This window comes from Virgibacillus sp. 6R (assembly GCF_001895305.1).
Lineage (GTDB): Bacteria > Bacillota > Bacilli > Bacillales > Amphibacillaceae > Virgibacillus > Virgibacillus pantothenticus.
Genome location: NZ_CP017762.1, coordinates 4,209,289 through 4,266,959, shown reverse-complemented (window position 1 = coordinate 4,266,959; position 57,671 = coordinate 4,209,289). Strand labels below are relative to the sequence as shown.

Genomic DNA, 57,671 nt, shown 5'->3' with positions numbered 1-57,671 from the left:
AAACAACATTTTTCTTTATTGCGCTTACTTTGTCGCTAAAGATGGATGCTAAATCCACCGTAGCATCATCTTCATTTGTCTTCTCCTTCATTGCAAAGCTGAATAAGAAAATCATTCCAGCGATTAATGCCATTCCTTCTTGGTTAAGCGTTATCACATTTCCACCAATAACAAATAAACCGCTTTCATTTAAAAATACAGCTAATTGCCTCATTAAGGCTGCTACTAGAAACGTAAGAATACCTTTTTTCAAACTAAATTGAAGTGCAACAGCTAATGCGGGAAAAGCCATAAATGTAACTACTACTGGTGTACCTACTTCTCCCATCGGTTCAAGGAAGTTTACCGGTAAATGTTCAAACAATTTTACAAAACCTTCTAAGCCTATTAAAAGTCCCCAGCTATATAATCCCCCAATAACAGCCGCAAGGGGAGTACCCCATTTATTTTTTGGGGTTATTAGACCGATAATATCTGTACCTAGTAAAATACTATGAATTAAAATAATACTTGCAGTTATGGTGAATGGTATTCCAAAACCAACTACTAAACCAAAGCTCATCGCAAATGCTGTTAGCCCAAGTTCCCTGCGCTTTAAACGGCCGTCTAAATGTTCAGAAACAATAGGACGTAGGCCATCATTAAATACAGCTATATTCATATTTGCTAATACTGCTGCTAAAGCCCCAATTAAAATAACAAATATCATTTCCATTCCACATACTCCCCCCTATTGAATAACGTTAACTTTTATTTTTCAGGGCATGAATAATCATAGGGACCGCTGCTTCCAAATGATCTCCAGTAAATCCAAAAGCTACTTTTCCATTTTGAACAGCGGCTTCTACTGCTTGTTTATTCGGCTTTCTGCCCGGCATTGAAACCGTTTCACATTTTTCTCGACCTATCATGGCGATTGCCATCGCAAGTGCACCACCTCCTCCAGTATGACAAGCTCCTAAATAGTAATCTGCCTGCTGTGTTTTCATTGCCATTGCTGCATCTAAATCCGATTTCACTACTGTCTCAATCGAACTATCAATCTCCTTGATTAAAGCCTCCATTGCTTGTTTTTCCACTTGTCCACCAATTACGATTTTCACGCTTTATTTCCTCCCTTATTTAATGAAATGACATTGATAAAATGTATGTATAAAAAAACTTTTTCCTGTTGCGGTAAAGTTCCGCCCCACTCTTCTTCTAATAAACTAACTTGTTGCTTTGCTAATAAATAGTATGGGGACTTCTTTACCTCGTCCATCGCTTCAACTACTGGTAAATCTAATTCTTCTCCTTCCTTCATTCGTTCTAATGCTGAAGGTAGATGGGTAAATAACATCTCTGCTTGTTCAAGATTTTTCATACGTAATTCTTTTAATAAACGTTGGAAAGCACGCAAAGTAAGATAAAAAGTATCTTTAGATATGACCTTTCCTAGTAATAAAATTTGTAGCCTATCTTGCAGATTATTTATATTCATAGATAGCACCCCCTATATATAATATACTGTATTTTGTATATTGATGATAAAGAGAATTACCTATGTTAATAATGAGGCAATTTCTCTTTATTGATTACTTTTTGTTGTATTTCTAGTATCCTATCTTTATCTAATTCTTTGATAGCAGAATGAACATCTTCCCTGTCTTTTTCAACTAAAATAACAGCTGTAGAAGCCTTTAAAGCTAATGCAGAAGCTTTATGAGATTGAAACTCTCCTGTCGTAAAAGTTTCTTTCGACCTATTTTCATCGGCATTCCATACAGCAGCATCTATATGTTCATTTAAAAGCATATCAAACAATTGCATATAATTAACTGGAACAAAAGAAACTGTATACCCTTCACATTCCAATAATGTCAATTGAGACTGATCAACTGACGTATAATCTATTCCTATACGCATCCCATCCTCTATTTTGGTATGTTGCTTGTTGGAAAAGAATACCTGGTGGGTAGAAACATACGTATTCGCTCCAAAATTCACAATTATTTCAAGGTTGTCTTCTTGCTCCATCTCTGTTTCTGCAGCTAGTTGTGACATGACTACAAAATCAGATCTTCTCGCCTTTAAAGACTCTAAGCGCTGTTTTGAACCTCTCATATAAACTAAATCAATATTGTTAACAATCGTCTCAGATACCTCAATGATTCCCGTTGCCAATCCTTCATACATGGCTGAATAGGGTAATGGCATTGCACCGACTAACTTCCCTACACCAGCTATCTCTTTAAGTAAAATCGTATCTTTTTTTCTTAAAAAAGTTCCAAGATGACCACGTGCGTCTAGTTTAATAGCATGAAGTTTTTCTAATACCTTTAAAGCCCCTTGGACCGTTCCATTACCAATCCCAAGCTCTTGAGCCAAGTCACTTACCTTTGGGATACGTCCCCCTTCATCTAATAACAATAATTTTTTTGCAATCTCTCTTGCTGCTAATCCGTTCTTAGAAAATAAACTTTCCCAAATCCTGCTCATACTTATCCCTTTCAAAATACGAAATTTTGTATATTGTTATTATAGCGTTTTCATATTCAATAATCAATAGCTTATTCATCCATATTAGTATGTTTTATGAACAATATACTGGAATAATTATCTTTTTTTATCATACAATTTATACAGTGAACACAATTTTATTGTAAAACAAATTAGGACCTTTCTATACTAATATGATTTATCTAATAGCCTCATATATACCTTCTACAAAAAGGAGACCGTAATATGAACATGCGTCATATACTCATTATGGGCGGCGACGCCAGATATTTACATGTAATAGAATCATTGTCACGTACGGACAATCAGCTTTATTTAATCGGCTTCCATCACCTGTCATTTAAAAAACATAATGTTAAACATACCGAATTAGAGCATACCAATCTTTCTATGATGGATGCGATCATATTGCCAGTTGCAGGAACAGATGAAAAAGGAAAAGTAGAAATTACCTATGCGGATGAGTCGCTTTTTCTTACAGAACAAATCCTTTCCTGCACACCTAAACACTGCACGATCTATACGGGTACTGCGAATGATTATTTACGAGAAATTTGCTTAGCTGCAAATCGAAAAATGGTACGATTATTTGATCGTGACGACGTTGCCATTTATAATTCTATTCCAACTGCAGAAGGAGCATTGAAGTTAGCGATTGAAGCAACAGAGGAAACCATCCATAGCAGTAATGTATGTGTGCTAGGTTTTGGCAGAGTAGGAAAAACAGTAGCGCGTCTTTTTCATGATGTTGGCGCTCACGTACATGTAGCAGCCAGAAATAGCGCTGACCTGGCTAGGATTACCGAAATGGGACTAACTGCAATCAAAACCGACCAACTAAATACGGTCATTGGTAACATAGCAATTTGTATAAATACGATTCCAAAACTAGTAATCGATGAAAACCTAATTGGTAATATGTCCCCTTCTGCTGTAGTTATCGACCTTGCTTCAAAACCTGGAGGCGTAGACACTGCTTGTGCGAAACAGCATCATATAAAAGCTATTCATGCACTTGGTTTACCAGGAAAAACAGCTCCAAAGACAGCTGGAAAAATCCTTGCCAAAGTGCTTATTGATAGCTTTAATAACGAGTAAGAGCACCAGGATAAGAAGACTTATAGAGTAGATAAAATCCAATTAGACAGATGCTAATTGATTTCATCTATATAAATACAGGTAACATTTTTTCAAAGTAGACAGCTCATTATTATTGATCTGTCTACTCTGAAAATCATTGTACAAAGTAAAACGTCAACCAAACGGTTTTTTTATTCTCTTCTGACGATCCATTGAATAAAACCAAACATTGAACTAGCAATGGAACTTCCACTTGTTCTACTCAGCATCACCTTGCAGACCGAAAGTGATGGTCTTATTATCGCCTTTTTCTAACGGAGCACTTCTTTTACTCATCTCTTAGATGACCAAAAAGACTAGAATAACATTATTTAATGATAAATTTCGTTCTGCTCGATCCATCTTTGGACTTGGACACTTCCAGGACAGCTGGAAAAATAGTCTTTAATTCCTGAACATGAGAAATGATCCCGATCATTCTACCAGATCGTTGCAGATCGACTAACGTATCAATTGCTTTATTTAATGCTTCCTCATCCAACGTACCAAAACCTTCATCAATAAACATCGTGTCAATTGAAATTGCACCTTGAAAGCTTTGAATAACATCTGACATTCCAAGCGCTAAACTAAGGGAGGCATTAAACTTCTCTCCCCCCGATAAAGTTTTCACATCCCTTGTTTGTCCTGTATAGGCATCGTATACATCAAGGGCAAGACCACTCTGTTTGCCGTGTGACTCCTGACGATCACTACGTATAAAGACATATTGACCATTGGACAGTTCTTTTAATCGTTCATTTCCCGCAGCAATAATTTGTTCTAAGTATTCGATCTGCAAGTAGCGTTCAAACGATACTTTCCGATTATTTTGCCCGCGTACGGTATCGTATAAATCAGCTATCCGTTGCAGCCTACGTTCACGCTCCGTTGTTTTTTCAATCCCTTGTTGAATATATTGCTTTAATGCTTGTGCTTCCTGCCCATAATGCTTGGACTTATTCAACCTATCTAAAGCCGCTTCATATTCTTCTTTCCAATGATTTAATTCGGTTTGAATGACAGTTAAATCGAATTGATGTTTATCTGTTAACACATTCTTTAATTCCTGGACCTGTTCACGTAACATAGATTTAGTTTGGTCATATTGTTCGAGCTCTTCTTTTAAAGCTAACCGTTCAGATTCAGGCATTTTTGCTTTTTGATAACTCTCTTCTGAATAAAAATGTTCCTTTTCCAACGCCTGGATAAACTGAGTCACTGCCTTGTCACGTTTTTGTATCGCTTCTTCTAGCTGCTTTTTTGCATGAGTGACCTCTGAACTAGCTTTCATTTGCTCTTCTTTGGATTTTTGCTGCTGCTTTTGCACTTCTTCCCATGCTTGTTCTAACTTTTTTAGATTGCTTTGAGTTTTAGATAATTGTTCCTTTAATTCGGATAATATACGCATATTTTCAGGAACAAATTGAATTCTTTCCTGATAGAGCGTTTCTTCTTGAGCTAATTTTAATTTTAGCTGATGATCTCTTTGTTGCTGTTCTTTGTACTTTGCTTCTAATTCTTTACAGCTAGAGCGTAGCTTTTCCAATTCGCGCTTTCTTTCTCCCAGCTGGTTACGTTGTTGCTTTAATTGCTCTACCTCAGCACTAAGCTGTTTACCAGCAGCGGCAAGCTGATCTTCTTTTTGTTTTGCACTAGTTATGACAATATGGTGCATTTCTAATTCAGTCGTTTTTGCACGAACATCATCTTGATTCGCTTTTAATTTACCAAGTACATCACGATACTCCCCATCTAGCCTTTCGAATTCTCTTCTAGCTTTTTCTAATTGCTCTTTTGTAACAGCTTCCCTCTGCTGTGTGGCTTTATTTGGATGGTCTACACTGCCACAAACAGGACAAGCCTCTCCATCATGTAAATGCGCAGCTAGATAAACTGCTTGATTATCCATCCATGCTTGTTCCAGTTTGTTATAATTTCCTTTCATCTGTATAGCTGTTTTTTGTTTTTGCTTTGCCTCGTTTTTTAACAATATTTGCTGTTCCATTAGTTTACGATAATCACGCACCAGCCTATATTGTTCACGCATCGTAATTAATTCTTCCTGCAGATCAGGTAGCTTTGCTACCAATTGGTCAAGCTGGTTTATTTGCTTATCCACTTGCTCCATCTGGGCATTTTTTTTCGTAAGACTCTGTTCAGTAGAATATAGTGCTTCAGAAGCCTGGTTGGTTTGTTTTTCCAAATCAATTAAGCTTCGGTTCATTTTATCTATCTGTTCTACAATTGGCAAATATTCCTTTAGTTTATCCAGTTGTTTACGAAGGGCTTCACGTTTAGGTTCACGCTTTTCCTCTGCTTCAAAATTTATATTCGCCTGGTTCACCTGTTCATCGATCAGCTGTTTATTTCTTTTTGCTTCAGTTAGATGTCGTTTCTTGTTTTCTTCTTCTTGAAGCCAATCATTTCTTTGCTGTTCCAATAGAATAATCCCTTGGGCGCGTTCCGCTTGCTCTAGTTTACCCTTTTTTTGGCTATGTGCTGTTTCCTGTAGTTCAAGCTCTTTTAAACGTGCTTGTTTCTGATTTAACTCAGCAAAACGCTCATTAATCGTTGTTGCTTGATAAAATTCTTTTTGTTTTTTATCGTGCATATGATACGCATGTTCATATATTTTTTTATCTGTGATGATTTTTCCTTCATAATAACGACATTCTTCCTGAAGACCTTGTAATACTTGATTCATATTATAATTTTCTTGCTCTAATGTTTGAAAAAGTGCCCCTTCTTCCCGAATTGGAAGCGTAGCATGGATTTGAGCAATATATTGCTTTAGTTCCTGGTCTGCTTGCCTGAAAGCTTCTTCTGTCGCCAATTTTTTTTGCTTCAGTCGCTCCGTAATTGCTTGGTACGTTTCCGTTTTAAATAATCGCCGTAAAATTTCTTCTTTATTTTCTGTTTGTGATGTTAACAATTTACGAAATTCGCCTTGTGGCAGCATCACAATTTGTTTAAATTGATCCTGTGTTAAACCGATAAGCTGTTCCATTTTACAATTAATCTCCGATACAATTTGCCTATCTACACAAGGTATTTCACCGTCACTTGTCATTTCAAAAAATTCATATCGCTCGCCTGTTTTCGTTTTATTGCCTTTTTTTACATGCCCCAGCTGTCGCAAAATCCGATACTGTTTGCATTTTAAATCAAACAAGAGCTCTACAGCTGTATGAACGTGGTCTTCTGCAAAATCACTTCGAAGCATTGCATTGCTCTCTCTGTCTTGTCCACTGGCAGCACCATATAGAGCAAAACAAATGGCATCAAAAATCGTTGTCTTGCCTGCTCCAGTATTCCCTGCTATTACGAATAGACGATTATCTCCAAGATCATCAAAATGGATTACTTCTTTATCCTTATATGGACCAAACGCCGTCATGGTTAACTTTATCGGCTTCAACTTTTTTCATCCTTCCCAATCTTATCAGCTTGACATTCATATCTAGTTGCTTATACGAGCAATACCTTTTGTTTCGTTTTGTTCCGTTAAAAGATCATTAAGGGTTTCTTGGAAAAGCATCACGGTTTCTTCTTCTGGTTCATGCCCCTTTACTTCCTTGTAAAAGGCTGTAAACAGTTCCAGATCGGACATCTTCGTCCGCTCCATCGGCTTTTCTTGATCGGAAGCTTCTGGTTTTATAAAGAAACTCTTTCTCTCCACATGCATCGCATTTGGATAAACCGAGCGCACTTTTTCCATCGGCGAAAGGACAGGTGTTTCATCTGTCAACTTAATAAATACATAATCTTCATTAATAGGTTGTTGTAAAAGTTCGCTTAATGAACCTACTACTGTTCGCATGTCCCTTTTTGGTATTAGCAACTGTTTTTCGATCTCAACGTTACCCTCTCCATCCATTTCTACAATAAAAAACCCTTTACGGTGATTTTCCTCCGAAATCGAGTATTTTAATGGTGAACCGGCATAGCGGATTTTTGGGTCTTTTACATAATGCGCTTGATGGAGATGCCCTAAGGCAGTATAGTGAAAACGTTGAAAGAGCTCAGCTTCCACGTATTCCGAGCCCCCTATTGCTAACGGACGTTCTGATTCACTTGTGTTTTCCTCTTTTTCCCCATAAGGTGTTACAAATGCATGTCCTACAAACATATGCCTTGCATTTGGATCCATCTTAGCTTCGATATGTTTAATTATTGTCTGCATCGCATCGTTGTGATTACGTATTTCCTTCTCACCAAAAACGTTACGAACAATGCTCGGGTCACAATATGGAATAAGGTAAACATGGACTTCTCCATACGCATCGTGCAATACGACTGGTTTTATAGAGCTAGAAAGATTCCCAATAATATGCAGCCCATTCTCACGCAAAATCTTGCTTCCAAAATCCAGCCTGCTCGGGCTATCATGGTTACCAGCAATCGCAAGCACAGGGATTTTAAGTTGCAATACGATTTTACCAAGCGTTTCATCCAATAAATGAACAGCTTCTGTAGGTGGAACAGCACGGTCATAAAGATCTCCTGAAATAATAACAGCATCGGGCTGCTCATCCTCGACAGCTTGGATGAATTGATCCAAAATATATCGTTGATCATTCGTCATATACACACCTTGTACAAGCTTACCAAGATGCCAATCTGCAGTATGAAAAAATTTCATCTATGAAACTACCTCCCCAAATATGTAAACCAACATTTTATATAAAGTAAATCTGCAATCCGTGGGGATTATCTTTCCCCCTAAAATAGTAGATCAAAACTTAGGTTCTCAGGCGTCCTTGCAAAAGAAAAGCACTTTTTCTGCGTCTGCGTGCGATGTAACGCTGACGTGGTTTTCCTTGTCTTTGCAAAACAAAAACACTTTTCTGCACGATACGCATCTAATAATCAACATCTTATCTGCCCCGAATGAATTAGAATTTCATTCAAGTGCCATTATCCCCCGCTTGGACTGCTATGAATCTTCCTCAACCCTTGAAGCGGGAGACTTGCGAGTTACATTCGGGATAAAATTTGTATAAGTACATCTATGTATCAATGGTTTGTCCTACTTTCTAGTATAAATCAATTTCTATTATCTAACCAGTTGTCATTTTGTAGCTTCTATCAAACCTTAAGCTACTGCAAATGTTGATCTTATTTCTTTGAGCTGTTCACGGTTCCTGTCCTCGCGACACTATATCATGATCCCATTGCATGGAAGGTGTCAGCCTCGATTTCTTTTTAAACGTATAACGTTCTCAGCGATTGGACACCTTACACAGACTTTCTTTAGAAACTGCGATTAAATCTTATTATCTTCTAATGGATGAAAAAGTAGACACACAGTAAAACTTTTACATCTTATTTTTAACATTCTTATTAATGAATAAATTATACCTTTCATCTACACTATAAAATAAAAAACATAGATGAAATGGAGTGATTAAATGAAAGTGACATGCAAACTCCCTAGGACAAAGAAAAGTTGGTTTAGCTTCGGACTTATTTTATTTGTTATTGCACTTGGTAATTGGTCTTTTATACCACTGTTTAATAAACCTTCCATCATTTTAGGAATGCCAATCATGATGGTATGGTCCATCTTCATTATTATTTTTACAACCGGTACCTTGTGGTTTGTAAGTAAAATAAAAGGATTTAGCTAATGAATATGTATGTGCCGCTTTTAATCACATTATCTTATATGATTATTGCTATTCTTTTAGGTTTAAGAGCAAGTAAAGGGAAAAATATGAATGATACTGAAAATTGGGGTGTAGGAAGTCGCAGTATGGGTCCAGTAATGATGTATTTGTTAATTGGCGCCGGCGGGGTTAGTGCTTACACGTTTATGGGTTCGCCCGGTTGGGCATACGCAAAAGGTGTGCCAGCACTTTACGTCGTTGTATACCTGACTTATATGGGGATCGTTGCTTGGTATTTTGGTCCAAAAGTATGGGAATTAGGTTATAAGTATAAACATGTGACGCAATCTTCAGCTATTTCTGACCGTTATGAAAGTAAAGCATTGGGGGCTTTATCGTCTATAGTAACTTCAATTGGCATATTAGCTTATGCTGTATTACAAACAACAGGAGCAGCTTATATTTTACATGTTATGAGCTATGGATTAATCCCCAAATGGGTCGGAGTTTTCTTATCCTTAGGTGTCATTTCCATCTACTTATATCGAAGTGGTTTAAAAGCAATTGGAGTTACGAATGCCTTTCAAGGAGGTTTAATGTTTGTTGTCTCTTGGTTTGTTGGGTTATGGGCAACACAACAATTTACTGGCGGATATTCCTTCCGAGCCATTTTTGAACGTGTTCAAGCTGATATCCCTTCCTTTCTGACATTGCCTGGAGGGGTGAGCGACATGAATGTAACCTTTTGGTCGACGTCCATTTTAATCTCTGTCTTTTCTATTTGGCAAACGCATTGGATTCAATGGATGGGTGCTTCTTCTAAACAATCCATTAGACGTGCAGCAACGTTGCTACCTACTTTCTATATTGTTTTAATCCCCATGATCGTCGTTGGATTTATCGGAATTTTCATATACCCTAATCTAGGGAGTCCAGATACCATTGCTATCCAATTGGCTATTGATCATATGCCAGCTGTTGTAGCGGGTTTACTTGGTGCTGGTACTTTGGCCGCAGCAATGTCATAAAGTGAACCTTGTATCTTTCCTGATATGACGGAGGAACTTTTTACAGAAAACCGCAATGAATTATCTGGTGCAAAATTATCTAAACTTTAAAAAGATCTAATACTGGAGGGAGACTATTGAATAAACAAACCATTTTTATAAATGGAGAAATTATCACCGTTAATATGAATAATGATATTTGTCAAGCACTTGCTATAAGAGGTAATCAAATAATAGCTACAGGAAGTAATGAAAAGGTTTTAGAGCTACAAGATAGCAAAACTGAAATAGTCAACTTATATGGCCAAACTTTATTGCCAGGATTTATCGACTCCCATCTGCACATAACTATGTATGGAATTAACAGACTTTCTATTCATTGTAAACAAGATCAGCTACATTCCATTTTTTCTCTGTTAGAAGCGCTTAAAATAAAGGTTGCAAAAACACCAAAAGGAGAGTGGGTTCGCGCATTCGGCTACAACGAAAATCACATGACCGATAAACGCTTACCGACAAAACAAGAATTAGATACAGTATCTAAAGATCATCCCATTATCGTTGGTCGGGTATGTGGTCATGCTTCTGTTGTAAATAGCAAAGCCTTCCAATTAACTGGTATAAATAAACATACTCCAGATCCTATGGGTGGGAAATACGAAAAGAATGAAGCGGGAGAACTGAACGGTACTTTAATAGAAAATGCTCATATGAATATGTTTGCTAAAGCCGCATTCTCAGAGTCTGAGTTAAGCGAAGCCCATAAAATCGCTTCTCAAGAGTTTGCAGCAAAAGGGATAACTTCTATTCATGATGCCACAGGATATGGACTAGATAATCTTCGTAAATTGCAACAAGATGCCCGGTCGGGTACAATACAACAGCGAGTTTATGCAATGGTTGGTGCCTTAAACAATGCACAAGACGTTGTAAAACATATGGTTTTATCTGGCGTTTCCACTGGTGTAGGAGATACGAAATTTAGAGTTGGCCCTGTTAAGTTATTTTTAGATGGTAGTAGTAGTGGTCCAACTGTTTGGACAAGAGATCCTTATACAAGTGATCATAACAATTATGGCATCCACTATTTTTCGCAAGAGGAAGTAGATGAGCTATTTATTCCAGCCCATGAAAAAGGATGGCAAATAACTGCACATGCTCAAGGTGATGCTGCAATAGATATGTTACTGACCACCATCGAAACAGCAAACAGACTCTATCCACGAACGAATTCTCGTCATCGCATCGAGCATGCAGGTGTAGCAGCGCCTGACTTAGTAAAAAGAATGAAAGAACAACATGTAGTCCCTACACCAAACCCAGCATTTCACTTCGAGTACGGCGATGGTTACGTAAAAGATTACGGAGAACGTTCCAGTTATATGTACCCTTTAAACGATTATTTAAAAGCCGGTATACCAGCAGCAATTGCTTCTGATTGCCCTGTTACTGATGTTGATCCGTTCCGCGGGCTATATGGCGCAATTACAAGAATGTCTGAATCCGGACAAATAATTGGTGAAGATCAACGAATTCCTTTATTAGAAGCAATACGAATGTATACCTATAATGGTGCATATGCATCATTTGAAGAAAAGATCAAAGGAAGTATTGAACCCGGAAAATTAGCAGACCTTGTATTAATGAATTGCTCCTTACTGAACAGTCATGTAAATGATTTACTGGAAGCTAAAGTAGAGTGGACAATGATTGATGGAAAGCTAGTTTATCAAAACAAAGGAGAAGCGATATATGTCCCAGAGAGCTAAGCAAATTAAAAAACAAACGTTAGCTGGATCACCTTACGACACTGGTTATGAGCATGGAAAGCTGGCGGAAGTACAGATAAAAAACAGCCTACAAACGTACGAAAAAATGTTTAGAGAGTATGCTGAAACGTCTTGGGATGAAGCATGCGACCAAGCTTTACTGCATGTGAATTATGTAAAAGAGCATTATCCTTCGTTTTTGGAAGAAATGAAGGCAATAGCTATCGGTGCAAAGGTGGAGTTTGAAGATATTTTAGTATTAAATTGCAGAAGTGAGATAGCACTTACTTCTCCTGACGGTTGCTCTTCATTCGCACTTACGCAACCCAAAACAGAAAAGACATGGCTCGCACAAAATTGGGACTGGAAAAGAGAACAAGTAAATTCAATACTTCATCTTGAGCTAGTACAAGACAATCTTCCAACTATTCAAATGATAACAGAAGCAGGTATCATTGGGAAAATAGGGTATAACAGTCATGGTATAGGCGTCTGTTTAAATGCTTTAAGAACAAATCAGTGGCAGGCGAAGTTACCCATTCATTTAGGGCTAAGGGCAATCCTTGAATCACACACTTTTGAAGAAGCTATCAGCAGAATAGATCAAAACCAAATTGCATCAGCAGCGCATTTTCTTATTGCATCTAAATCAAAAGACATAATTAGTGTGGAGGTCTCTCCAGTATATACCGAGAAAATACTTCCCAAACACGGGTCCCTTCAACATACGAACCACATTTGTTCGTCAAAAATGAAAAAAACAATGGATGAGTTTGCAAAACCCGACTCTTTTGACCGTCTGTGCATACTTTCTGATTTAATTGACTCACAAATAGACAAATCTATCAATCACGAATTCCTTTTCCAATTGCTAGCTAATCATGACAATTATCCAAATTCGATCTGCCGTCATCATAATCCTGCGTTATCAGAACAAGAGCAGACAGAAACGGTTTTTAGTATAGCCATGAATCTAAATGATGCCGGTTTTTATTGGTTTTTAGGTAAACCTTGCCAATATTTTTAAACTGTTATTATTCGGTACAAATTCGTCATAATAAAATGATACATCATTCATCATAGCATAAACACAGGAGAATAATGAACAGTACCCTGGGTTGTAGTTAACACACCTGCTTGTAATTCTTTTACCATATATAAGTCATCTTCAACAGCAAAAGGTGGCTTAATGTTATAGGCAGAAGCCTTAACAAAGCCAAATTTAGGATAATATTCCTTATGTCCCAAAACTACTACTACAGAAAAATCTAACCTCGCTGCTGTTGTTAACCCGAATGTAATTAACGCCGTGCCGATTCCTTGGTTCTGATATTCAGGTAATACAGATAGCGGAGCTAACGATAACCCAATTAAGGAATTACCAGCGTTTTTAATTTCTACCGTAGTAAATAAAATATGTCCGGTAATCGTTTTGCCCTGCTTACTAACTAGCGAAAGTTCTGGGACAAATTCATTGGACGTTCGTAACGCACGTACTAATTCATGCTCCTTCCCATTACTATTGGCAACATTTTGAAACGCTTGCTGGATGACATCTTCCGTCTGCTTATAATCGCTAGGTTGTTCTTTTCGTATAAGCAAAATCAACCCTCCTCGCTTTACTCGACAATTTTTATGTTGCTTGGATGTAACTGAAGTAAATCCTCCCCTTCTATGTACAACGTGAAACTTAGGAGAGTAAATCAAGAATCTACTAAAAGACTAAATGCCTAATTCTATACAGAGCCCTTTATTCTCCTTTTGGTAATAACCATCAGTGGGAGGTAAAAGCACCTCCTCCACTGATTGAGGGTTCACTTTATCGCAAGCAGCGAAATACGCAATATTGAAGTGCCTCTTGATAAATTTCGGTAAGTTCTTGATGCTGATGCAGTATTTCGATTGCTTCATCTATTTGTGACTCTGAGAAATGAAAATCTTGAGCTTCATCTATCTCCACCTTCAATGGGTCTATGACTGGCTGTTCCAGATCAATTTGTTTAAATCCTGCCTGTATCAATTTTTCTCGCCATTCTGCTTCTGTTAATAGCTCACGAAACCCATAAAACGAGGCAATCACATTCCTATCTACCTCTGACATGCTTGCATCTATCATTATTTCAACAGCTAATAACCGCCCATGAGGCTGTAAAGCTTCCATAATAGAAGATAGCGATTTAGATAGATTTGTAAAAGCGAGTACCGATTCCGAAAGTACGATGTCAAATTGCTCCTTCAAACGCATATGTTCTACATTTTCTTGAAAAACTGTAATTGGAACATTACACGTATTAAACCTTTGTATAGCTTTTTCCACCATTAATGGGTGTATATCCATCGCTGTTACTGCACATGGAAAGTGTTCAGCGATAAAAGCTGCTGTCTGTCCGGTTCCGCACCCTATATCCAGTAAGCTCGTTGTGCGATCAATAGATTCCTTTACTAATATTTTTTTCGTTAACTTTAGTCCTCCAGGGTGTGCACCACCTATTCCAAGTTTGGCTAAACTATCCAAATAATTCATGCTTTCACCTCCAATAGTTTAACATATGTGACCATCGTTGGTTGAGGTACGAAAGGTCAATATTTTTTCCACTATGCATATGCTATCGCAATGAATCTTTCGAAAAGGAGATGAAACGATGCATGGAGTTATTCGAACAGATGAATGGCTGCTGGAAGACTATAAACAACCGATCCAGCTAGCTAAACGAGTAAAGGATTACTTTCCAAATGCTGAAGCAGAAGAAATATTTGCTCATCTAACAAAATTTGGCATGACTCGTTCAGCGATATCCAAAGTACGGGTTCAACAAATGCTAAAGGCAGACCTCTGGGACATCACTTCAATGGATTATAAAGAATTACAGCATCAATGGAATGGACCTGAAATACCTATTTTTATTTTCCCATCTGATGCAGCAAATTACAGGTTACACAAGGAGTTTAATGGAAAAGCAGGGCTTACCTTTAAGGACAAAGCTTTCTTATTCCTATCTGAATCAAATACAAAAATGGAAATCAAAGCACTTTTAACGCATGAATACAACCATGTTTGCCGTCTGGAAAAATGTAATAAACCAGAAAAACAGTATACCCTATTGGACACAATTATTTTGGAAGGCATGGCAGAGTATGCCGTTTTTAAACGGCTAGGAGAAGAGCATACAGCTAGTTACATCGGTAAATATAAGGATGAAGTGCTACACCGTTTTTGGACGAAATATCTTTTGCCTGAAAAAGGTCTCCAAGCAAATACAAATAAGTACTATCGTTTACTTTATGGATCCCATTTTTATCCAAAAATGCTGGGGTATTGTGTTGGAGAATATCTTGTTCGAACCTATGCGAACAAGCATGGCTTGTCTTTGAAAGAGCTTTTTGTAGTTAAAAGTGAGGACATAGCAGAAACAAAAACTGTAGCGCCAAGGGATTAATTACTGGTTTCATCTTTTTTCGCCGTTTAATAATATCCGCGGGAGAAAGTGCTTTACTTCCGCGGATACGTCTATGATGCCTTATTGTTTATGACCTTTTCATTTCTTTATAAATGAATGCGAAGCTTTTTTCTTACTCGATCAATCACGTATAAAGTTGTACAGATGATAAACATAACAATTGCCGTGAAAATAAACGGTATTCCCCACCATTCGGCAATAGCTCCAGACACAGAGGACCCAGCTACAACCCCCAATGAAAAGAAAGCATAAAATATGCCGTATGCTTTTCCACGATCTATTTTAGAAGAGCTTTCTGCTACCATTCGATTCATGGAAGGAAACACGAATGCAAAGCCTATACCGTATACTATCATTGTCAGGATGCCTGTCCAGAACATAGTGACATAACTTAAAAGCAGCATCGCACTACCAATTATAAAAATCCCAGTCCCAACTAATATCAAAGGCTCCATATGGTCATAAATTTTATTAATTGGTGTTAAAAAGACTATGATTGCCATAATTCCAAATGTACTAAGCAATGCACCTGTCGCGCTCGCATCAAGTCCAATCGCCTCTACCTTTAACGGCAGAGCAAAAGCTAGTGTCCCGTTACTAATCATTAATCCAAACGCAGCTAATGAAGCCTGCAATAATAAAGGATTTTTTAATAATGGTATAAAATGCTTCACGTGAACCTTCGACCTGTCCCTAGATACGAAGGACTCCTCTATATAACGAAGCACTAGAAAAGACGTGAATAAAAATAAACCTGCTACTAATATAAATACATACTCTATTTGACCGCGAGCTGCCAAAGCCCCACCAACTGCCGGTCCAACAATAGCAGCAATGCCAATAGCAGCGCCTGTGAAGGCCATTGCCTTTCCTCTAGAACCAGCTCTTGTCTGATCACCAACATATGCGAATGCGGATGGAATTAAAAACCCACCAGCCAGCCCATGTAATAATCGAATGATAAACAATTGAAATCCTGTTGCAGCTAATGGGTATAATAGTAAAATAACCGTTACTGAAATCATACCGATAAATAACATGCGCTTTCTTCCATACTTGTCAATCCAGTGCCCCCCAAGAATGTTTCCAAACATATTGGTTAGTGAATATACAGCTACAATTGCACCAGTTAACATATGAGAAGCACCAAGACTTTTTGCATAAGGAGTTATAATCGGTAATTGAATAAATGTATCGATAAATGAAACAACAATAATAAAATATAAAAGCTTTTTCACTCATCTATCCCTCGCTTTCCAACCTATTATACCTAAATTCAACTGAAAAGCGATGATAAAAGCAGCAAAATGTTCATTCGTCACAGTTTCTACAAAAATGTTTCATTTTAACTGTTTATTGGTAATATATTAGTTTTGTTTATACATTTTTTTCCTTTGACTAAAACGGTACGGTTAGCTCCAAAAAAATTATACGATTTGGCTTTTAGCTAAGTTAATATATGACTGTTATCCTCTTTCGTATCACGCTGAATACATTATATACATTATCATCATTTATTATTTTCTTAAGCTATAATGAATGTATCCTCCCCTCTTTTTTGGTACGATAGAAAATATAAAATGATCAGCGGGGGTTTCATTCATCCTCAACGGCTTGTTAGTACATGATCGTATGACCTAAAGGGCGCTTACGAAATAGGGCATTTAGGTGCTGTTGTCTCCCGCTTAGTCTTGTTCCATACACACTCTCTAACCCTTGAAGTAGGAATCTTACTGCACTTTATATGCGGGATAAATTTAACGATAAAGAAGGCGATCTAACAATATGAATATATGGAAAAAATATAAACAAACTTCCTTTGTAATAAAAATGACCGTTGCATTTGTTCTAGGAATCATAGCTGGAGTAGTCTTCCAAAACCAAACAAACGTGTTAGAGCCATTAGGTACATTGCTTATTCATTTACTTAGTTTGATTGCTATTCCCGTCATATTTCTGACCGTGGTACTTGCAGTTAACCAAATGAAAATTACAAAACTTGGACGAATGGGCGGAAAGCTAATTCTTTACTATATTGCAACGACTGCAGCTGCTGTGTTAATTGGTCTCGCATTAGCTCTTTGGATTAACCCGGGTACAAGCCTAACATTACCGGATACGCAAGTGGAAGAACCTGAAACACCAAGTGTTTCCGATGTACTGTTACAAATTGTACCTAAAAACATATTTGCAGCCTTTACTTCTGGAGATCTAATGGCAATTTTATTTATTGCTGTTATTATGGGAGTTGCTATTTCCGCCATGCGCTACTCCGAAGACAAAAAAATGAAAGAATACGGCGACTTATTAAATACTCTTTTTACAGCATTAAATGAAATGTTTTACAAGATTTTGCAAGGCGTGCTACTATATGCACCTATAGGTATATTTGCCATTAGTGCAACAGCATTTGGCAGTCAAGGCTGGGAAACATTCCAATCGTTATTCAAGTTTACTGCAGTTTTTTATGCTGGTATTTTGTTATTATGGTTATTGGTTTATGCTGGATTTCTAAAATTATCCAAAACACCGGTTATTCCTTTTTTTAAGCAAACGAAAGAAGCCTATACGACTGCATTTTTCACATCGAGCAGCATTGCTTCTCTTCCTATTGCGATCCGCTCTGCTAAAAAAGCAGGTATTTCGGAAACAACAGCAAACTTTGCACTCCCACTAGGTGCTGTTTTCAATTCAGATGGCGGAGCATTACGGATGGGAGTTTCACTGGTCTTTGCTGCAAACATTATGAATTTAAACCTTTCGCCTACCGATTTTTTGGTAATTGTAATCATTGGAACACTGCTCTCTATTGGAACCGCCGGTGTGCCTGCAGCAGGATTGGTAACTTTATCCGCGGTACTTAGCATGTTTGGCTTACCACTTGAAATTGTAGCATTAATCGCCGGTGTTGATGCATTAATTGGGATGGCCGGTACTGCCTCCAACGTAATCGGAGACATCGTTGGAGCTTGCGTTGTTGATAAATCTGAACGGAAACGAGCCGCCTAAACAAAACAGCATGCGAACGAGGCTGGAATACAAAGCAGCTGACTAAAAGAGGAACAAAAATGATCTATTGTGTATACACAGGTTTTTAGCGTAGTCAAAATGTGTAGACTCTGGGAACAGTACGAGCTGAAGATCTCCCAGAAAAGCGATGTTTGCTTTTCCGAGAAAGCTGAGGGGTCCTGCGGAAAGCGAAGTATTTTAACGTAGCGATGGTAGGAGTTTTTAATACAAACAAGCCGGACAATATTTATAATTGTTCGGCTTTTGCTATATAGCATTTTCTTTTGTCTCAACCTTTTTTAGTGTAAATGGACAGGACCAGGTGTAAGCTTGCACTTCTTTACCGAACGTAGTCCTGAGACTCCTCATGGTAAGGCAGTGAAAAACTATAAAACAAGAAAAATAGATAGCCAAATGCTATTACATGCCGTGATGATTGAAGCTGATTTTTCTATGTAGCATATGTTGGAAGCGCCTTTTTGTAAAAGATCGCCGTTTTCAGTAGCCTTGTAAAGGCATACCACGCTTCTTCCCCTCTTACTTGAAAAAGACACTCCTCTAAAATCTTATTTTTGATGTTTAGCTAGTCCTCGCCATTTAATTTCCCCAATGCCATGTGGCAAGGAAATGGGGATGGTCTTTCCCAAAATTTATCAGATACTCGCCCTCTTTTTATTTCGGGAAAAATATACGTATACTTATGAACAAATATTGAAGGTGAAGTTCATTCTGTTGAAAAATTTTCCTTCTCTCTATATACTATTTATGTGAAATGTTTCACATGATAATGAAAGGAGTTTAAAACAACATGGAAGCAGAAATTAAAAAACAGCAAGCCATCCAGAGTAAGCATTTACAAAAAATAGAGTACGTGTTAGGGATAGCTGCAATTTTCTTCGTTCTTATTTTAGGTAACGTACTCTTAAAAACAGATATGCTGTTTTTCAGATTATTAATCGGTACAGGGCTTGGTTACACCTTGACACGTGCCTACACTGGATTTGCTGGTAGTATTAATCGCGCTTATAAGACTGGTTCTACAAAATTACTACGTGCAATGGCTCTAATGTTCTTTATTACTACCTTAGCAACGACCACTTTTTTACTTTATTCCAATCCTGCAAGCTACGATCTTTGGATTAACCCCATTAACCTTGGTCTAATAGCAGGTGGATTATTATTTGGTTTTGGAATGGCTTTCTCTTCATGCTGTGCTTCAGGCGTTTTAACAGATTTAGCAACGGGGTTCCCTAGAGCACTAATTACGTTATTATTTTTTGGTATGGGTATATTTATTGGTTTTCCTATTCAACATACAGCCAGTTGGATTACTAATTCTTGGTTTACTACTTCCGTAGGGAATCAGCTGCAAGGAGGCGTTTTTTTACCAGACCTCTTTAAATGGGATGGTCTTGGCGGCTATTTAGGTGCTATCCTAACCACTGCATTATTCTGTGGCATAACTGTTTACTTAGCTTACCGATATGAAAGAAAAAGAAAGCAACAAAATCGTTATATAGAACATGAAACGGAAAAAATGCAGGAGTTACCTAATAAATTTGATAGTAAAGATTATAAATTGTTCAGCCAAGAAACATATAATCGTATTTTTATTAAGCCTTGGACCTTGAAACAAGGAGCAATTGTAATCAGTATATTGTTTGTATTATTAATGGGTGTTACAAAAGCTGGTTGGGGAGCTTCTACACCTTTTGGTATATGGTTTGGTAAATTATTAATGTTCTTAGGTGTCTCTCCGGAATCGATTGCTTCTTTTACAAAAATGTCAGCGGAACCATTTGTGTTGCCATTTTTTGAACACCCGATTTCCGTGCAAAACTTTGGAATTCTAGTAGGAACAATTATCTATCTATTAACAGCTGGTAAAATGAAAACCATGTTCTTAGAAGGAGCGCATATTCGTAAAAAAGAAGCAGCTTTGTTCGCGTTAGGTGGCATTACAATGGGTTTAGGAACTAGACTTGCAAACGGATGTAATGTTGGGGCATTATTTACCCCTATTGCCAATTATTCGCTCTCAGGCTGGATATTCTTCCTATTTTTAGCACTAGGTGGTATTGTAGGCAATATGTTAGCTAAACGCTTATTTTAAGTCTTCTAAGATCATTTGCATAACAAATGGCGGAAACACAATCGGACACTAAAAAGGTAAACTGTGACCAAATATCAAATTTTTAAAAAGAAATCCAAATTACCTATACAGGTATATGTACAAAGCGTTAAGTTTTTGGTACTATATTTTTAGCTAGTAATGTTATAGGTTTCACAAAATAAATTATTCTATGTTACAGATAACTATCAGTTTGAAAGTCGAATCAACGACTGAATGACGCGCGATAAAGGAGAATGGAAAATGAGTAAAAAAATTGTTGTTATAGGTGGCGTTGCAGGAGGAGCTTCTGCCGCCGCAAGAGCAAGAAGATTAGATGAGCATGCGGAAGTCATTATGTTTGAAAGAGGTCCACATGTATCTTTTTCAAACTGTGCGCTACCTTTTCACCTAAGTGGAATTGTTGAAAATAGTGAAGATCTTGTATTAATGAATCCAAAACAATTTAAAAAACAATATAATATTGAAGCACGCGTTAATAGTGAAGTAACTTCTATTAACCGCAAGAATAAAACGGTTACAGTAAAAACCGTCGTAACAGGGGAAAGTTACGAAGAAAGCTATGATAAGCTCGTTTTATCTCCAGGAGCAAATCCTATTATTCCACCTATTCAAGGAACGGATATGGACCATGTATTTACCGTACGAAACGTTGTCGATATTGCGAAGCTGGACGCATATGTCAAGCAAGATAATGTTAAACAAGTTGCCGTAATTGGAGGAGGATTTATTGGCATAGAAGTTGTGGAAAATCTCCGTTTAGCTGGGTTAGACGTATCCTTAATTGAATTCAGCAATCAAGTGATGGCACCTTTTGACTATGATATGGCGCAAATTTTGCACAAAGAAATAATCGACCAAGGGGTTAACCTAATTGTCAATGATGGTTTAGCTAAAATCGAAGCTAGTCAAATCGAATTACAATCAGGTAAAATATTGGCTGCTGATGCCGTTGTACTTGCTATCGGTGTGAAACCAGAGACCAAATTAGCTGAACAAGCTGGGCTGGAAATTGGTCAAACTGGTGGCATTATGGTTGATCACAATTATGTTACGAGTGATTCGGATATTTACGCTGTTGGAGATGCGATTGAAGTATATCATAAGTTGACACATCAGCCAACTAGACTAGCACTTGCAGGACCTGCACAACGTCAAGCCAGAGCCGCAGCAGACCATATGTACCGTATCCCACATCGTCATACTGGAGTAATTGGCTCCTCCTGTATCCATGTGTTTGATCAAAACGCCGCAGCTACTGGTCTAAATGAAAAAGAAGCAGAGCGAGCTGGTATTGCTTATGATTTTGTTTATATTATCCCGAATGATAAAGTTGGCTTAATGCCTGAAAGCCATCCAATGCATTTTAAATTGATTTATGAATACCCTACAGGGAAAATACTTGGTGCTCAAGCCATCGGAAAAGGAAATGTTGATAAGCGTGTTGATGTCATTGCTACAATGATTACGATGGGTGGAACGCTAGAAGATTTAAAAGAACTAGAACTATGCTATTCCCCAATGTTTGGAACAGCGAAAGATGTAGTGAACTTTGCGGCATTAGTTGCACTCAACCGATTGAACGGAGAATTCAAGCAAGTTCCAGTAACAAAAGCGCGGGAATTGGTAGAAAATAATGCATTTATTATGGACGTAAGGGAAAAGCATGAATATGCATGCGGTCATTTAACCAATGCGGTGAATATACCTTTAAGTGAATTTAGAGATCGATTAGATGAAATCCCACAAAACCAACCTGTATATGTGCACTGTCGTTCCGCCCAGCGTAGCTACAATGCTGTAATGGCATTACAACACTTGGGCTATAAGAACGTATATAATATCTCAGGGTCTTATTTAGGCATTTGCTTATATGAATATTATACTGATCAAATGACGGGGAGAGAAAAAATCGTTACCGCTTATAACTTTAAATAACGATGATATGTTATGAGAAATAAACTGAACCGTTTTGATATTTTAAGCTTAGTATTAGGGTCTATTATTGGCTGGGGAGCATTTACGCTACCCGGCATTAAATTTCTTCCAGAGTCTGGGGTTATCAATACAACTATTGGGTTGCTGTTAGGTGGTTTTGCTATTCTTTTTATACAAAAAGGCTACCATATTATGATGCAGCAACATGCTGAAGATGGTGGTGGTTTCTCTTACACGTATAAGAATCTTGGCAGAGGGCATGGCTTTATTGTAGGCTGGGCTTTAATTCTTTGCTATTTAAGCATTGTTCCCCTTAACGCAACAGCCTTTGTATTAATTGTTAAAATTTTATTGGGATCAAACATAGAGTGGTTGTATCTTTACGAAATTGCTGGATATCCTGTTTATTTCTCAGAAGTGCTCATAGCAAGCTCCGTGCTTATTTTATTTGCAGCTTTAAATATTAGAGGCTTGCGGAAGAGCTCTAATGTCCAAAACGTGATGGTATTATTTTTAATGATTAATATCGCGATCGTTTTTATCGCCATGCTTTTAAATACAGGTTCAACAACTTTATCTACGAACTATTTTTATAACTATGATTTTGACATTGGTGAAATAGCAAAAGTCATTGCGATTATTCCATTTCTATTTGTCGGGTTTGATATTATTCCACAAGTAGCTACCCAATTAAAGTTTAAACCTGAAAAAGCAACCTGGATAGCGATTCTTTCCGTATTTTCCGGAGTAATTGCGTACAGCCTTTTAAATGTAATCACAGCACTTGCCTTCTCACCTGATCAAACAAAGCAGCTCGATTGGGCTCTTGGGGAAGCTGTGTTAACTCATGTCGGAAGCTTTGGTTTTATTTTATTAATCATCGCATTAATGACTGCCGTCTCTGGAGGCATTAACGGCTTTATGATTAGCAGCAGCCATCTGCTATCATCCTTATCTGCATACAAATTGTGCCATCCCAAATATATGAAGCGGACAAACGCCGGCGTTCCGATTAACAGCGTCTTTTTTATAACAGGTATTAGCCTTCTCGCACCTTGGTTTGGAAGAGAGGTTATTATTTATATTGTTGATATGTCCTCGTTTCTAGCAGCGATTGCTTATTTATACGTATGCTTTATTAGTTATAAACAAGCAGCTTCAAGGTGGGACCAACTGCTAACATTTACCGGAATTATCATTAGCATCAGTTTTATTCTCCTGTTAATTATCCCTCAATCTCCAGGAAAATTAAGTACGCCGTCTCTGATTTTCATGGGACTATGGGGAATTGCTGGTTTATTTTATTATCGCAGCTATACAAAAAAAGTTGCGAAACAGAACGCCAACCAATAAAGTGAATCTACAAACAGTGTGGGGGTTCATTCATCCCCCACTGTTTGTTAGTACCGTAATGGTATCACCTAAAGCCCTCTGAACGATTGGGCATTAGGTGCTATTATCTTCCACTTTGACTTGTTGCTGTACAGATTACCCAACTCCTGAAGTGGGAGTCTTACAGCAATAAAATGGTTGGCGTGCATTATTATTTATATCATACGTATCCGCAAATATTATTTTGGCATTACGTGCATACCCTTTCAGCCAACGAATACACAAACAAAGCAACGAATAATTTATTCACTTGTTAAATTACGGTTTAATTAATATTTTCACTTGTGATTTTTCTTGCAGTAAAGACTCAAACCCTTCCTTCACGATGTTATCCAATGCGATTTTTTTCGTAACTAAATCGCTTACTTCCAGCTTACCATCAGCAATTAAATCAATCACTGTCGGGAATATATTGCGGTAACCAATCGATCCGATCAAGTTAAGTTCTTTAAAAACAAGGCTGTTAGCATCCAATTCCGGTTTTGACTCCCAAAGACTTTCAATAACAATTTCTCCGCCCATTTTTGTGCTATTAACTGCTTGTTCTAATACTACAGGAACACCTGTAGCCTCAAAACTGATATCAGCTCCATCGCCTGCGGTTTGCTTCATGATCTCTTCAGCAACGTCACTCTCTGCTGGACTAATAGCAACTGCCCCAAGCTTGGTTGCTACTTTTCTTCGTTCTTCTGACAATTCAATGGCAAATACCTTTTTTGCTCCAGCTAAAAAGCTTGCTTGTACCGTTAATAAGCCAATTGGTCCGGCTCCAAAAACAGCTACTGTATCCCCAACCTTTAAGTTACTAAGTTTTACAGCATGCATAGCAACTGCTGTAGGTTCAACTAAAGCAGCTAATTCATAGCTCATATGCTCAGGTATTTTATGTACCATGTCTTCAGAAACAACGGTATACTCTGAGAAGCCTCCACCAACACCAGACATGCCAAAAGCTGCAATGACTTCACAAAGGTTATAACGCCCTTGACGGCAGGCTTTACATTTCCCGCAAGTAATCATCGGCTCCACAGTAACTCGATCCCCTAACGCTACTTGGGTAACGTTTTTCCCAACTTCTACTACCTCTCCGGCAAATTCATGACCCATAATAACTGGTGCAGTACCTTTTGTTAATGGATGAGGTGCTTCTGTTGGGATGGTAATTGGTCCAGCAACATATTCATGAAGATCGCTTCCACAAATACCGGCCCATTCTACTTTGATTTTCACTTCTCCTGCTTCAACAACTGGTTCATCAACATTCTCCACACGGATATCTTTTTTTGCATACCAAACTGCTGCTTTCATTGCCTTCACTCCTGTAAGATAGTTTTATAGAAGCTTATTGCTCTCCATATTAGCGTATCATAAGACTTGAACCATTTTTGTGTATATTTAGCAATTTTACGTGACATTTAACCTAGAACTATTTTCTTATAAAGTGAACCTTTGTCATTGTGGGTATTTTAGCCCGAATTTGGAATGGAATAGACGGGAAAAAGCTTTAATTGCCACTGATCCAGACCGCGTCCCTCCACTTGCTAACCCGCCCACCGAAGAAAGCGTTGTTTTAGGAAGTTTAACTGGTGCAGAATTCGACCGCATAGCCACAGAAGGTGCAAGAACTGTACCCCCTCGTGAAAATGGTGGCAATTGTGACATTAAAGACCTATCTAAAGGTTCTCGCGTATACTTTCCGGTATTTGTAGACGGAGCAAAATTATCTGTAGGCGATCTCCACTTCTCCCAAGGTGATGGGGAAATTACATTTTGCGGTGGTATCGAAATGTCTGGCTGGATTGAATTACAAGTAGATGTTATCAAAGGTGGTATGGAAAAATATCAAATCAAAACGAACCCAGTCTATCAACCAGGACCTGTAAACCCACACTATAACGAATATATTGTTTTCCAAGGTGTATCAGTAGAGTCCTCCGGCAAGCAAAACCTATTTAGATGCGAACGTGGCGTACCGTAATGCCTGTTTAAATGCTATTGAATTTCTCAAAACCCAGGGATATACTGGTGAGCAAGCTTATATGCTTTTATCTGCTGCTCCAGTCCAAGGTCACTTAGCCGGAGTTGTTGATATACCAAATACATGTGCCACAGTTGGAATTCCAAAAGAAATTTTTACGAAGAGTATCTTGCCAACATAATGGAGGTATACGTATGGCTATACATTTTCCTGCCAACTTTGTGGCGAATTTACGGAATGGCATAAAAGCAATAAAGGCAATAAACAAGAGACGTTCTGCCCTACCTGCAAAGCTGTTTCCAAACGCGTGCTTAAGCCACCAATTACGTTTCAGATGGATCAAAAAGTAAAACGTGCAATGGAGCGTGGAAGAGAACCGCAATTAGTCAAAAAAGAGCATTTGCCATCCACGTCTATAAGAGCAAAGCCGAGAACAAAGCGGCCTTGGTAAGTGTAGTCAATTACAATATTAGTAGGGGCGTTAGGTCCATACCCTATTAAACTGAATAAACCGACTGAAATCAAATCTAAAAATCTTGATTTCAGTCGGTTTTATTTTTCAAATGGTGCTTTGAACCTTTATACTGCATACAAGTGGAATGAGGCATTCCGATGTATTAACGCAATTTTAGTGCTGCAGCTAAGGAGCGCTAGAACAGTGATATCCATTTTCCATGCAGCATTTTACCGGTAAGCAAGATGTTGTTTACAAAAATTGTATCGTTACATCTCGCCTAGTTTTTAGACAAAGCATTGTTTCATAGGTGTGGAACGTTTATTTCAATTTAAACTCAGCTTCTGCACCTTTAGATATGTCTTTCCCATCTATATTACGCATTGGACCAATTTCTAATTCAAAAGCTTTGTCCTTCCAAATTTTTTCGTATTGTTCTTTATCTAAAAGAAAAACTTGTAACAGGTCACTACTATCATTGGCAGATATGACGTCATCATTTTTATAAGGTAACAGCATACCTTCATTTAATGTCCATTGTTTCCCATCATTCAAATGTAACGTTGAAGAAATAGAGCTTTTGGAAATATCTTCATCGTATCCATTATCAATGGTAAATTTAACCGTTAATAAAACCAATTCATCTGCTTGGAAACGCGGCGCTTCTTCTTCATTAGGTACAAAATTAGTAATTTGGTATCCTTCTAATGTGACTGTCGCTTTATCAATATCTTTGCTTTCTCCGATACCTTCTTCGCTTTCTAGCATTTCTTTATCGCCCATATTTTCAGCAGTTACTTTATCTTCATAAAATCCTTCACTAGCTTCTTGAGCAGCCTTCTTTTGATTTTCAGCATCTAACGGAAAACTAAATGTTTTTTCCTCACCAAATGAAGTGCTAAAATCATCTTTATCTGTTTGAGGAAGTGGAATCTCAACTTCGACGCTGCCAACTTCTAAAACATCATTTAAGCGATCTTCTCCAAATGGATATGTATAATAACCCGAAACTTCCTCACCCGCTTCTAATAAATAGTCATTGTCTGGTGATAATAAAATAGGCAACTGTTGATCTTTTGGTAAAAGTTCTTGATAATTATTTATATCTTTTTCTGCACCAGTATATGTCATATAGAGACTCGGCATATAGTGTACATCTTTATCTGTATCGTTTTTAACCGAATAATGAGCTATAATGACACCGCCATTAGTTTGATCGTCAAATGGAATATTGTAATCACGGTGAAAATCATTTAATTCTACAAGTGTATAACTATTTAATGTAAATGTTACACCTTCCATATCGTGAGTTTGCGGCTCTTTGTTTTCATATAATACATCAGCTGTTCCCTCAGTCGTCTTTTCCATATATGATATTAGCTCACTAAAGCTAGCTTCCTTCGTATTTTTAGGTTCTTTAGCTTTATTGTCTTCATCTTTTTTGACTACTTCCTCTTTTGACTTCTCAGCATTTGCCGTATCATCTTTTTCTTCTTTTTCATCACTGCCACAAGCAGTAGTTATGAATACCGAAAAAAGTAATACAACAAATAGCATAAACCCTTTTCTGATCATACAATTCCCCTCCATATGTAGTAAAATAAATCATTATCTATTATATAATATTCACTTGGGAAAGTCTACTAATTATGCAAAAATTATCCTTATTCCAAAGATTTTGAACTTAACTTTGATTTATTCAATATAGCTATTTTTATTAGATGTTCTTTCGGCCATGATTCCCCTTTCACTACACAGAGGTAACGAACCTTTTCCATATTCTTATCCGAGATTCATTTACTACAATTTCTCTCATAGATTAATAAATTACATCCTTCCTTTTCGTTCCCATTGGCTTTAGGTTTCCGTCTTTATCAAAATTAAAACTTTCAAAACGGTATTTACAATAGAGAATGACTAATTGTTCAGGTAGTACAAAAAGCATGGTGTAAAAAATAATAACAATTAGTATCCCAAATATCAACGTTGTGATGGTTAACAATAATAGAGAATTTATGCTTAGTTCTTTTCCTAAAAAAAATAAAGCTCCTGTAAAAGAAAACAGCCCAAATAAATTTTGAGATACCAAAATAACTATAAAATATTGTGTTTTCTGTCGACTCATATAAACCTTAGGAAAAGAATAAATTATAGATAATAAAATTAGTGTAGCAGTTACCATACTATGAATAACAAAAACAATGTCAGCATATGGAAAATAAGTTGAGTCTGCAGCAACTACATAAGTTAATACAAACATCAACAACTGTAAAAGTATACTAAAAGTTAACATTCCTCCTAAACTATTTGGACTCTGTCTTCCCGATTCGAAAGGGCCTCGTAAAACAGCAAAACCTTCTTCTTGTAATTGGTCTAATAATTTCAGTTTAATCAACCCTTTTCCATACGCCGAAATAACATTTTAGCAGCAAAACATGGATTAGTATTAACTTAATGCAAAATTCTATCTTTTCTCATATATAATGTGAAGCCTAAACCATCTATGGTTTTTGTCTTTTGTACACATTTCCAGAATAAATTGTTTGAAAGCTTTCACCATACTTATTTCTATCCTTAGTTATTACTGAAAAACTATCGTTCTCATCCTCACTAACTTCATATTCTTTACCTTTATAAATACTGTGATACCCATTTTTTAGCATATCTCTTGTCTTATTTCATTATGGGTTCGAAAACTTTACCATTAAATGTTGAACTAATTCTTCAACTCCATTTTTACTCTATAAAGCTTTGCTCCTTCTTTTGGATGAACGCTATTATGAGTCTCCACTCTCGAATCACTTCATCATCCCTTGATGCAGTACCATTTTACCTTACTCTAGATTCATGCAATACATTTTCATCTCCGTAACAATCCATATCATTTTAACCCTTGTATTTCTCTCCATACCAATCTTTTTTAGCAATACCAAATTTCTTCCTAAATTCCTCCGAATACTTGTATAAATAATACGATCTTATTAGTTTACTATTTAAATATATAAACGTGAAAAATATTAAACATACGGCTAAAGGCGCAAATTCAATTAATGAACCAATTATTCTAGTTTCTAAATTATCTACTTCCGGAGAGATAACTTTTGTTAAATAATATAAAGCTCCAAATCCAAATAGTATACTTAAAACATTTTTTCTATTTTTGCTAAGCCACTCAACCAATGCTGATCTTTTCTTTTTTGTACCATACACCATTTTCTTTGCATTTTGATAGCTTTGAAAAAAAACGAATACAAAACCACTTAAAAATAATACTGAATATAACATACGTAATATATAGCTATTTACCATTAATTGTGTAAGTTTGAAAGTAAATAGTAAGAATAGTAACCAACCAAGAGATAAAAAAATGTTAAATAGAAAGTAACCTTTCGCATGATTTCTTTCTTTATATATAAAAGCTGCCAATCCAGCGATAAAAAATATAAAAACCTGTATATGTATATACCATATACTTGAAAAAACAAAAATGAATTCATTATTTTTGTCGAAAGGTACTGCTAAATCATCTATATTGGTAGCTAAGAAAAAACTTACTCCGTAAACAGCATAAGAACTAACTGAAAAAAATAGAATTACTATAATCAATTTATGTATTTTGAAATTTTTTACAGCGTTAATTGTATCTTTCATAAAGTTCTCGCTTATTGTCTCTTCCACTTGAGAAAAAGACCCAGTAAATATGCTCTTCATTCTACCCTCCTAAAATTCAATATTAACTAACAAGATAAACAAACCTTTTTCAGCTAAATAGAGTATGTATGTTTATATACCAAACACTTGAAAAAAGTACTTGACATTGTACGCTATAGTGTAAAATAAACTTGCTGTCTATTAAATGGATAAAAATATATACACTTACTCCTCCACATCCATTTTGAAATTAGCCTTTTCCAAATGCACGTTATCTTTTGTTAAACGATTAAACAGCTGTTCCTGCTCTGGTGTTACATCAAGCATGAATGGTATTGCGGAATCAGGATTAAGGATACCAAATTCATCTTCAGTTAGTACTAACTTTTCATTTTCATATATGTATTCTCCCTCTTTGTTTCCAAATGTCATATCAAATGTTATATTCTTGATGGGATCTTTTAGACGATTAATAGCTAAAAATAATATGGACCTACTTCCATCGGGGTTAACTGAAATATCAAACGGATAGAGACTAAAGTCGTTTGGGACTCCCATTTTAGGATCAGCTTTAATTGCTTCATCTAAAACCGAATATATTTCGTTATTTTCAATTGTCATCCCCACATCCATATCCTGTTTTTGCAATTCCAATTTCAAGTCGTTCATTTGCCCTCCAGCATGTTCATTCGTTTTTTGTTCATTTCCTTCACCCTTATTCGACTGTGCTTCCGTATTTTCTGATGGCTGCTCACTTTCATTTTCTTTTGAATTATTACTACATGCAACCAATAAAAATAAAAGCGCCACCGTGATAAGCATTAACAACTTTTTCATTTTTCATCTCCCCCTCCCCAATGGCTAATACGTTTAAACTCCTACACTTATCTCCACATACCATCTTCCCATATGGCTAGTCTTATACTCTACAAATACAGGGGGTTTCTGTTCCAATCCATTCTGTCTTATATAATTCATTAGCTCCCAAAACTTTCCTGGAGATGCTGCTTCAAAATCATCCATTAATCGTGTCATTATCATTGGCTTTACAGAAAAGTAACTATGAAAATATGCTTGCTGCTCTTCATCCAGAATTGTAAAATTGTTTTCAACGATTGGCAAAAATATTTCTGCCTGATAATCTCACTTGTTGGGTCGCTCAAAATAACATTCTACCATCTGGATGGTATCCTCCCTTCTCCAAAATAGATTGAAAATCTTTTACGGCTAGCTCAATTTCTTCCGGTACAAACTGATTATTTTAATAAATTATCAAAAATAAGTGAGCGAGTTTCAAATTGCAATTCAATCATCCTTCCTTTCCGAACCCATTGGTTTTAGATTTCCATCCTTATCAAAATTAAGCTTTCAAAACGATATTTACAGTAAAGAATGACTAATTGTTCAGGTAACACAAAAAGCATGGTAAAAAAAGGAAAGAACCTATTATAAGCAAAACCATAGTATTTATATCAAGTGTGTAACTAATTCGAGATATATATTGAATGATATACACCAACCCTGTTCCTACAATTATGGCTGTTGGTAAATATGATTTCCCTTCTAGTTTGCTTCTAAGTTTATCTTTTTTAGTACCTGCTTTATAATGCCCTTTTTTTAATAAAAAATAAAACCTTACACAAGTTATAATGAAAACGAGTAACCCCAATAAAAGTGTGGTTAAAGTAAAACTTATAAGAGAATCTTCTGTAACCTCTAAACTAAGCCTCTCTGAACCCAACAAAAAATAATGAGATTAAATACATAAAAAAGGCACCTACGTTTTGAGATACAAGAATGATCAACAAATACTGGATCTTTTGGTTTTTTAAATATACTTTTGGAATCGCAAAAAATATAGAAAAGACTACAAGTAATATTGTTATCCAGAAAATGTATATCCATTATAAAGTCTTTGTAAGGGTAAATAGTTGTATCAGCTGCTACTACATATGTTAAGAAAAACATTAATGGCTGAATAAAAGTGCACAATACTAAAGCAACAGCTAAATTCTTTGGGCTTTGCCTGCCTGATTCAAAAGGTCCTCGTAAAACAGCAAAGTCTTCTTCTTGTAATTGATCTAATAATTTCAGTTTGGTCAACTCTTTTCCATAATCCGAAATAACATTTTAACAAAACATGGATTATTAACAACCCGATGCAAAATCCACCGTTTCTCTTATATAATGTAAAACCAAAAACACCTGTAGTTTTTGTCTTTTGTACACAGAATAAATTGTTTTAAAGTTTTGATCACACTTATTTCTATCTTTAGAAAAATTACCGTTCTCATCTTCATTAACTTCATATTCTTTATCTTCATAAACATACCCATCCATTTTTAACGTATCTAACACCTTATTTCATTACGGGTTCGACAGCATTGCCATTAAATGTTGAACTAGTACGTTTTATCTTACTCTAAATTCGTGCAATACATCTTTTCCGTAACAATCTATATCTATTTACCCCTGATATTTCTCCCCATACCAATCTTTCTTATCAAATCCAAACTTTTTCCTAAACTCTTCCGAATACTTATATAAATAGTAACTTCTAATTGCGACACTGTTAAAATATAAAAATGAAAAAGATACTAAACATACCGCTAAAGGGAGAAAATCAATCAATGATCCAATAATTCTTGTTTCTAAATCATTTGCCTCAGTGAAAATAACTTTCGATAGGTAATACAAGCCTCCAACACCAATTAATAAACTAGTAATATTTTTTCTATTCCTACTAAACCACTCAACTAATGCTGATCTTTTCTTTTTTGTACCATGTACCATTTTTTTTGTATTTTGGTAACTTCTTATAAATATATATATATAACTGATTATAAATAATCCTGTATAGATCAAACGTAATGAAGAACTATATACTAGCAACTGTGTTACTTTAAAAAAGAAAATCATAAACAAAAGTAGGAATATAGTCAAAAACGTGTTGTATACAAAAAAACCTTTAATGTTATCTTTCTTTCTATATACAAACGCACCAATCACTACTGCTAGAATTAAAATAGACTGAATATGCATGTACCAGATGTTATCAAATATAGTGATAAATTCATTACTTTCATCAAGTGGTATTGTGGCTTGATTCATAATGTTGCTTATATAAATACTTACACCATATAAAGCATAGGATCCTAAGCCAATACAAAAACCTGTAAATAATAATCCTTTTAATAAATTAAATTGTTTAATTGTATCAATTGAATTCTTTGCAAAACTTTCACTAACAGTTTCTTCTACTTGAGAAAATGTTCCATTAAATACGCTTTCCATTCTTTCACCCTTTCTGATTTTATAATATAAATTAATGAATAGTTAGATTTCAAATTAAATTTTACTTAATGAACCATAATCAACCTATAAAAGACGCAATCCCACGCTTTAATGAATTTAATCCACCTTTTACAGCTTTCCCTATCGATTCGCCTTTTGATTTGACTTTAGAAACAGCCTTATTTACATCTGCTTTTACAACTTTACTTACAGCCTTGAAACCAATGCCAACTGTTTTTTTATAAGAATTTATTTTAGACGCAGCTATTTTTTTAGTTATCATTACATTTTTATAATCTCTATATAAGCTTTTCCCAATCGATTTTCTGATTAATCTGGCGCCTGACCAAGCATTACTAGCAGTGGATTTCACATTCTTCCATGTCTTTGTTCCAAAATCAAATGTAACATCTATACCTTTAAAGGAAAGTGATTTTAATTTTTTATAACTACTTGGCGCAATAAATTGAGCCGCTTTATTCAACAATCCTAATCCTCCGCCTAAAATAGCTATCTTAGGACCACCGACTAAAAATCCTCCTACCAAACCATCTACAACTCCAAATTTTTGCACCGTATCAATTGCTGTGCCTACTACTACCTTCGTACTGCCTCGTATTGCCTTACCTTCTTTAAAGTTGTTTGAAACTTCCTCATTTTTCACATTATAATAAGCACTTAAGCCAACAGAGACGCCTGTTCCAACCCAGCCAGCCTTTACTCCCGCGCCTAAAAATTTTTCAGCAAAACCTAAATACCTACCAAGACCTAATTGCTTTAATCTCTCCGCCCATTTACTTACCTTTCCGACTTTGTTTATTGCACTTCCCATATAAGGCATAGATTTTAATTTATTACTTAGCTTCTCCGTGCTACGAAGAAAGTGAGTAAATTCATCAGACTGTTCCATTGCTTTTAACAAAATAGCTGCTTTTTTTGGATGATGTTTTGCAAATGCATCTACCTTTTCCGAGTAATTATTAATGAAATCTGCCACTCCAGCAACTTGAGTAAATCTTGCATACCAGTCATTCCCAAACACTGTTTTAAGGATTTCAGCCATATCACTATGGTTAGTTTCTAGTTCTTCTTTGGTTAAATTTTGATATTGCTCTAAAACTGCATCACCGACTTTGGTTTCAAGTGCTTCTACTTGTCTATTAATTACTTGTGTGTTTTTTCCCTCTAAATACCTCTCGAACGTCTTACTGTATTTCTCATCGCATTGGGTCAACGGGTACATTGGGTTTTGTGAGCTTTCATTTTGCATATCATGTAATTTCTTTAAGTACTTATCTTTTAGATCCTTCATTTTTTTTAAGCCCTGATCACTTGGATCTAAAATATAAGCTCTGTCACTGAAATCCAATGAGCTAGCTTTTGATTGGATAACCCTAAAAAAATTGTTTTCCATTTCATCTACGAAGCCTTCAACTCTTTTCTTAAAATCATTTGAACGTTGATAATAAATTGAAGCAGGAAATGTAAAGTTAGCTTCCGAGCTTGTCATTATACCACCCCTTCATCTATAATTCCCTGTTCGAAACCTACATTACCCAACTCTTCAGTATTCACTCATTTAGTGAATAATCTTCTCATCTTGTTCTTCAAATTTATTTGCAACAAATTCTGCTTGCTCATAAAGAGCTTGCCAGTTTTCGCTTTCCTTTTTAATATTTTTAACCTCATCATTCAAAAGGGTAACAACACTTTCTTTTGCCTCACCAGCAAAGTTTGCTTGTATTTCGTTTGCAAGACGACCCAATATAAATCCCAAATTTTCTACAGTTGTTCTAAGTTGATCCATTTTCTTTAGTACACCGTCTACAGCTTCACGTTTATGTTTAATTTCAGCCACCATTGTTCACATCCTACACGTTAAAGTTACTTTTTGATTCCTTTTCTTTGGAATGCATGTCTTGTAAATAACTTTCAATTTCTTCTTTAATTAATTGTTCATGTGCCAATAACCCCGTTTGTTGATCAATAAGACTATTCACTGTTACATTTAATTTCGTATATGTTTTCCCTGATAATTCACTTTTAATAGTCACCATTGTTTTTGCAAGATCAATGAGTTCTGTTTCAAATTTCTCTAAGTTCTTCTTAAGATCACTTAAAGATGGAGTGATCGCACCTCCATCTATCTTTATCTCCCCTTTCACGAACAACCCTCCCAACTTAAATTCTCGCTAATAACCTTGATTTCACCGTAGAGTCCAAATTCTTCTCATTAATTATTCTGCGTTTTTTACTTCGATTTTCTGATTCATCTTCATCATAATTTGCTGTAAGAATATGTTTATTCGCATGATATTGTGTTTCAATATTAGCTTCTAAACTTGCAATACGTTTGGATATTGCGGTAAGAACTTCATCTTTTGTAGCATGTATATCATCTACCAGACGCTTAGTTTCATTCACTACTTTGTAGTACCCTTCTTGTGAACTACCACCTTTCCAGCTATCAATGCTTTCATTAAATCCTATAACATCATTAACAGAATGAATTGCCTTGCTTACAATAGCATTTTTAAGGCTTTGTAATTTTTGAATACGTGCAGTATAATCCATACTTACACCTCTTTTACTAAACTAGTTTTTTATCAATGGATAAACCATCTTCCCATTCTTTATATAACTTTTGAAACCTTTTCTCTTCCTCATCTTTAAATCCTGTAAATAAAACTTCATCAACATTATCTTCATTAAAAAAAATTGCGTTTTCCGGATCAATGCCTTCTGGGTAAGGCGTCCCCATATAATCAAAGTATACGTCCTCCCCAGTGTCTTCATCCTCCATGACTGCCCCACGTCCTACAACCATAATTTTCTTCGTGCCGTTTTCCAAATAAACAATTGTCCCTAATGGTAATAATTCTTCCATCTTTCATTTCCCCTTTTTATGATTATTAATTAATTCGAGGCATTTGAATTAATTGATAGTTTCCTTTTAGATAGTAATAGGCTTGATCTTGAGAAAGTCTTTTTTCCCCTCTAATATAATTACTTGAGAAATAGGATTGATCACTCATTTTCATTGCAATAATAGCCGCATCCATTTTTCGCTTTGTAGCTTGTGCTAATTCGTTATTCGGGTAAGTAAATTGATTCTCCAATGAGCAAATAACAAAATAGATACCTACATCTTTTCCTTTATCAATTAACGTGTCCGCGTCTCCGCTCTTCATATCGACTAGTTTAGTAACTGAGTCAAAACTCGGTATAAATACATAATGTTGTTTCAAGTTTTTTAAAGGGTTCTCTAATTCCCCGCTTTGTCTAGCTTTTATCAACAAATTATTTCGCTTCGTTATTTCTTTTAACCATTGGGTAATGAAATCATTAATTGTATTTTCATCAGCAATTGTATGATCCACTTTATCCTTATATTTTATAAAATCGTAATCTGGATCGATTAAATATATCAATGATCTCTTACTTTTTAGTTCACAAAGTTGTTCTAAAATGCTGACAGTAGCATGGGACAAATTATTTTGATCATCGGAAAACACAATCAAATGCCCATCTTTTCTAAAGTGATGTGAACAAAGCTGTACGTCTTGGTACTCCAATCCAACTGGTAATTTTTCTTGCTTGATTGCCTTTTTAAACGCCCTACTATCTCGATATTGCTCCATTTGTATTACTTCAGGCATCATCGGGATTTCTTCTGGCAAATCGCCATCCCATAATTCTTCCATTTCTTTTGCGGTTGCTTGAATGCCATCAATAACTGCTAACGTTTCTTCTCCTTCTGCAGGAAGCATCGTCTGGAATAATGTGGGTTCTTCTAGCTTAATGAGTCCTCTTCCTGGGATTTCTTCAATTTCAATATCTGTTCTGCCGACAATTCCACGTGCTTCCGTTTCTTCAATTAAATAAAGTGGAATTTGCGTTTTAATATTGGATATTAACGGCATACGCATGGCACTTTGTCGCCCAGCACTAATCGCTAAATGTATTCCCACACTTGCTCCTTCTCTAGCAATTTGTGTAATTAGCTTTTCAAATTCATCGGAGAATGCTGCCTCACGGACAGAATCATAATTATCAATAACAATCAATTGATTTTCTACGATATCTCCGCTCGCTTTTTCATACATTTCTATACTTGCCACTCCAAAGCTGCTTAGCTTCTGCTTGCGTTCCTTCATCTTCCCATTCATAAGACGGATAAATTTGGCTATTTTCTCTTCCTCATCCAAAAGCATTGTATCGGCAACATGTGGCAACGGTTTTAATGGCAATAAACCGTTCGTTCCAAAATCTAATAAATACATATGCAAATGCTCTGGCCGATGCTGATGTACAAGATTCATAACAACTGTTTGCAGAAAGGTCGATTTTCCGTAACCCGGACTTGAGAAAACAGCAATATGCCCGTGCCTCGTTAAATCAAGTGTGAGTGGCGATTGTGATTGTAGCTCTGGCTGATCTAATAGACCTAATGTAACGACAAGTCGCTTCTTGCCTTCTGCTTGCCAAGCTTCCTTAAAATGAATATCGTGCATTTCTTTTGGTAATATTCGTTCAGGTAACGGCGGCAACCACGGTTTTGGAAGTGGGTCAATTTGGCACTTTTCTGTGTAAGCAGCAATATAGTCGATAACGGCTTCCAATTCGGTTGGTTTTTTCTCTACGTCCTTTTTATTCGCCAAGCCACTTAAATCCTCGGTCAGGATATCATACTGACCTAGATCATTAATCGCATAAATCGTTGTATCTACGAATTCATGATCATCCTTATCAGGCACATAATCAGCACCGCTCCATGCACTTTGGAATAGCTCATAAATTTCATTGTTTCCGACTTGTAAGTAGGCACGCCCTGGTAATGTGATTTCAGCTGCGTCGGGTGTTTTTAAGATTTCATTCGAATCACTCGCATTTTGTACTTTTAACGCCAATTTAAACTTGGAGTTTGACCAAATTTGGTCATCGACAACACCGCTTGGCTTTTGCGTTGCGAGTATAAGATGGATGCCAAGGGAACGCCCAATTCTTGCAGTGGATACGAGCTCTTTCATAAAGTCCGGCTGTTCTGATTTTAACTCCGCGAATTCATCGGAAATCAAAAAGAGGTGTGGCATTGCTTCACTTGCTTTTCCTTGCTTATAAAGCTTTTGATATTGGTTGATATGATTTACATTATGCTCGCCAAAAAGCCGCTGTCGTTTTTGCAGTTCTGCTTTAATCGAAGCAAGCGCTCGCATCGATTGAGCTTTATCCAAGTTCGTAATCGTCCCTAACAAATGTGGCATATCATTAAATAAATTCGCCATTCCACCACCCTTATAATCTATAAGTAAAAAGGCAACTTCGTAAGGGTGAAAATTAATACCTAACGATAGAATATAGGATTGGATAATTTCTGACTTACCGGAACCTGTCGTACCCGCAACGAGCCCATGTGGTCCGTGAGCTTTTTCGTGTAAGTTTAATTGCACAATATCTTCTTTACCCCGAAGTCCTAATGGAACTGCTAAGCTCTTATAAGTTTCATTCACACCCCAACGCTGTTCAATGTTGAGGTCATTTACATTCTCCACCCCGTACATTTCTAAAAAGGTTACTTTTTCAGGTATGGAATTTTTTAGATTCTGTAAATGATTTATTGGCGCTAACGCACGAGTAATTTCTTGTTTATCGAAACCATCTGGATAGTGGTCCAGATCAAATTTCTTATTTACTAATTCGCCCTCTTCCAGTAAAATGTTTCCATGCTTTGCATCACGTATATCAATAACTGTTTTTACATGTTCTGGTAGTGCCTGCATCACATCTTGAACAAATATGAGGGAGACGCCAATTTCACTTGGATCTTCATTAAAAAATTCCATGACAATATGATCCAATATCATCTTTTCGTCTGTGATAAGCACGATATAATGTGGAGAAAAATAAATTTTTTCGTTTTTGTTCGTCTTTTCATCGATTGTCTGCTTACGTTCTTTCAATAATTGATACAAGGAATGAAGGACTTGGTCACGAGAACGCTCGTGATAGACAAAACCACGCACATTCACATCTCTTAAACTCGCATGCGGCAGCCAGCGCATCCAATCCCATTCCTGCTTTTCTTCCTCTGGAAAGATCGTAATAAACTGAACGTCATGATAGCTATGAAACAACGCAATTTGGGTCACTAATAACTGCAGCTGTTCTAAAACAAGCGGCCGATGACCAATATACCCCACCGGTCCTTTCGTTAGTGATGTCACCACAGGTACGTTTTCTATTTCTTGATATTGCGATAACAGCTCTCTTGCTTGATCAACAAGTTCATCTTTCTCTTGCGTAAATTCTTCATCGTTAAAATCAATTTTAAAACTAGATGGAACCGTTCCTAAGCCAGCACGGAAATGAAGAAAATCATGCTGGTACATGGTCTTTTCATAGATTCTCGCTTCCACATTTTTAGCCATCTCCCTTATCGTGTCGACAGCTGGATAATGATAAAATAAAGCGTATCGCTGCTCTTCACTCACTAAGTGCAATTCTTTCGTTTTACGCTGTAAGTATGCCTTATAGGTTTCTTCGCGGTGCTTCATATCCTCTTTGTACTTTTTAACGCTTTTCATATAGGAAGTAATCGAAAATATAATCGTCACAACCGTTATCGATAGCATAACTAATATGTAAATACCTCTAGGCTGAATAAGTGAAATAACAACGAGTGCTACCACCATCACAATTGGCGGAACAATGGTCCTTGCCAATTGTTCACTAGGCTTTGACGGTTTGTGAGCTGGTTTCGCTATCGTGCGATCTTCCTCTGGTTCACGATAAATAATTCGTGGTGACCGATGGTAATCTGGATATTCTCCACTATATGGGGTAACCACTTCCACCAATTCCACTAGCTTACTTGTCAATTGCTGTTTTGAAGTAATTACTTGCAGGTCATCTTTACCTACATAAATAATGGTGCCATCCATAAATAACTGATCACCTGGAAAAATAACCGTTTGCCGATCGACTGCCATAAAATTATGATAGACCGTCGTACCTTGATTCGCTAACTTAAATGACATACCGTCATCCTGTCTATGCAATACAAGATCAGCTGAAGCGTCTGGCAGCAGTATATCATCATAGCTATTGCTTCCAATCGTAACTATATTTCTGCCGGCAATATCATATGCATAGCTTTTCTTAGCGTCTAACAAACTCAATTCCATTAAATGATCTGCAACTGGAATGGACATCTGTGTTTCTAGTTTATTTTTACCGACAAAGGCTTCATTGCCGTCCCAATTAATACGAAATGATTGATCCAATCCCAGAAAAGTCATGCTATCCGACCAATCATTACCTATTATCACTTCCTTATGTTCCTTTTCCGGTAAATGGCATTTATGCAATTGATTTTTATAGGTAACCATGAGTATTTTGTTTGCCACTGTATTTCTCCCTCTCTAAACCGTTGCAATAATGAATGAATTCCCTTTGTTATTCTTCCTTTTTCTTACTTGCTTCTTGTTTATCAGTTTCATTCTTTTCGTTTTCTTCTTTTCCATTTTTGGTCTCTTCTTGTTTATTTTCATCCGCATTACTTTGCTTATCTGATTGGGGATCTTGCTGTGTTTGACTATTATCTTCAGTCTCTGTATCATTTACCGGCGCAGTTTTCTCTTCCTCAGCTTGTAAATCATACTCCTCCCGATACTTTTGTAATTCATCCTGTAACTTTTTAACGGTCTCTTCTCGTTCCGACCCTGTTAAATCTGGATTGTTTTTTGCCTGCTCTATCTTTTGAATAAGTCCATGCATAATTAATATTGGATCATCAATATATTTTGCCTTTTCAATAGATGTGTCAAATTCTCCTCTACCGTTGTAAATCCAGTAAGCTAAATAGTCGGGGTCACTCTTCAGGCTAACGTTTTTTAAAATGACTTCTTTCTCAGCATCTGATAAGTTTTCAACGTTAATATAGGAGTGAGCTAAAATATACATCGTTTGTGTAGGCAACTTTTCCGGGTCTTCATCCTCTAATGTGGAAATAACATCACCATAAGAGGAAGCCAAGTATTGACCATGGGCTTCTAGTAAATTATTCTGATAAGGAGTTTTAATGAATCCATAATATATAACAGGAATAGCTAATAAAACCGAAACAATAATCATAATAATAGAAAGCTGTTTAAACAGGCGAAATCGTTTAGTCGGTACAACCACCATAGTTTGCTCTGTTTTTCGCTGTTCTTCTTCATAGCTTTTGTATAGAAAATCCTTAAGCTCTTCCAGATCAGTTATTTCACTCACTTGACGCTGAAAATCCGTCTCCGTCGCATTTTGCAAGGAACCGTGATAAAGCTGTTCAAAATTATATTTCTTGGAAAATAGGGCGATGGTAAAGCATTTTAATTGTTTTAAAAAATCTGTTTCACTCATCTCATATGGAGGCACAAGTTTGCGAATCCCTCGGTATATAATTATCGGCATAAGGTTATCATCAACAACAAGATTTTCAGGATGAAGAAAAAAAGTTATTCTCGTGTTCAAATAACGCTCTAATTTAATCATGTTGCAAACTAACCTTAATTTTTCATTTCTATGTAATTGCAGTAATCGATTCCAAGTTTTCACTTTCTGCTTGCGGCTAAATGTAAATCGATAGGCGTCTTTTTCTTCTGTAATTGTAAGCGGGGCAAAAAAATCAGAAGGATGTAGCATAACATCCATTTGCCGGACATCATGTACAGCGGTTTGTGATTTAGGTAATCGCACCTGCCAATTATCTTGTTCTATTTCAAATTGCAGTGTCAGATTTTCAAATTGTATTGTTTTCTCCTTCATTTCCTATTAACTCCTTTGTCCTGCAATAAAAACTATATTCTCATGGTTGAACTTATGTACGGTAGTCTGAGTATGTTCCGTTCATTCTTTGTTCCCCTGCATGAATAGGATGTGACCTCATCCAGCAACTTTAAAATTTTACATCTTATTTTTACTTTTCTGTTATAAAACTAGTAAAATATCTCCATCTGTAACAGGATAATCTATGACATAGTCATCATCTGCAATAAATAAATTTTTAGTAGTAACTTTGATTGCATAACGAGATTGCTCTGGCAGATCGATATGCAGCGCATCCGTTACATAAAAAAGTAGTTGTTTAACAGTTAATTGCGTCGGGATACGGAGATCATATACCCCGCCCCCCTGCGCAACATGGCTAAAATCCATCGTCACATTAATATGTGTATCTTGTACCATGAGCTATTTCTCCTAATTTAACATTTTTTGCATCATCACATAGAGAGCGCCACATAAAAGTAAGGCAAAACCAGCTAACGCATATAACATGGTGTTATCAGATTCAGAAGCTTCTTTATCTTCACTTTGATCATCCGTTTGCTTTGTAGTCGTTGCAGCAATTGTTTCATAATCTTTCGTAAACAATGCATCTTTCGTCTGTTGCAATGTTTTGTTAGGTTCTGCATTGATGGTAAACAAAACTTCCTCAAGTTTGTCTAGCGATTGCTCTTGCTGTGCTTTTTTCTCCTCAACGGTGGTAGCTGTTTCTTCTGCAAATAGCATGGGAAAAATTTTTTCTATTTCCGTTTCCTTTTTGGATGTGTTTTCCGATTTTTCTTCCGTAATCCGGTCTATTTTCATTTCCAACTTACCCTGACTATCTGCAATGACTGCTGGTGTTTGGTATCCCCAAACCACCAGCAGACTGATAACAATTGTGAAGATGACTTTAACTAACTTCTGCTTCATTTTCATCGTCCATTTCCCCTTTTTGTGTTGAGCGATGCACCACAAATAAGTTGGCTAAAGCACCTACGATCATGATTCCGATCATGATTAAGATCGAAGCTTGATAATTGGCTTCACCGTGTACAACATTTAACAATAATGTCTCGACATATTGCAATGGAGAGAAATCTTTCAACAGTCCCATCCCTTTTATGCCTGTTCCAAATGCATTCGTTAAAAACAGGTACAGGCTTAGCACGATTAAGAGCACGAACATACCAATCATTTTTATTTGTCTTAATAAATATGTGGAGATGAGCAACATTCCGGTAATTAACAAGACAATCAACCCTGTAAGCATCAGCATATCACCGTCTGTCATGTGCATTGTATAACTGGATACAACGCCAATTACAATACCTTCTAAAACACCTATCCCAGCAATGATAAGTGTAATTGGGATATTGCTGCCTACCAGTGACTTTTCTTCAGAAAATAGATCCTGTTCTACGCGCTTTTGGTTTATCGTGGAAATAACATAGGCCGTAAACAAGACCACAATAAAGCAAATTAGTACGAGGTAATACGGTGTAAACGAATCGCTTGACGTAATCGTTCCTTGATTACTCGTCTGTACTGGGTTGGATAAGAACTTATATAAATCTTCATTTTGCCTGTCACCAATGCGGCTATTCGCTAACACACCGGTAAAGTTCTCTGCAAACTCTTCATCTTCAAGTAATTTATTGGTCATACTTACGGATAAGGATTCGACTTGTTGAACGATATCATCGCCACTTTCTTGAATCGTTGTCGCCTGTTCATTAATACTATCGAAAGTGTCATATACTGTATCCGCTTCATTCACATTGCCTTGCGCTTGCTCAGCAAGTGATTGACTAGCTGATAGCAGAGGCTGAAAGTTTTCATCCAAGGAAACGATAGCAGATTGTTCGTCTTCCTCATTTGCTTGAATCTTTGCTTGTGAATCAACTAGGTTCAAGCTTCTCTCTCGCCAGTCTGCGACATTTTGTAATGTTTTTTCAAGACTATCGTTAAGGATCGTTGCTCTTTTAGCAGTTTGATTGATCCTTCTTACTAATGCATCTGCATTATTGTTCATTTGAGCAACTTGTTGCTCATGCATTGCAATTTGTTTTTGTAGATTTTCCCAAGGCGTGCGAATTTGTTTGGCTACTTCATCACTAATTTGTAAAACGATATAGTCTTTTATTAAGCCGGGAACATCTTTTTTATTAAAGAGATAATACAATGAATCTTCAGTTGCTAAATCTTTTAAACGTTTACCTTTTAGTTGTTCCGGTAAACTGGGACTCCCCATATTTAAACCGAAATAACTTTCATAAGAGGAAAATAATTTTTGATAAGGCGTTACCGTATTCGTTACAGCTCTAATTAATTTATTCGTTGCCTTATCCATTCCTTCCATTGGCGTCATAATTTCATGGTTAATGCGATTATTAATGATTTTAACCCGTTTGGTTGCCGGCTTAAGTTTTTCAAGTGGAACACTATCTTCGTCGTCCTTTGGTTCCTCTGTTCCTGATTCATCAGGGTTGCCATCATCACTAGGACTTTCTCCGTCTTCGCTTTCACCGGTTTCAGATCCACTTTCTCCCCCATTACCTGGTTGTATTGGTTCTGTTTCTGGGGCTGTCTTTTGCTCTGTTGTTTGCTTATCTCCACCTTGAGTTTTATCGTGCTTTTGTTCTTTTGTTGCTTCAACCTCTACATTTGCAACAAGAGGTGTTTCCGCTGTTTCAATTTGTGCTGTTTCCGGAACATCTACATTATCAATATCTTTTTGATGCAGCTTCCAGCCCCAAGGAATTGGCTTGAAAATATCTACTTTTGACTTCTTATCAAGCAAACGAAGTGTAACCTGAACGGTAAAAATACCTTCTTCATTTGCTGGAAGAATAATTTCTCCATCATGGTATTGCTTCGTATAATCCACATCTCCAATACCAGGAATGGTAAGTTTTACGTTTTCTACTTTATATTTTTCAAGAATGCGCTTTGGTATTTTTAAATGAAATGTTTGCGCTGATTTTTTATTTTTCGGCAACTTTACGGAGTCAGACATAGTCATCCCTGAAGTATGCAATTTTTCCTTTAGTTGATTAATCTGGTATGATAATAACTTGGTTGGATCACCGCTTGGATTAAGATTTTCACCTGCCCCAAGTCCCTTTTCCCCCATATATTTTTTTGTTACCGTAATAACATTCCTAATCTCTTTCACTGTATGCTTTGGCAGACCTACTTCTTCAAAGTCGTCCATATTCGTTGAAGGCAACCGTCTTATTTGCTTATGCAAATAATTTTTTGCATTTGCTGCTGGTTTTTGCAAAAGCATATTTACCAATTTGTCTTCTTTGCCTAGCACATTGGCAAGCAGACCATCTAATCGATCTGAAATTACACCGGTAAAACCACCCGAATAATCGGGATTGATTCTTCTTTCAATATTGCTATACGTTTTCTGTACTTGAGCTAATGAATCGTCTAAATATTTCTTTAGCGTGTTCGCTCCAACAGCAATATTGGCTTCCGTGTTGCGTTGATACATCACAGAGTTTATCGGAGGTTCAATTTCTTCCATACCCCCACCGTTGTTTTGCAATTGATCATTTATCATTTTATTTGCTAACTGCAAACGCTCCAATTGCTGTTCGGCTTCTTGCTGATTTAATACTCCATCAAATTCATTCAAAGTTTGATAGAATTCGAGAATCTGAACGTTATTTTTTTTCTTCAATTGGGTAACATCATTTACAGTTGACAAATAATCTTGATCTAATTCAGCGTCGGCTACTAATTCATTTTCAAAAGTATCCATCATATCCTGAAAGCTTTGAAAGCTTGATTTGGACAGCTCTGTACTATCTTTAATCGACCCAAACTGATTTGTGTAATTATCAAGCGGGTTATATACTTCATTACTTAGCGTATTAGTATAAACTGCCTGTTTTTCGATAATTTCACCAATATTATCTTGCGCATTTTGCAGATTTCCGACAATACTTGCAAAATATACGTCGATAATTCTGCGATTAAATCGATTTAGGATATTACTAGCCGTTTTTTCCGCTTCCGCTCTTATTTGCTCGTTATCCGTCGCATTAATTTTATAATTTAATACAACTTGTTCTGGAGATTCAGAATCAATCGAGAGCGCCTTTTGGGAAAAATCATTCGGAATAACAATCATCATGTCATATGTACCACGTTTCAAACCGCTTTCTGCAACTCCGCGACTGACTACAAACCATTCATGATTGTTTTCATTGTTCACTCCTTGCACAAAGGCATCACCAAAAGCAATCTTTTCGCCATTTAACATAGATCCCTCATCTTCATTAACGAGTGCAATGGCCATTGCCCTTTCAACTTCCGTTTCTTCGTTGTCTGTTTGTTCTTGTTGATTTAACGCAAGATAGGATAAGCCCGAAGCTAGGATAACGATTAATAATAAAAACAGGAACCAGCGTTTATCCAATTTCTTCATAACAAACAGCTCCTACTAGTTACATTAATAGTATGTGCCACGTGATACGACCGGCAACACTTGTTTATAAATGAGTAAACCATCAATTGGGCTAGCGAAAATAGGAGCTGCACAACTGAAGCCGTGCAGCTCGAATAGGGAGTCACGAAACGTTGTTTATGACCATTTTTTCGCTCATAATATGAACCGATTTTATCTTAGACCAAAATTTTGGGCTAAAGCATGGTCTTGATCCGCAACCGCTTCTGCTGTTTTAGTCAATTGCATTTCAATTTCCTTCATTAAATGCGCAAAATTCAGTACTTTCGGCTTAAGATCAATGAATTGTTCATCAAATCGTTCAAATGCACGGCCCTCCCACTCTGAGCGTAATTCTACTTGTAAGTTAGATAGGTCTCTAAGGATTTGTTCAATTTGATCTGAACTATTTCCATACCGCTTTGCTTTTGCCTGTAGTTGTTCAGGCGTCATACGAATTTGTCCTGACATTACACTTCATCTCCCTTTTTATTCACTTTAGAGGCGAAAATGTACAGTAAAATTTTAGCACCTCTTTCTTTAAGACTAATCAAGCGAATTTTCTATGTCAATCGACTATATGCATTTTTTGGATAATTGATAATAAAGACCCAATTTATACAGAATGTACATTTTTCACATTAAAGAAATGGTAAATATAACCTACACTGATTCGTAGGTCTATTTTCTTAATTCGTTTCCCCAAATCTTTTTATACAATGTCGGATTTCGACTCATGGTGACCAAACAGACAGAGTTGATTCAATCAACAACTGTATGAATCAACTCTATTGAAAAGTTATTCTTCTATTTCCATGAATGAATATGAACGTCATCATCTTTACTCAATTACAACGCTATTGATTAATCGTACAGCCTAGCATATGCGCATCTTTTTACAAAACATACGCTTTTACCAAAAGAAAAATGGCAAAACAGCAAGTGTTGCAATGGCGCCTAATGCAACACCGTAGCCAAATCCATATCCGTAGTACCCGATCCCAAAGCCGCCGAGACCACCTCCTCTTTCTAATGGTCTAATATATACACGATTTGGACTTACTCGTTCAATGATGCCCCGGTGGACTCTTCCACAATGTGTTCGTATTTCAACTGCCTTACCCATATGACGCTGACATACAGAGTAATAATGTGCCCCTGACATACAACTTCACCCCCAATGTATAAGTCAGATACAACATTATATGAAATAGTAATTAGCCTGTAAAAGACAGATTACTCAGGTAAAGAGCGGAAAAAGACGCAAGATGTATCCACTAGCTTATACAAGTCACCAATATAGCCTATTCTTTTGCTGTACCATCGAACATATTAGATAAGCGCTTTTGCCTATATGTTCTAGTTTGAAAAGGAGCAGCACGTCCCTTCACTTGTGTTTAGATTTTTAACATCATTGAAAGCATAAATGGGTGGTCACCCATATCATTTTCGAGTCGTAGGCATATATTATTACTGTAAAAGAACTGGAGGTGTTCAGTATGGGTGAAGCTGTTGCAGGTTACGGCTACGGCAGTGGATTTGCCTTAATTGTCGTATTGTTTATTCTGTTAATTATTGTAGGTGCTTCCTACTTTTGTTAATGATTGATATTAAAGATAGGAGGATATTTTATGGGATATGGTTGTAATTGGGGTTGTGGAGGATACAGTTATGCAGCACCTACTAGTTACGGCTGTGGTGTAGGTGGATTTGCTTTAATTGTTGTCTTGTTCATCCTACTCATTATTGTAGGAGCAGCTTGTTTGTAAGCTCCTCATCATATGAAAAGCAGGTCGAGCTTAAGCGACCTGCTTTTTATCTATATTTCCTGTCAAAACATACGTGACAATTCAAGATTTACTTTATTCTTCTAGTAATTTTTTGGTGTAGCCAATGAAGTCCGTAAAATAGCCATCCACGTCATATTGCTGTACCCGTTTTTGCTCCTGTTTTTGGGTTGCTAAATCTGTAAAATAAACGTGAACCTCTTTTCCCTGTTGGTGAAGCTCATTTACTACTTGTAAACTCACGTCATTTGCTTCTATTCCAATAGCTGGGTAAGCGACTTTTTTTGCCTTTTGGAGATTAAATTCACCTTTTTTAAATAACAACGTTAACGGGATGGATGGAACTAAATCCTGCAGTTTTTCTAAGCTTTCTTCGGAAAATGACTGGAAAGAAACATATTGCTTATCAAGTAAACCATATGCTTTCAGCAGTTCGATTAATGGCTTTTCCATCTCAGTTTTTCCATTGACGAGCCGAGTTTCAATATAATAATGCTCATTCTTTCCAAACGTCTGAAACACTTCTTCTAATGCTGGTATAGCCTCTCGTTTTTCTTCTTGTTGAAAAACTTCAATTGTCTCGAATTCCATCAATTCTTCAAAGGTGTAATCCGATACTTGCCCACTTCCATTCGTTGTTCGATCTATGGACGCATCATGCATTACAATAAGCTCATCGTCTTCTGTCATCCGTAAATCTAATTCTAACGCATCCACTTCATCACGAGCTGCAATTTCATAAGCAGTTACCGTGCTTTCATTAAAACGATCATTGGCACCACGATGAGCATAGATTTCCGCCTTATCTACTAGCTTTGGTTCTATATTTATTTCCGCACTAGCGTATAATGATAGCCCGGCAAGTAATAAAAAAACCAGCATTATCCCCCCCATTTTTTTAAACAAATGATTTACGTTCACTTCGATAAAACACAGCCTTTTCTGGAAAGTCAGTCATTATAGCAGACACTCGGAGATCAAGCAATTGCTTAATGTCATTCGTATCGTTTACCGTCCATGCGCGGAGACTCGGAAGAAGAGCCTTCCAATTTGTTACGTTATTTAAAATAGCATTTTTTGAAATGTGAATCGCTTCCAGTTGAAAACAATCCATGTACTCATGTGGATGCGATAACTTTCCTTTTGATAAAAGAGCGATATCAGCATTTGGATCCATTCTTTTCATACGAAGCAATGTTGGTAAATGAAACGAGGAATAAATCACTTTGCGTTTATTTCCATATGCCTGTACAATTTGGTGAACTGCTTCTTCAATTCCTGTATATGTAAATTTCGTTGTCTTTAGTTCAATGTTTAATTCGATTGAATATGGTTTTAGTAAAACTAAAACCTCTTGTAATGTAGGAACTTGCTCCAAACGCCATTGATCTACAAATTGATCATAATGAGAAAACCTTACCCCCGCACTGTACCTCCTTATTTCAGCTAAGGTCATATCCTTAATGAAACCTGTGCCATCGGTCGTTCGGTCCAAAAATTCATCATGGATAACCACAATTTCTCGATCCTTTGTCATATGAACATCTAATTCAATCCCGTCAACTCCTTGGCGGATCGCTTGCATAAAGCCAACTAATGTATTTTCTGGATACGTTCCCATACACCCTCTGTGTCCATAAACTTTCGTATTCATAAAAGTCCTCCTCTATAAAGTTTAAACTTTTCGAGTACAATAAACATGAATTAGGGCAATATTTCTCTAGGGAGAGAAGAGAATGAAGCACGATAAAGCCTCCATTCCCTTTGTGATGAATTATTCTCCTCTAGCCTTATTTGCCTGCTCAATTGCGGCATTCACTTGCTCTACTGCAGTCGAAAATGCTTCATCGACATTGCCGCCATTATAGACTGTTTCTAATGCTGTTTCGATAATTTTTCGCTCTTCAGGTATCATATCCATTAATGCACCTTGTGTTGCAATCGATGGCTTTGTTGCCTGCAATTGTTCAACCGTTACTTGTAATTGCGGCATCTCTTTATAAGCATCTTTTACCACTTGTTCTTCATATGCAGCAGGATTTATTGCAAAATACCCTGTTCCCACATGCCATTCTGCTTGTATCTCGGGCTTTTGTACATACTTCAAGAAATCCCAAGCTGCTTTTTGCTCTGCTTCTGGTTTTCCTTTAGACATCCATAAACTTGCCCCGCCAATGACGACACCGTGACGTTCCTCTTTTTCTGGATATGGTATAAAAGCAACACCTACTTCAAATGGTGCATTATCAATCACATCTCGAGCACTTGCAGAGGATTGCATAAACATAGCAACATCACCACTTAAAAAGCCAGTAACCATATTATCGGAATTAGTACCATAGTTCGCAAACGTACCATCATCCATCATGCGCTTTACCCATTCAAAGGTCGACTTACCTTGTTCGTTATCAAACGCAACCTCTGTTGCTGTATCGCCTCTTCCATTATCATTATTTAGTAATAAACCACCCTGGTTCGCAAGCAATTCTTCAAATAACCATCCATATGCTTGAAGTGCAAAACCTTTCATTTCAGGGTTTGATTCCATAATCGCCTTACCAGCTGCCTCCACTTCTTCATACGTTTCTGGTGGTGATTCTGGATCTAAACCAGCTTTTTTAAACGCGTCCTTATTATAGTACATCACAGGAGTTGAAGAATTAAATGGCATGGAATAAAATTTTCCATCTACCTTATAGTAGTTTGTAATATTTGCTTCCAAATTACTCATGTCATAACCTTCTTCATCAATGAATTTTTGGATCGGTTCAATGTTTCCACTATTAATGACAGACATTGTTCCAATTTCATTCACTTGTACAATTGTCGGTGCATCGTCTGTTCCACCTACACTGTGATACTTCGATAATGTTTCTTCATATGTTCCTTGAAATTCAGCATTTACTTGAACGTCATCCTGTGACTCATTATACTTTTTTACAATTTCATCTAATGCTACTTGAGCTTGACCACCCATGGCATGCCAGAATGTCACTTCCGTTTTTCCTTTCGTTTCTCCATCCCCTTTGGCATTGGCAGTACCTTCTCCCTCACTTTCTTCGGAAGAATTACAAGCAGAAAGCAACATAATGAACGCGACCAAAATGAATATAAATAATCGTTTCAACTTTCCACACTCCTTCTATGAATGTTCGCTACTAGATCGTAGCCAATTTGATATTTACAAACGTTCGTAAAAAGTAAGGACTATCGTGACTTAGCATCACTGAATAATTAATAGATTCATTAAACTGGTAGGAAAACTTGGAATAACACACAAGAAGTTTATTTAATTGCACCTTCCGTCAATCCTTTTTGTAATTTCTTTTGTCCTAAGAATAAAAGAATTAATGTTGGTAAAACGACAATCAGTCCTCCAGCCATAATCACGCCCCATTCATTTAATTGCTCTTGTGACTGGAGTTGCTTGAGCCCAATTTGCACTGTACGGACGGTATCATCCGTAGTAGCTAGTAATGGCCAAAGGTACATGTTCCAAGACGTTAAAAAGCCATAAATCCCTAAAGTAACTAAGCTCGTTTTAGCAATGGGAAGGACAACCGTTAAATAAAATTTAAAATCCCCCATCCCCGTAATTTCACTCGCTTCCTTTAATTCTTTCGGAATTTGTTTAAAATGTTGCCTTAATAGAAACGTACCAAACGCTACTGCAAAAAAAGGCAGTGACAATCCTGTGTACGTATTTAATAGATCAAGTCCTCGTATCGTTTGAAAATTCGGGATGATGGAGGCTTCAAATGGAATCATCATCGTTGCAATAAAAATAAAAAATAATGTGTCTCTGCCTTTAAATTCCAAAAATACAAACGCATAAGCCGCTAAGCTCGATAACAGTAGTTGACCTATCATAATGATGAGCGATACAAAAAAACTGTTCATTAAATAACCAAATAACGGAAATCGCTCAAACGCTTTAATATAGTTATCCAAAGTCCACGTTTCCGGTATAATTCTTCCTGTTAAAATATCTTGACTGGACATAAAGCTCATTAGAAATGCAATAATCGCAGGTGAAAAAAGTAATAAAGCAGACACCGTAAGAAGAAGGTAAAAAAGCAATTTTTTACTTATAGCCATCGTCACTGATAGTGCACCTTCCTCTCTCCTAGCTTAAACTGTAGTAACGTCATCAAAAGAATGATAAAAAACAAGATGACCGCTTGGGCGCTCGCAGTACCATATTGATAATTTTCAAACGCCTCTTGATAAATGGAATATACGATTAAATTAGTTTCATTTTGCGGTCCGCCACGAGTTAACATGTCTATTTGACCAAATGTTTGAAACGCATTAATGAACGAAACAGTAATGACAAAAAATAACGTTGGTGACAACATTGGTACAGTAATTCGTCGCAATTTATAAAAATAGCTAGCTCCATCAATCTCCGCACTTTCATATAGGTGAGAGTCTATCGATTGCAATCCACCAAGCAAAATAAGAAAGGTAAAACCCAAATTCATCCAGATCGTTGAAATGGATACAGATAAGAGCGCCCATTCCGGATCTGTCAGCCAACCAATTGCTTCGAACCCTAATGCTTCCAAAAATTGATTCAGCCAGCCCATCGTCGGGTGAAATAAAAACATCCAGAATACGGAAGCTGCTGCTACGGAAATCCCCATCGTAGAGGAAAAAATCATCCGAAAGAAGCCGATGCCTTTTAATTTCTCGTTTGCAATAACTGCTAAAAACAAGCTAATGATAATCGTACCTGGGACAGTGTAAAGCACAAACAGAAATGTAGATTGTAAACTTTTTAGAAAAATTGGTGATGTAAAGATATTTTTAAAATTATCCAATCCAACGAAAACCGTTGTTGCTCCACTGTTATCGGTAAGGAAAAAGCTTAAATATAGTGTTCTCGCCATTGGATAGAATAAAAATATGCTAAACAATAAAATTGAAGGTAATAGAAAAAGCATTCCTTTTATAAATCGAACTCGTTTTTGTTTTTTCTTCACTTTCATAAAATCGATTTGTTTGTATTGTTCCGGAATCATGACAGCTTCTTTCATACAACTACAACCTCTGTTTCTTTTGTTGGAGAGGTTGCTTTTAATAAACGGCCTGAATCTGTATCAAAAAAACAGAGTTTGTCTTTTGATATATGTACCGGAACCATTTCGCCAACTTTTATCGACCATTGACCGAGCCATTTTGCCGTCCATAATTCTGTTCCGATTTCAAAGGTTGCTAACGTTTCATTACCAAGCTGTTCGACATTTATGACTTCCAGCTCATGTGTGGCTTCCTTATCAGTCGCTGGTAGTATATGTTCCGCTCGAATACCAATAGTAAGATTAGCAGTCTGTACAATTTTAGTAGCCGGTGTAATAGAGCCCATATCAATTTCAAGGAAATCTTCTACCTTTAACATTTGATTTGCGAACACCGCTTTGCCAAGATTCATTTTAGGTGAGCCGATAAATGAAGCAACAAATAGATTTGCAGGTTCATTGTACAACGTAATCGGATCTCCAACTTGCTGAATTTTCCCGTCATTTAATACCATGATCCGATCACCCATGGTCATAGCCTCCACCTGGTCATGCGTCACATAAATCATCGTTAAACCAAGTTTTTTTTGTAATCTGCGTACCTCTATGCGCATATGCGCACGAAGCTTTGCGTCCAAATTAGAAAGTGGCTCATCCATTAAACAAAGAGGCGCGTCGCTAACCACTGATCTTGCTAAAGCTACTCGTTGCCTTTGTCCTCCAGAAAGTTCTCTCGGTTTTCGTTTTAATAAATCAGTCAATCCCATCATTGCAGTCGCTTTTTTTAATCGTTCCTGTTGCTCCTGCTTATTTACTTTTTTTGCGCGTAAGCCAAATAAAATATTCTGCTCCACAGTTAGATGGGGATACAATGCATAATTTTGGAAAACCATGGATAAATTACGATCCTTTGGACGCAGGTGGTTCACCACTTGATCTGCTATTTTTAACGTGCCTCCTGTAATTTCTTCCAAACCAGCAATCATACGTAACAATGTACTTTTCCCTGAACCTGATGGGCCAACTAAGACAAAAAACTCACCTTTTTCAATAGATAGGTTTATACCATTGAGAACATTTGCCTGCTTATCATAGGACTTGGAAATGTCCCATAATTCCACTTTACTCATTCTTTCCCCTCCCTCTTCACGTTCATTTAAACATAGTTTTATATCTTTGTGCGTGTTTTTTACATAATATTTACCGGATTTTAATTATTCTTACATTAGCTTAATATTCCATTTCATATGCTTACATTGATATTTTGCTCGTTCTATTAAAAAGACTCCATTGCATAGAATATAGGGAAGAAACAAAGAAAGGCTGACCTTAAATGCGACGAATATTATTTACTGGACTATCCGCTATGACAATCATACTTTTCTTAATCACATTTTTAACATTACCTAAGTTTCAGCATCATTTTTTTCAACTGCCCTTGGTCGATGAGATTACTGAATCCGCTATTTTTTCCGATGCACTCTTTACCGCAATGACTACAGAAATTCCGTTACTGGAAACAACGCTTGAATCCAATGATATAGAGAAACCTGATTGGCCAAAGTTACTATTGGAAGCTGCCTCTGGCGTTTCACCTAGAAATTTTACGAGTTTATTAGATTTAGCACTTCCGGGAAGAAATCCGGCAGTTCAGTTGCCAATAGTTGCCAACGAATCTGGAGAAGAAACGATGCCAATTGAATCGCCACCACCAGATTTTGAAGAATTATTAAAGGAAGAACCGGAAGAAGAAAAGCAACCGGATAGTAAAAATAGAACTAATCAGCAAGAAGCAGAAATATATGTCTATCATAGTCATAGCTGGGAAGCTTTTTTGCCATTATTAGGAGAAGATAAACAGAAACCTTCACAAGCTTCCAGCACGGATAACACAAAAAATATTATTGTAGTAGGTTCGTTGTTAACAGAACAACTAGAAAAGCAAGGAATCCCTACATTCCATGATAGAACAAATGTCACTGCCGCCTTGCACGAAAGAGGCTGGGATTACTATGACTCGTATCGGTTATCACGAAGTATGGTGGAAGAAGCAATGGCAAGCAATGATAGGATGCAATATTTCATTGATATTCACCGCGACGCCCAGCGCAAGGATATTACTACCGTTACTATTAATGACAATGCTTATGCAAAGCTTTATTTTGTTGTTGGCGCAGAACACGAAAATTATAAAGAAAATCTAGCTTTTGTAGAAAAACTAAATGCGAAGCTAGAAGCAAAGTATCCAGGAATAAGCAGGGGGATCTTTTTAAAGGATCGATCTGATGGAAACGGTGTTTATAATCAAGACCTATCTAAAAAATCCATTTTAATTGAAGTTGGTGGTGTGGACAACAACAAAGAGGAGCTTTCCAACACCTCTAAGGCTTTAGGAGAAGTAATTGGTGAATATTATCATAACGCGGAAGAGGTAACTTCTGAAAATTAAGCTGTACGGTCCCGAAAAACTTTCTCTCATTAAAGTAAAACTTCATTCAGTAGGAGTTTTCTTCCATCTCCTACTGAATGTTAGTACCACCAGGGTATGACCTAAATGTCCTTGAACGAATCGAGCATTTAGGTACCGTTTTCTCCCACTTAGACCTTGTATCAACTCAAGATCTTGAAGTCGGAGTCTTACGGTACCTTACATGCGGGGTAAACAGTTCCAATTTCTACCTGTTTAACTAATGGGAGGCTTTTTGGAGATGGAATGGATAATAATTAAAGGAATTAACCGAATTGACTAGCGTTGCATAAATATAGTTTGATTATTCTGTTAATATATCTCTGTCAATTTTGACAAAGAATCAAAACCTAAGTAAAAGGTGTTCTGTCCATTTGGGAAATTTATACAATTCATACTTTTAGTTATAACTTCCCAACCACAGTGTGTATATTTACGGACTGGCTCTATTGTCGAATCTGCGTATCCAAAGATAAGCAGGCTTCCAGATTGTTGCTTTTAACCAGCGACTAATAACTTGTAATATTACAAGATTATCTAACTCCTAAAGAGAATGCGAGCAGCACATTATTTACGAAATAAATTAATTAATTATGACATAATTTGAAACTTTTCATACATTTCGTTCGTATTGTAAGTAAATGATTTCCATAATGATAAAAAAGGGGGGATCCATATGACTCTTTTTGGGTTGCCAATCGAGACACTTTACTTATACATGCTAATCATAGCAGCAGCCCTTACCATCATTTATATGCTTTTTGGCGATATATTAGAGGGAATTGGTGAGGTATTGCCAATAGCCAACCCTATTCTTATTCTAGCATTTATCACCTTCTTTTCTGCTACAGGCTATTTACTAGAAACCTTAACTTCAATTTCCAGCCTGCTCATTATTTTAACTGCTATTTTTATTGCCCTTATTCTTGATACGCTGTTAAATGTATTTATATTAATCCCTTTGGCTTCTGCCGAAGAATCGCTTGGTTATACCGAAGATTCTTTAATTGGTCGTGTTGGGAAAATCATCATTCCCATCCCAGCTGACGGTTATGGAGAAGTCGTCATTGAGAGCAAAAGCGGGAGAATTTCCAAACCTGTAACTGCCTATGATAACCAACCGATACCCGAGGGAGCAGAAGTGCTGATTTTAGACATAAAGGAAGGTGTCCTATATGTCGAGCCTTATGATAAGAATAAATTAGATGTAGACGAACTTAGCTAACTATTACAGGTTGCTTGTATGGGAAACACAGCCATTTTTTATAGTATTATAGAAATCATTTATACAGATATACCAGCATACCTAAGTCGCATTGTTTGACTTAGATAGGTTTATCACTTCGGTTTTACATTTTATATTTATATAAATCAACTATACAAGGAGGAATTATATGTTTGAAGGATTTTGGATTATTATTGGGATTGTCATATTTTTATTAGTAGCACTTATTGGTATTTTTGTTTCCAAATACCGCACTGCTGGACCTGATGAAGCACTAATTGTAACTGGAAGCTATCTTGGCGGTAAAAATGTCCATGTCGATGAATCTGGCAATAAGATTAAAATTATTCGTGGCGGTGGAGCATTCGTATTACCTGTTTTTCAACAGGCAGAGCCACTTAGTCTATTATCTAGTAAATTAGAAGTAACAACACCTGAAGTGTATACAGAACAAGGTGTTCCCGTTATGGCTGATGGAACAGCTATTATAAAAATTGGCGGTTCCATCAGTGAAATCGCTACAGCTGCTGAACAATTCCTTGGGAAAACAAAGGAAGATCGCGAAGTAGAGGCAAAAGAAGTACTCGAAGGACATC

The 57,671-nt window shown here is 36.7% G+C and carries 50 protein-coding genes and 1 pseudogene (2 of these 51 only partly in view); 16 read left to right on the top strand and 35 right to left on the bottom strand.

The genetic code is table 11. From position 1 onward, the window contains the following. The 4 genes from BKP57_RS19285 to yhfZ form a co-directional block, all read right to left on the bottom strand. Positions 1–715, bottom strand: partial view of a YhfT family protein gene (locus tag BKP57_RS19285; protein ID WP_050352549.1) — the 5' portion only. The gene continues 581 nt to the left of window position 1, outside the view; 715 of the gene's 1,296 nt are visible here — the first part of the coding sequence; it begins with the start codon at positions 713–715; the stop codon falls past the left edge of the window. Between the two features lie 28 nt (positions 716–743). Beyond that, the gene (locus tag BKP57_RS19280; protein ID WP_050352548.1) at positions 744–1,103 is read right to left on the bottom strand and encodes a DUF2620 domain-containing protein; all 360 of its coding nucleotides are present in this window, start codon (positions 1,101–1,103) and stop codon (positions 744–746) included. Next, on the bottom strand, positions 1,100–1,480 hold the full coding sequence (locus BKP57_RS19275) for a PRD domain-containing protein (protein WP_050352547.1): 381 nt from the start codon (positions 1,478–1,480) through the stop codon (positions 1,100–1,102). Before BKP57_RS19275 ends, BKP57_RS19280 begins: the two co-directional genes overlap by 4 nt. A gap of 65 nt (positions 1,481–1,545) precedes the next feature. Beyond that, positions 1,546–2,478 (bottom strand): GntR family transcriptional regulator YhfZ, encoded by a 933-nt coding sequence (gene yhfZ / locus BKP57_RS19270; RefSeq protein WP_050352546.1) that lies wholly within the window; start codon positions 2,476–2,478, stop codon positions 1,546–1,548. Positions 2,479–2,724: 246 nt separating this feature from the next. On the opposite strand from yhfZ, the gene dpsA reads away from it, so the two are divergent. Continuing rightward, the gene (dpsA, locus tag BKP57_RS19265) at positions 2,725–3,597 is read left to right on the top strand and encodes a dipicolinate synthase subunit DpsA (RefSeq protein ID WP_072742190.1); all 873 of its coding nucleotides are present in this window, start codon (positions 2,725–2,727) and stop codon (positions 3,595–3,597) included. A 349-nt stretch (positions 3,598–3,946) separates the two neighbouring features. Here dpsA and BKP57_RS19260 read toward each other — a convergent pair whose 3' ends face one another. Beyond that, on the bottom strand, positions 3,947–7,039 hold the full coding sequence (locus tag BKP57_RS19260) for an AAA family ATPase (RefSeq protein WP_072742189.1): 3,093 nt from the start codon (positions 7,037–7,039) through the stop codon (positions 3,947–3,949). 42 nt (positions 7,040–7,081) lie between these two features. Then, a complete protein-coding gene (locus BKP57_RS19255; RefSeq protein WP_072742188.1) occupies positions 7,082–8,263 on the bottom strand; it encodes an exonuclease SbcCD subunit D in 1,182 nt (393 codons plus the stop codon). Between the two features lie 769 nt (positions 8,264–9,032). Between BKP57_RS19255 and BKP57_RS19250 the strand changes: the two genes are divergently transcribed. The 4 genes from BKP57_RS19250 to BKP57_RS19235 all read left to right on the top strand — a co-directional run bounded on the left by BKP57_RS19250 (position 9,033) and on the right by BKP57_RS19235 (position 13,033). Then, entirely contained in the window at positions 9,033–9,251 is a 219-nt protein-coding gene (locus BKP57_RS19250; protein ID WP_072742187.1) for a hypothetical protein, read from the top strand. Beyond that, complete coding sequence (locus BKP57_RS19245) at positions 9,251–10,258, top strand: sodium:solute symporter family protein (RefSeq protein ID WP_072742186.1); 1,008 nt, start codon at positions 9,251–9,253, stop codon at positions 10,256–10,258. Before BKP57_RS19250 ends, BKP57_RS19245 begins: the two co-directional genes overlap by 1 nt. 116 nt (positions 10,259–10,374) lie before the next feature. Beyond that, complete coding sequence (locus BKP57_RS19240) at positions 10,375–12,006, top strand: amidohydrolase (protein ID WP_399479606.1); 1,632 nt, start codon at positions 10,375–10,377, stop codon at positions 12,004–12,006. After that, positions 11,990–13,033, top strand: coding sequence for a C45 family autoproteolytic acyltransferase/hydrolase (locus BKP57_RS19235; protein WP_072742185.1), 1,044 nt, complete (start codon positions 11,990–11,992; stop codon positions 13,031–13,033). Before BKP57_RS19240 ends, BKP57_RS19235 begins: the two co-directional genes overlap by 17 nt. 50 nt (positions 13,034–13,083) lie before the next feature. Here the strand turns inward: BKP57_RS19235 and BKP57_RS19230 are convergent, their stop codons facing one another. Both BKP57_RS19230 and BKP57_RS19225 read right to left on the bottom strand, forming a co-directional pair. Continuing rightward, positions 13,084–13,608, bottom strand: coding sequence for a GNAT family N-acetyltransferase (locus BKP57_RS19230; RefSeq protein ID WP_232231249.1), 525 nt, complete (start codon positions 13,606–13,608; stop codon positions 13,084–13,086). 217 nt (positions 13,609–13,825) lie between these two features. Further along, positions 13,826–14,530 carry a class I SAM-dependent methyltransferase gene (locus tag BKP57_RS19225; RefSeq protein ID WP_050352540.1) on the bottom strand — a complete coding sequence of 235 codons (705 nt, stop codon included), beginning with the start codon at positions 14,528–14,530 and terminating at the stop codon, positions 13,826–13,828. Between the two features lie 118 nt (positions 14,531–14,648). On the opposite strand from BKP57_RS19225, the gene BKP57_RS19220 reads away from it, so the two are divergent. Further along, positions 14,649–15,443 carry a DUF2268 domain-containing putative Zn-dependent protease gene (locus BKP57_RS19220; RefSeq protein ID WP_072742184.1) on the top strand — a complete coding sequence of 265 codons (795 nt, stop codon included), beginning with the start codon at positions 14,649–14,651 and terminating at the stop codon, positions 15,441–15,443. 107 nt (positions 15,444–15,550) lie between these two features. Here BKP57_RS19220 and BKP57_RS19215 read toward each other — a convergent pair whose 3' ends face one another. Beyond that, on the bottom strand, positions 15,551–16,702 hold the full coding sequence (locus BKP57_RS19215) for an MFS transporter (RefSeq protein ID WP_050352538.1): 1,152 nt from the start codon (positions 16,700–16,702) through the stop codon (positions 15,551–15,553). 547 nt (positions 16,703–17,249) lie between these two features. On the opposite strand from BKP57_RS19215, the gene BKP57_RS19210 reads away from it, so the two are divergent. The 4 genes from BKP57_RS19210 (at position 17,250) to BKP57_RS19195 (ending at position 23,895) form a co-directional block, all read left to right on the top strand. Further along, entirely contained in the window at positions 17,250–18,473 is a 1,224-nt protein-coding gene (locus BKP57_RS19210; RefSeq protein ID WP_050352537.1) for a dicarboxylate/amino acid:cation symporter, read from the top strand. An 808-nt stretch (positions 18,474–19,281) separates the two neighbouring features. Next, positions 19,282–20,586 (top strand): YeeE/YedE family protein, encoded by a 1,305-nt coding sequence (locus tag BKP57_RS19205; RefSeq protein ID WP_050352536.1) that lies wholly within the window; start codon positions 19,282–19,284, stop codon positions 20,584–20,586. A 261-nt stretch (positions 20,587–20,847) separates the two neighbouring features. Further along, entirely contained in the window at positions 20,848–22,542 is a 1,695-nt protein-coding gene (locus tag BKP57_RS19200; RefSeq protein ID WP_050352535.1) for an FAD-dependent oxidoreductase, read from the top strand. Between the two features lie 12 nt (positions 22,543–22,554). Continuing rightward, positions 22,555–23,895 carry an APC family permease gene (locus BKP57_RS19195; RefSeq protein ID WP_050352534.1) on the top strand — a complete coding sequence of 447 codons (1,341 nt, stop codon included), beginning with the start codon at positions 22,555–22,557 and terminating at the stop codon, positions 23,893–23,895. 297 nt (positions 23,896–24,192) lie between these two features. On the opposite strand, the gene BKP57_RS19190 is transcribed toward BKP57_RS19195, so the two are convergent. Then, positions 24,193–25,242 (bottom strand): 2,3-butanediol dehydrogenase, encoded by a 1,050-nt coding sequence (locus tag BKP57_RS19190; protein WP_072742183.1) that lies wholly within the window; start codon positions 25,240–25,242, stop codon positions 24,193–24,195. 172 nt (positions 25,243–25,414) lie between these two features. Between BKP57_RS19190 and BKP57_RS19185 the strand changes: the two are divergent. After that, a pseudogene (locus tag BKP57_RS19185) lies at positions 25,415–26,093 on the top strand (acetamidase/formamidase family protein); the annotation flags it as partial. Between the two features lie 594 nt (positions 26,094–26,687). Here the strand turns inward: BKP57_RS19185 and BKP57_RS19175 are convergent. The 19 genes from BKP57_RS19175 to BKP57_RS19080 form a co-directional block, all read right to left on the bottom strand. Continuing rightward, on the bottom strand, positions 26,688–27,941 hold the full coding sequence (locus BKP57_RS19175; protein WP_072742182.1) for a DUF5068 domain-containing protein: 1,254 nt from the start codon (positions 27,939–27,941) through the stop codon (positions 26,688–26,690). A gap of 244 nt (positions 27,942–28,185) precedes the next feature. Then, entirely contained in the window at positions 28,186–28,761 is a 576-nt protein-coding gene (locus tag BKP57_RS19170) for a hypothetical protein (RefSeq protein WP_232231248.1), read from the bottom strand. 491 nt (positions 28,762–29,252) lie between these two features. Further along, positions 29,253–30,077: a hypothetical protein gene (locus tag BKP57_RS19165; RefSeq protein WP_050352532.1), complete on the bottom strand. Its 825-nt coding sequence runs from the start codon at positions 30,075–30,077 to the stop codon at positions 29,253–29,255. 165 nt (positions 30,078–30,242) lie between these two features. Next, positions 30,243–30,854 carry a hypothetical protein gene (locus tag BKP57_RS19160; RefSeq protein WP_050352531.1) on the bottom strand — a complete coding sequence of 204 codons (612 nt, stop codon included), beginning with the start codon at positions 30,852–30,854 and terminating at the stop codon, positions 30,243–30,245. Positions 30,855–30,887: 33 nt separating this feature from the next. After that, positions 30,888–31,139: a hypothetical protein gene (locus BKP57_RS22575; protein ID WP_175609402.1), complete on the bottom strand. Its 252-nt coding sequence runs from the start codon at positions 31,137–31,139 to the stop codon at positions 30,888–30,890. A gap of 1,026 nt (positions 31,140–32,165) precedes the next feature. After that, positions 32,166–32,375 (bottom strand): hypothetical protein, encoded by a 210-nt coding sequence (locus BKP57_RS19145; protein WP_156875386.1) that lies wholly within the window; start codon positions 32,373–32,375, stop codon positions 32,166–32,168. Between the two features lie 108 nt (positions 32,376–32,483). Beyond that, positions 32,484–33,311 carry a hypothetical protein gene (locus tag BKP57_RS19140; RefSeq protein ID WP_072742181.1) on the bottom strand — a complete coding sequence of 276 codons (828 nt, stop codon included), beginning with the start codon at positions 33,309–33,311 and terminating at the stop codon, positions 32,484–32,486. A gap of 79 nt (positions 33,312–33,390) precedes the next feature. After that, entirely contained in the window at positions 33,391–34,821 is a 1,431-nt protein-coding gene (locus tag BKP57_RS19135; protein WP_072742180.1) for a hypothetical protein, read from the bottom strand. A 69-nt stretch (positions 34,822–34,890) separates the two neighbouring features. Beyond that, a complete protein-coding gene (locus tag BKP57_RS19130) occupies positions 34,891–35,172 on the bottom strand; it encodes a hypothetical protein (RefSeq protein ID WP_072742179.1) in 282 nt (93 codons plus the stop codon). A 10-nt stretch (positions 35,173–35,182) separates the two neighbouring features. Continuing rightward, positions 35,183–35,476: a hypothetical protein gene (locus BKP57_RS19125; RefSeq protein WP_050352525.1), complete on the bottom strand. Its 294-nt coding sequence runs from the start codon at positions 35,474–35,476 to the stop codon at positions 35,183–35,185. A gap of 16 nt (positions 35,477–35,492) precedes the next feature. After that, complete coding sequence (locus BKP57_RS19120; RefSeq protein ID WP_072742178.1) at positions 35,493–35,885, bottom strand: hypothetical protein; 393 nt, start codon at positions 35,883–35,885, stop codon at positions 35,493–35,495. 16 nt (positions 35,886–35,901) lie between these two features. Further along, the gene (locus BKP57_RS19115; protein ID WP_050352523.1) at positions 35,902–36,198 is read right to left on the bottom strand and encodes a DUF4176 domain-containing protein; all 297 of its coding nucleotides are present in this window, start codon (positions 36,196–36,198) and stop codon (positions 35,902–35,904) included. A 25-nt stretch (positions 36,199–36,223) separates the two neighbouring features. After that, positions 36,224–40,699, bottom strand: coding sequence for a type VII secretion protein EssC (gene essC, locus BKP57_RS19110; RefSeq protein WP_072742479.1), 4,476 nt, complete (start codon positions 40,697–40,699; stop codon positions 36,224–36,226). A gap of 67 nt (positions 40,700–40,766) precedes the next feature. Further along, positions 40,767–42,116 (bottom strand): type VII secretion protein EssB, encoded by a 1,350-nt coding sequence (essB, locus tag BKP57_RS19105; protein ID WP_072742177.1) that lies wholly within the window; start codon positions 42,114–42,116, stop codon positions 40,767–40,769. A gap of 162 nt (positions 42,117–42,278) precedes the next feature. Beyond that, entirely contained in the window at positions 42,279–42,536 is a 258-nt protein-coding gene (locus BKP57_RS19100; protein ID WP_050352521.1) for an EsaB/YukD family protein, read from the bottom strand. A 12-nt stretch (positions 42,537–42,548) separates the two neighbouring features. Next, the gene (gene essA, locus BKP57_RS19095; RefSeq protein ID WP_072742176.1) at positions 42,549–43,052 is read right to left on the bottom strand and encodes a type VII secretion protein EssA; all 504 of its coding nucleotides are present in this window, start codon (positions 43,050–43,052) and stop codon (positions 42,549–42,551) included. Beyond that, positions 43,027–46,557, bottom strand: a complete 3,531-nt coding sequence (gene esaA / locus BKP57_RS19090; protein WP_072742175.1) for a type VII secretion protein EsaA — start codon at positions 46,555–46,557, stop codon at positions 43,027–43,029. The genes essA and esaA overlap by 26 nt, the downstream gene beginning before the upstream one ends. Positions 46,558–46,749: 192 nt before the next feature. Next, positions 46,750–47,046, bottom strand: coding sequence for a WXG100 family type VII secretion target (locus BKP57_RS19085; protein WP_050352518.1), 297 nt, complete (start codon positions 47,044–47,046; stop codon positions 46,750–46,752). Positions 47,047–47,488: 442 nt separating this feature from the next. After that, positions 47,489–47,740, bottom strand: a complete 252-nt coding sequence (locus BKP57_RS19080; RefSeq protein ID WP_050352517.1) for a hypothetical protein — start codon at positions 47,738–47,740, stop codon at positions 47,489–47,491. A gap of 334 nt (positions 47,741–48,074) precedes the next feature. Between BKP57_RS19080 and BKP57_RS19075 the strand changes: the two genes are divergently transcribed. Both BKP57_RS19075 and BKP57_RS19070 read left to right on the top strand, forming a co-directional pair. Further along, the gene (locus tag BKP57_RS19075) at positions 48,075–48,176 is read left to right on the top strand and encodes a YjcZ family sporulation protein (protein ID WP_072742174.1); all 102 of its coding nucleotides are present in this window, start codon (positions 48,075–48,077) and stop codon (positions 48,174–48,176) included. A 30-nt stretch (positions 48,177–48,206) separates the two neighbouring features. Next, positions 48,207–48,344, top strand: coding sequence for a YjcZ family sporulation protein (locus BKP57_RS19070; protein ID WP_072742173.1), 138 nt, complete (start codon positions 48,207–48,209; stop codon positions 48,342–48,344). 93 nt (positions 48,345–48,437) lie between these two features. On the opposite strand, the gene BKP57_RS19065 is transcribed toward BKP57_RS19070, so the two are convergent. From BKP57_RS19065 to BKP57_RS19040, 6 genes are all read right to left on the bottom strand, one after another. Next, positions 48,438–49,244 (bottom strand): glycerophosphodiester phosphodiesterase, encoded by an 807-nt coding sequence (locus BKP57_RS19065; RefSeq protein ID WP_050352516.1) that lies wholly within the window; start codon positions 49,242–49,244, stop codon positions 48,438–48,440. A gap of 16 nt (positions 49,245–49,260) precedes the next feature. Further along, complete coding sequence (locus BKP57_RS19060; protein WP_072742172.1) at positions 49,261–50,016, bottom strand: glycerophosphodiester phosphodiesterase; 756 nt, start codon at positions 50,014–50,016, stop codon at positions 49,261–49,263. 120 nt (positions 50,017–50,136) lie between these two features. Next, entirely contained in the window at positions 50,137–51,450 is a 1,314-nt protein-coding gene (locus tag BKP57_RS19055) for an ABC transporter substrate-binding protein (protein WP_050353519.1), read from the bottom strand. Between the two features lie 197 nt (positions 51,451–51,647). Beyond that, a complete protein-coding gene (locus tag BKP57_RS19050; RefSeq protein ID WP_050352514.1) occupies positions 51,648–52,460 on the bottom strand; it encodes a carbohydrate ABC transporter permease in 813 nt (270 codons plus the stop codon). A gap of 2 nt (positions 52,461–52,462) precedes the next feature. Continuing rightward, entirely contained in the window at positions 52,463–53,353 is an 891-nt protein-coding gene (locus tag BKP57_RS19045; protein WP_373314115.1) for a carbohydrate ABC transporter permease, read from the bottom strand. A 44-nt stretch (positions 53,354–53,397) separates the two neighbouring features. Then, complete coding sequence (locus BKP57_RS19040) at positions 53,398–54,513, bottom strand: ABC transporter ATP-binding protein (protein ID WP_050352512.1); 1,116 nt, start codon at positions 54,511–54,513, stop codon at positions 53,398–53,400. 203 nt (positions 54,514–54,716) lie between these two features. Here BKP57_RS19040 and spoIIP point away from each other — a divergent pair, with 203 nt between their 5' ends. From spoIIP to BKP57_RS19025, 3 genes are all read left to right on the top strand, one after another. After that, positions 54,717–55,832 (top strand): stage II sporulation protein P, encoded by a 1,116-nt coding sequence (gene spoIIP / locus BKP57_RS19035; protein ID WP_050352511.1) that lies wholly within the window; start codon positions 54,717–54,719, stop codon positions 55,830–55,832. A gap of 694 nt (positions 55,833–56,526) precedes the next feature. Further along, complete coding sequence (locus tag BKP57_RS19030) at positions 56,527–57,075, top strand: NfeD family protein (protein WP_072742170.1); 549 nt, start codon at positions 56,527–56,529, stop codon at positions 57,073–57,075. Between the two features lie 169 nt (positions 57,076–57,244). Continuing rightward, positions 57,245–57,671 carry the start of a flotillin lipid rafts scaffold protein FloT gene (locus tag BKP57_RS19025; protein WP_050352509.1) on the top strand. The gene runs 1,118 nt beyond the window's last position, so the window shows 427 of its 1,545 coding nt (coding positions 1–427); the start codon lies at positions 57,245–57,247; the stop codon falls past the right edge of the window.

Coding starts and splice junctions, on each gene's coding strand:
- BKP57_RS19275 (WP_050352547.1), bottom strand. CDS start 1,480: ATGAATATAAATAATCTGCAAGATAGGCTACAAATTTTATTACTAGGA.
- yhfZ (WP_050352546.1), bottom strand. CDS start 2,478: ATGAGCAGGATTTGGGAAAGTTTATTTTCTAAGAACGGATTAGCAGCA.
- dpsA (WP_072742190.1), top strand. CDS start 2,725: ATGAACATGCGTCATATACTCATTATGGGCGGCGACGCCAGATATTTA.
- BKP57_RS19255 (WP_072742188.1), bottom strand. CDS start 8,263: ATGAAATTTTTTCATACTGCAGATTGGCATCTTGGTAAGCTTGTACAA.
- BKP57_RS19250 (WP_072742187.1), top strand. CDS start 9,033: ATGAAAGTGACATGCAAACTCCCTAGGACAAAGAAAAGTTGGTTTAGC.
- BKP57_RS19245 (WP_072742186.1), top strand. CDS start 9,251: ATGAATATGTATGTGCCGCTTTTAATCACATTATCTTATATGATTATT.
- BKP57_RS19235 (WP_072742185.1), top strand. CDS start 11,990: ATGTCCCAGAGAGCTAAGCAAATTAAAAAACAAACGTTAGCTGGATCA.
- BKP57_RS19225 (WP_050352540.1), bottom strand. CDS start 14,530: ATGAATTATTTGGATAGTTTAGCCAAACTTGGAATAGGTGGTGCACAC.
- BKP57_RS19220 (WP_072742184.1), top strand. CDS start 14,649: ATGCATGGAGTTATTCGAACAGATGAATGGCTGCTGGAAGACTATAAA.
- BKP57_RS19210 (WP_050352537.1), top strand. CDS start 17,250: ATGAATATATGGAAAAAATATAAACAAACTTCCTTTGTAATAAAAATG.
- BKP57_RS19205 (WP_050352536.1), top strand. CDS start 19,282: ATGGAAGCAGAAATTAAAAAACAGCAAGCCATCCAGAGTAAGCATTTA.
- BKP57_RS19200 (WP_050352535.1), top strand. CDS start 20,848: ATGAGTAAAAAAATTGTTGTTATAGGTGGCGTTGCAGGAGGAGCTTCT.
- BKP57_RS19195 (WP_050352534.1), top strand. CDS start 22,555: ATGAGAAATAAACTGAACCGTTTTGATATTTTAAGCTTAGTATTAGGG.
- BKP57_RS19190 (WP_072742183.1), bottom strand. CDS start 25,242: ATGAAAGCAGCAGTTTGGTATGCAAAAAAAGATATCCGTGTGGAGAAT.
- BKP57_RS19175 (WP_072742182.1), bottom strand. CDS start 27,941: ATGATCAGAAAAGGGTTTATGCTATTTGTTGTATTACTTTTTTCGGTA.
- BKP57_RS19165 (WP_050352532.1), bottom strand. CDS start 30,077: ATGAAGAGCATATTTACTGGGTCTTTTTCTCAAGTGGAAGAGACAATA.
- BKP57_RS19160 (WP_050352531.1), bottom strand. CDS start 30,854: ATGAAAAAGTTGTTAATGCTTATCACGGTGGCGCTTTTATTTTTATTG.
- BKP57_RS19140 (WP_072742181.1), bottom strand. CDS start 33,311: ATGGAAAGCGTATTTAATGGAACATTTTCTCAAGTAGAAGAAACTGTT.
- BKP57_RS19135 (WP_072742180.1), bottom strand. CDS start 34,821: ATGACAAGCTCGGAAGCTAACTTTACATTTCCTGCTTCAATTTATTAT.
- BKP57_RS19130 (WP_072742179.1), bottom strand. CDS start 35,172: ATGGTGGCTGAAATTAAACATAAACGTGAAGCTGTAGACGGTGTACTA.
- BKP57_RS19120 (WP_072742178.1), bottom strand. CDS start 35,885: ATGGATTATACTGCACGTATTCAAAAATTACAAAGCCTTAAAAATGCT.
- BKP57_RS19115 (WP_050352523.1), bottom strand. CDS start 36,198: ATGGAAGAATTATTACCATTAGGGACAATTGTTTATTTGGAAAACGGC.
- essC (WP_072742479.1), bottom strand. CDS start 40,699: ATGGTTACCTATAAAAATCAATTGCATAAATGCCATTTACCGGAAAAG.
- essB (WP_072742177.1), bottom strand. CDS start 42,116: ATGAAGGAGAAAACAATACAATTTGAAAATCTGACACTGCAATTTGAA.
- BKP57_RS19100 (WP_050352521.1), bottom strand. CDS start 42,536: ATGGTACAAGATACACATATTAATGTGACGATGGATTTTAGCCATGTT.
- essA (WP_072742176.1), bottom strand. CDS start 43,052: ATGAAAATGAAGCAGAAGTTAGTTAAAGTCATCTTCACAATTGTTATC.
- esaA (WP_072742175.1), bottom strand. CDS start 46,557: ATGAAGAAATTGGATAAACGCTGGTTCCTGTTTTTATTATTAATCGTT.
- BKP57_RS19085 (WP_050352518.1), bottom strand. CDS start 47,046: ATGTCAGGACAAATTCGTATGACGCCTGAACAACTACAGGCAAAAGCA.
- BKP57_RS19080 (WP_050352517.1), bottom strand. CDS start 47,740: ATGTCAGGGGCACATTATTACTCTGTATGTCAGCGTCATATGGGTAAG.
- BKP57_RS19075 (WP_072742174.1), top strand. CDS start 48,075: ATGGGTGAAGCTGTTGCAGGTTACGGCTACGGCAGTGGATTTGCCTTA.
- BKP57_RS19070 (WP_072742173.1), top strand. CDS start 48,207: ATGGGATATGGTTGTAATTGGGGTTGTGGAGGATACAGTTATGCAGCA.
- BKP57_RS19065 (WP_050352516.1), bottom strand. CDS start 49,244: ATGCTGGTTTTTTTATTACTTGCCGGGCTATCATTATACGCTAGTGCG.
- BKP57_RS19060 (WP_072742172.1), bottom strand. CDS start 50,016: ATGAATACGAAAGTTTATGGACACAGAGGGTGTATGGGAACGTATCCA.
- BKP57_RS19055 (WP_050353519.1), bottom strand. CDS start 51,450: ATGTTGCTTTCTGCTTGTAATTCTTCCGAAGAAAGTGAGGGAGAAGGT.
- BKP57_RS19050 (WP_050352514.1), bottom strand. CDS start 52,460: ATGGCTATAAGTAAAAAATTGCTTTTTTACCTTCTTCTTACGGTGTCT.
- BKP57_RS19045 (WP_373314115.1), bottom strand. CDS start 53,353: ATGAAAGTGAAGAAAAAACAAAAACGAGTTCGATTTATAAAAGGAATG.
- BKP57_RS19040 (WP_050352512.1), bottom strand. CDS start 54,513: ATGAGTAAAGTGGAATTATGGGACATTTCCAAGTCCTATGATAAGCAG.
- spoIIP (WP_050352511.1), top strand. CDS start 54,717: ATGCGACGAATATTATTTACTGGACTATCCGCTATGACAATCATACTT.
- BKP57_RS19030 (WP_072742170.1), top strand. CDS start 56,527: ATGACTCTTTTTGGGTTGCCAATCGAGACACTTTACTTATACATGCTA.